This window comes from uncultured Sphingomonas sp. (assembly GCF_964244265.1).
In the GTDB taxonomy this organism is placed as follows: domain Bacteria; phylum Pseudomonadota; class Alphaproteobacteria; order Sphingomonadales; family Sphingomonadaceae; genus Sphingomonas.
In genome coordinates this window covers 1-55,783 of record NZ_CAXTHV010000003.1, presented here as the reverse complement: position 1 = coordinate 55,783, position 55,783 = coordinate 1, and the positions used below count along the sequence as shown (strand labels likewise).

Sequence of the window (55,783 nt, the reverse complement as noted above, 5' to 3'; positions counted from 1 at the left end):
CCCGTTCACAGCCGGCTGATTGGGCTCGCGTGCTGGCGGCGCATGTGCTGATGCTGGCGAGCGATACCGGGCCGATCGACGCCGCGCTGAAGCTCGGGACGATGCGCCTGCCCGACCTGTTCCAGGACCGGGACAAGCCCGAGGTGCAATATGCCGAGGCCTGCCTTGATGCCGATGCGATCAATAATCCGGCAACATAATGGAAGCGCGGGTCATGGTGTGACCCGCGCTTCCAGACTCGTGACAGCAATCGTTGGCGCTTTCGGGAGTTACTCGATGGTCTGAATGTATAACACCGTCTCCGTGTCGACCCAGACGTCACAGATACCCGTTCCATACACGGTGATCTGCCTGCCTTGAGCATAGGCGGTCAGCAGCACTGCGAGCTTTGCCTGACCACCCGGCGTGGACGCATCGATCGCCCACCTACCGGGGATGGTAGAGCAAGCTGGCGGGGTGGAACGCGTACCATCCTGGTTAAACAATACCGGGCCGTTATTTTGGATTGGAAGCACGTTGTGGATCGCACCCGCGCCGGCGCTGGAAGCTTGTGCCGGCGTCTGGCCCGACAAGCCGAGCAATGCGATAGCGACAGCCAACTTGCATTTGAGCATTACCTGATCTCCTGTTGGTGGAGTCAGGCGGAATGACAGCAAATTTCCTATGTAAATCCTACAAACCACGCTGGCGTTATTTTGTCGGATTTGCTTATTTAGTGGAGCTTGGCGTCTGCTCCATACTACTTGGCCAACTTACCTGAAACTACGTGGTGACGTGAAGCCCGTTACCTTTGCCGGGTTCGCGTCCGGCGCCGCATCGGCTGCATTGATCGCCAGGATCGACTGCGCCTCGCGGGGCGAGCGGGTGTGTCCCGACCGGTCGCCCGACGCGGCGATGACCCGGTCGAGCAACAGGCGACCCTCTTCCCACCAGCCGATGCCGCTGGCGGCGTTGAGGTGGCCCAGGGCGCCGACATCGACGAAGTGACTGCCCCAGAAGCTGGCGAGGCTACGAGCCCGCTCGATCTCTATCCACGGATCGTCCGTCGAGGCGACCAGGATCGACGGGAACGGCAACGCCTTGACCGGTGTCGGGGCGAAACCCCGCAGTTCGCCAGGCGCGTGGCGCCGATCGACATCGGCAGGCGCCACGAGCAATGCGCCCGCGACCGGCCAGCCATAAGGCTGCGGGCTGAGTTCCGCCCACCAGGCAAGCGCCAGGCAGCCCAGCGAGTGCGCCGCGATCACCACCGGCGCGCGGGCGCGACGTACCGCCTGGTCCAGTTTGGTTACCCAGGCATTGCGATGCGGCGTGTCCCACATGCCGAGTTCGACGCGATGCGTGTCGGGGCGCGATTCTTCCCATAAAGTCTGCCAGTGCGACGGTCCCGACCCGCCCAGGCCGGGCACGGTGAGGACGGTCGGCAACAGGCCGTCGACATGCGCGAACTGACCCATGATCACCTCCACGAAGGGGGTGGGGAGAGGGATCGGCGCGGCCGCTCTAGGGGGGACGGCCACGCCTTGCCTTCTCCCCGCCGCCAACCTAATTCCTATTTGCGAAATAGGAATATGCTTGCGTCGAAATGCCATCCGATTGCGACAGGGCGAATAGCGCGGCAGACAGGCGCGGATGGCGAAGATGCGGGCCGACCAATTGCTCACCGATCGCGGACTGGCCGAGAGCCGGACACGCGCCCAGGCCCTGATCATGGCCGGTCTGGCCTTTGCCGGCGACCGGCAAATCGACAAGCCGGGGCAAATGATCGCCGAGGACGCGGCAATCGAGGTGCGCGGACGCGATCACCCCTGGGTCTCGCGCGGCGGCGTCAAGCTGGCGCATGGCCTTGACCATTTCGGCTGGGATGTCGCCGGCGCGGTCGCGATCGACATCGGGTCGTCGACCGGCGGGTTCACCGACGTGCTCCTCACCCGCGGTGCCGCGCGGGTCCATGCGGTCGACAGCGGGACCAATCAGCTGGCGTGGAAGCTGCGGCAGGATGCTCGCGTGATCGTCCACGAACGGACCAGCGCCCGCGTCCTGACCGCCGACCACATTGCCGAACCGGTCGACCTGATCGTCTGTGATGCAAGCTTCATCGCGCTGGCCAAGGTGCTGGACGTGCCGCTCGGCTTTGCGCGCGCCGGCGCGCGGCTGCTGGCGCTGGTCAAGCCGCAATTCGAGGCTGAGCGGGACGAGATCGGCAAGAAGGGGGTGGTCCGCGATGCCGCGGTGCATGATCGTGTGTGCCGTCAGGCGGCCGGCTGGGTAACCGGCCGCGGCTGGCGGGTTGCAGGGATAGTGCAGAGTCCGATCACCGGGCCGGAAGGAAATGTGGAATTCCTGCTGGCCGCATGCAATGTGGCGGGCGGATGATGCACCTGACGGTTCAATTGCCGGCGCGGGCCCCCGGAATTGCTGCTTTGCGGCACGGGAGGATCTGCAAGGTCTGCACTCTGGGGGAAGATGGATGGAGATAGCGTCGAGACAGCAGTTGCGGCTGGCATTCCTGCGCTGGGCGATCGTGACCGTGCCGTTCGTCGTCCTGCTCGGTTTCCTGTCGAGCCGGGTTGCGCCGATGGGGTCGCGGAGCCGCTGGTATGTGGCGCTCGCCAAACCGGCCGGGACCCCGCCCGACTGGGTGTTCCCGGTGGCCTGGGGGCTGCTCTATGTGCTGATGGGCCTGGCGCTGGCGATGATCATCCATGCGCGGGGCGCCCGGCTGCGTGGTCCGGCGATCATGCTGTTTGCCGCCCAGCTGATCGTGAACCTGTTGTGGAGCCCGTTGTTCTTCGGCCTGCACCTGGTCGGCGGGGCGCTGGTCGCGCTGGGCGCGATCTTCGTGCTGGCGCTGCTGACGACGCTGGTCTTCGGCCGCGTGCGCACCGCCGCTGCATGGCTGATGGTGCCGTATCTGGCCTGGCTGTGCTACGCTGGCGCGTTGACGTATGGCATCTACGGGCTAAATCCCGATGCGGCGACGGTTGCGCCGTCGTCGACGAACACCCAGATTCAGCTATGACATTCCTCTTCTGGCGGGACATGACCTGATGCAAAGCGAAAATCATCTGTTCGACGATTTCGTCAAGTTCATGAACGGCGCCGCCGGGACGCTCGCCGGGGTTGGCCGCGAGGCGGAGGCTGCGACGCGTGCGCGCTTCAAGGAATGGATCGGCGGGCTGGATTTCATCAGCCGCGACGAGTTCGAGGTGGTGAAGGCAATGGCCGCGGCTGCGCGCGACGATGCCCAGGCGCTCCGCTCGCGTCTGGACGCGCTGGACGGCAAGGCTGCGGGCGCCGGCACGGCTCCTGCCGGCGGCCAGCCCGCCGATGCCCCGATCGTCCCCGACGCGACCGTGACCGGTGAAGACGTAGACGCCTCGGACAGCGTGTATCCCACAACGCCGTGAACCGGCTGTCCACAGCTTTTTCCACCGCCAGCTTGCACTTGCCGACCCTGGCGGGCAGGTTGGGCCCGGCATGGTGAGCGAGAACCGATATGCTCGATGAGGTCGACTTTTCGCGCGACGATGCAGCGCCGATCGACATGATCGAAAGCTATTATACCGCGCACGGCTGGGACCATGAGCGTCACGACGACGAGATTGTCGCCAACCTAAAGGGCAGCTGGACGCAATATGAGCTGCGCGCGCTGTGGCGCGAGGAGGATTGCGTGCTGCAATTCCTCGCCTTTCCCGACATCCGCGTTCCCGAGGATCGCAGGAGTGCGATCTACGAGGCGATCGGGCTGATCAACGAGCAGATGTGGATCGGCCATTTCGAACTGTGGTCGTCCAGCGGGATCGTCCTGTTCCGCCACGCCGCGATGGTCGATACGACCGACGGCGGAACGTTGAGCCTGGATGCCGCCGAACTGCTGATCGAATCGGCGATCGACGAATGCGAACGCTTCTATCCCGTGTTTCAGTTCGTCCTGTGGGGCGGCAAGACCCCGAAGGAGGCGCTTGCCGCCTCGATGATCGAAACCCAGGGCGAGGCATAAGCCGGTCTCGGGGCTCAGTCGGCGCCTGCCGCAGCGCCGCTCCGATTAGGGCCGCTCGCCCGTCGGCGGCGGCGCCTCGCGCCAGCTGTGGATGCGGGCGCGTTCCTGCGGGGGAATAAGGCCCTCCAGCACCGCCCAGAAACCGGTCACCGCCTGTTGCCCGGCACTGGCATAGGCGCCCGCCAGTATCGCGCGCGCCGCCTCGAACAGGTCGCCGTCCAGCTTGTACCCCGCCTCGGTCAGCCGCAGCAGCCGCTGGCGGCGGTCGCGGTCGCCGGTACGCGTCTCGATCAGCCCGCGCTCGCCCAGCTCGGTCAGCACGCGGCCCAGCGACTGCTTGGTCACCCCCAGGATGGCGAGCAGCTCGCTGACCGTGACGTCCGGGTGGCGGCCGACGAAATATAGCGCGCGGTGATGGGCGCGGCCCATGCTGCGTTCGCCCAGGCTGCGATCCACCGCGCGGGTCAGATGGCTATAGCCGAAATAGAGCAGTTCCATCCCGCGGCGGATTTCGGTTTCACGCAGGAAAAGCGCGGAAGCGGCAGGGGTTTGGGCAGTCATTCTGCCATGCTCTTGCCAGCGCGGTCGACGCTCGGCAACCCTTGGACAGGCGCCGAATTCGCGCTACGGAAAGGCATCATGACCAGCACCGCCTTATTCCCGATGACCGCCACCGCGACGCCCACGCCGGCGGCGGTCCGCGCGGCGCGGCTGGTCGATCCCGGTTTCGGCCGCGTCTTCACCGACCATATGGCATGTGCACGGTTTGATGCGGACCAGGGCTGGCGCGGCCTGGAGATCGTCGAGCGCCGGCCGCTGGCGATCGATCCGGCCTGCGCCGTGCTGCATTATGCGCAGGAGATCTTCGAGGGACTGAAGGCCTATCGCACCGTCGATGGCGGGACCGCGCTGTTCCGTCCCGCCGCCAATGCCCGCCGCTTCCAATTGTCCGCGCGGCGGCTGGCGATGCCCGAATTGCCCGAGGACATGTTCGTCGAATCCTGCCGCGCGCTGGTTCGCGCCGAGCGCGACTGGATTCCGGCGATCGAGGGCGGTGCCCTGTACCTGCGCCCGTTCATGGTCGCGAGCGAGACGTTCCTGGGGGTCAAGCCATCGGCCGAGCACCTCTATATGGTTCTTGCCGTGTCGGTCGGCCCCTATTTCAAGGGGGCGAAGGCGGTGTCGATCTGGGCCTCGGAGAACTATACGCGCGCCGCGCCCGGCGGGACCGGCGCGGCCAAGTGCGGCGGAAATTACGCCGCCAGCCTGGTCGCCCAGGCGGAAGCCATCGCCCGGGGCTGTGATCAGGTCGTGTTCCTGGACGCGATCGAGCGCCGCTATGTCGAGGAACTCGGCGGCATGAACGTGTTCTTCGTGTTCGACGACGGATCGATCGCCACCCCCCCGCTCAGCGACACGATCCTGGCCGGGATCACCCGCGATTCGCTGCTCACGCTGGCGCGCGGGCGCGGCATGACGGTGCGTGAGGAGCGATATTCGCTGGAACAATGGCGCGCCGACGCCGCAAGCGGTCGGCTGACCGAGGCCTTTGCGTGCGGCACCGCGGCGGTCGTCACGCCGATCGCCCACGTGAAGGCGCAATCGGGCGACTTCGCGATCGGCTCGGGCGGGCCCGGGCAAGTGTCGTCATCGCTGCGCGACGCGCTGCTCGCGGTTCAGAAGGCAGCGGCGCCCGATCCGCACGCGTGGCTGGACCGGCTCGACTGACCCTTCACACCCGCGCTGGCCCCGCTATAAGCCCGCGCTTCGTTGGGGCGTCGCCAAGCGGTAAGGCAGCGGCTTTTGATGCCGCCATTCGCAGGTTCGAATCCTGCCGCCCCAGCCAAGCCGCCGGTCATATCTCGCAAACGCGCCAAGACCCATCTGGCGCGGCGAGGCTGGCGCGATACCCTTGGGGAGTGTCAAATCTCCTCCAAGCGCTCAAGCGCAAGCACGAAGCGATCATCTCCGACATCAAGGCTGTCGAGAAAACGATCAAGACCACGCACAAGCACATGGAAAGCCTGCCAGAGCGCGAGGAAGCGCTGGCGCGGCTTGAAGATCAGCTTGCCCATGTCCTCGCGGTCATCCGCAAACGCATATGAGTCCCCGCATGCGCCCGGCTGGTGCCGGGACGGTTAGTCACCCGCGAACACGGGTAAGCACGCCCCGCCTATTCAGCCTTGCGACCTGTTGTATTCGACGGGCCGCCCGACATGGCGGACCGGTGTTCGGCGCATGAAGCGCACCCTGCTCCGGTGACTAAGCCATTTCAGGGCAGGCCGGTTGTATGTCGCTAGGGTTCCAGATGGCAGCCTGGTGTCGCGGCCTCGAACACCTTCCCTTAACCGCGTGATGTTAAGGAACCCGTCGAACAGAAAGGCGCAACTATGGGATATTTAATCGGCTGGCTGGTTGGTTCGCTCATCGCCTGTTATCTCGTTTATTCGCTGCTCCATTGGGCTGTTTTCAAACGAGTCATCGCCGACCGGCTGTTTAGCCATGTAGCAGCGGCAGGTGCGACATATCCGTTGGGCGCGACGCTCTATGGCCTTAGCGAGGCAAATGGCGGTCCGTTTCGGACAGATGCGTTCGTTAGCTACCTAGTGCCTTCGCTCATCATCTTCGCATTGGCATTCAAGAAAGGTCGGGACGCGCAGCGTGAGGCCGAAAACGGCTCCGTCGGCGCTGTATTCCAGTGATAAATAAAGCTGGCGGCCCTTGGACAGGTGCCGATTTCGATCGGATGATCGACGACCGCAGCCGATGGCTCGGCGAGGTCGCTTCGATCGAAGCGGGTAACCCACCTTCCGTGCGTCGCGTTGAGAGCGGCTTTGTGTTGGACACTGCCGTCGCCGATGTTGCTCACATGAGACGGAACGTAGCCGAGCTTGAAGAAATACTCCGGCAAAATGGCGTCGCTTTTGACGCTTAAGCAACATCGCTGCGTTTAGGCGCGTTTGCGAGATATGAGCGCGCGCAACCCTGGCGGGCGTGCCGTGCTTCTCTGTGGTGCGGGAAGCGCCGACCTTATGGATCGGTCCGCCGCCGACGATGAGCAATGCACCGCTCCCGACGAACTTGAACAGATGCAGGCGATCGCCGCCGCTTCGACGTCGCCGAACGCGACGCCCGCAATCGCACGCTGGGCCGCGCGGGCGAAGAGCGCATCGTTCTCCACGAACGATCATCCCTGGTTGCCGCTGGTCGCGACGACCTGGCCAAGCGCGTGCGCTGGATATCAGAAGAGGATGGCGCCGGCGCCGGCTATGACATCGCCAGCTTTGAGATGGACGGCCGGTCGCGCCTGATCGAAGTGAAGACCACCAACGGGTGGGAGCGAACGCCCTAGCCGTAACGAGCTTGCCGTTTCGGAAGAGCGGCGGCGCGACTGGTGCCTGGTTCGCCTGTGAAACTTCGCCCGCGAGCCGCGCGCGTTCGAACTTCGCTCACCGCTGGAGGCCCATGTCTCGCTGATGCCGACCAGCTTTCAGGCGAGCTTCAATGCGTAGCGCCGCCGAAGTCGTCGAGGTATTCTGACGCGGGCCGCACGCCTGTCAGCAGTAGGTGCTCCCGGGCGCGGGTACAGGTGACGTAGAGAAGGCGCCGCTCCGTCTCGTAGATTTCGTCCAGCTCGGCTTCGTCGGCGGCATCGGCGATGCGGTCGTCGAGCGGCAATATTCCCTGATCGCACGCCATCACCACGACCGCGCGGAACTCCAGCCCCTTGGCGAGGTGCATCGGGGCTGTCGTGATCGCGTCGGCATCGGCAATGCTGCGTAAGGCGGCCCGCGCCCGCGCGATCAGCTCGGGCGTGCGGACGAAGGTGCCGATCTCGTGTGCGGCGACGCCGTCGGCCAGCCAGCCGGCGACGACGGTGCCGACGGCCTTCGCCTCGTCGTCGGCGGTGGCGAAGGTTTCGACCTGCGGCGCCGGCCCGTCGAACACCGACACGATGCCGCGCCGCTCGTCCTCCAGGCCATCGACGTCGCGCAGCACGACCGGCAGCAGGTGATCGGCGGCCTGCCTGATCTGCTGCGAGGTGCGGTAGCAGACCTTGAGCGTGTGCGACCGGCCGCGCACCTCGACGCCCAGGCTCGACCAGGAATAGGGGTGCTGGAAGATGCGCTGGCCCATATCGCCGGCGAGGAACAGCGCGTCAGGGCCAGCGGGCGCCAGTGCGGCGAAGAAGCGCAGCGCGGCCGGCGCGAGATCCTGGGCCTCGTCGAGGATGATGTGGTCGAACGGCTTGCGGGACCGGTCAGCCAGCGCGTCCGTGAGCCCGGTGAATACCTGTGCCCAGGTCGTGTAGCGTTCCGCTGCCAGCGCCGAGCGCACCGTCTCGAACACCGGCCACAGCCGTTCCCGCTGGTTCGGGCCAATCCGGCTCTTGCGCCCTATGCGCTGCACCGTCGCATAGGCGTCGAACGTCGTGATGCCCCAGGCGTCGATGACGTTGGTCCATTCCGACACTAGGAACCGGTCGGAAAAGCCCTTCAGCTGCGCAGCCTTGGCCGCTTCCGCCAGCCGCTCGCGCAACACCGCGTCCGACGCGATACGCGGACGGACGCCGTGTTCGAGCTGGTGCATCTGCTCGGCAATGCCCCGGAACGAGGCTGTCGTAATGCGCGGGACGATGCCGCCCATCTCGGGCGCGAGCACCAGCAGCTTCTTCGCCATCGCATCGGCGAGCGGCTGCGAGAAGCTGGCGAGCAGGATGCGCGCGTCCGGGTTCTCGCGGGCCAGTCGCACCGCGCGGTGGATCGCGACGATGGTCTTGCCCGTGCCGGCCGACCCGGCGACGCGCGCGGGCCCGGCGAAGCTGCGATCGGTAAGATCTCGCTGCGACGGGTGGAGGAAGACGCCCCATTTCTCCCACGGGAATGCCAGCGCCTGTTCGAGTTCCCCCTGATCCGCGATCGGACGGATGCGGCGCAGCGCGTCGGGGTGCGCGAATGGATCGGCCGTGGCCGGTGCCGGTGTAACGGTCGGCAGCGCGCCGGTCGCCGCATATTCCAGCAGCGCCTCGGACGCCTCGCCAGGCAGATGCTCGGCCAGCGCGAAAAAGCTGTCCTCGGTCGCGGCGCGCACATCCGCGAGCCAGTCCGCCGGCACGCCGATCGACAGCAGGGCGTCATCGCCAAGCGAGGCGAACAACTGCGGTTGCGGGACAGCGGGCGCAGCTTCGGGAATGACGAAGTCGAACGTTTGGGGCGGCGCGATGTTCTCGACCCGCTCACGCACCTCGACGATCTGGACCGCGCCGGTACGCGGATGTGCCTCGATCCGCCGACGTTCGGCCCAGGCATAGGCGTCGTCGTGATGATCGACATAGGCGACCAGCATCGAATCGCCGGTCTTGTGGACGATCAGCCGAACGTCGCGATTGACCCGTGCCGACCAGAAATTCTGGTCCTTGCTCTTGTCGATGCGGTGCAGTTGCAGCCCGTTGCCGGTCGGGTCCATTTGCAGGTCGAATACGCTGGCCTTCACCGCCTTCTGGTCCTGACTTGTCAGACGGTTGAACGCGGCGGTGAAAGTGTCAGCGATTAGGAAGTTCATGGGGCGGGTTTGGGGATTTGGGATTGGGGATTGGCGAGCTTGCCGATCAGTGTTTGCAGCATTCGCCCGAGCACATCGGCGTCGGCGAGCAGCGGCTCAATCACGTCGGGTGAGACGATGCCGACGCGGCTGGCCAAGATCAGATGGGTTTCCAGTTCCTTTAGCGATCCGTGCCCAATCCGGAGAAAGTTTGCGTAAGCTGCTCGGGTGGCGCGGCCATGACCTTCGGCAATGTTTGCCGGGATCGAGGCGGCGGCGCGGCGCGACTGAGAGGTCAGGCCAAAGCGCTCGTCAGCCGGGAACAAGCGGGTCAACACGTAGACCTGCTCAGCCAATGCCATGCCGCGTTGCCAGACCCGCAGGTCACGATAGCTCCGAACCTCGTCCAATCCCCAATCCCCAATCCCTACACCCTAAACACCTTCATCACCTCGTCGCCGAAGTGGTTGATGACCTTCACCGCGATCCGGCCGCCGGTCGGGCGCTCGAACGGGCGTGACGTGTCCGAATACAGCGTCGCCCACGCGTTTTCGTCGATTTCGGCCTGGAGCGCGGTCTTGAGGCTCTTGTACGGGTCGTTCGCGCCCAGGAAATAGGCGTGGCGGACGAAGAAGCTCTCTTCGTTATAGTCGGTGTCGATGAACCAGGCGGCGATGCCCTTGGTGTCGCTAGAGCGGATGTCGCCGGTGTTGGGGTCGAACACGTCGACGCCGTTCACTTTCACGCGGATCGTCGCGCCGCCGTCGTCGATCACCTGCACGTCAGGCTCGCCGAAGACGACGAACATGTTGCCGCGGCCGGTGTTCTTCAGCTCCTCCGACATATGCATGTCGGGGTTGATCCTCGCCTTCAGGATGGTGAGGCTGCCAAGCTTGTCGAGCTCGGACGAATGCGCGTCGAAGTTGAAAGCGCAGGCGATCAACACGTCGAAGCGGTTGTCCACCGCCTCGCGCGCGGCGGCGACCAGGTCCTGCCGACCGACGGTGCCATATTCGGGGCCGATCAGGATCGCGGCGCGGCGTTCGGGGCCATCCTCGCCTTCGATAAACGTCGCGGTGGCGCCGATGAAATCGCCGGGCCAAGGAGCGATGCTCTCGAAGGTGATGCGGTCGCCCTTTGCCTGCTGCTTGACGCCCTCGGCCTTGAGATAGTCGATGACGATGGCGGCGAAGTCACCCCCCGCGAGATCGGCGTCGGCGGGCGAACGAGCGCCGTCGGCGGCGTCGATCGTCTCGATCAACGCCTCCTCGCTGGCGGGAAGGACGCGGTGCGGCGACAGGCTCTCGACCGTGAACGGCCCGGCGACGCGGACGCGGGCGGCGTCGGTGTAGGGTTTGTCGTAGAGATATTCCACATCGGCGCGAGCGGCGATGCTGGCGTCGATCTCGCGTTGGCGGGCGATGCGTGTTTCCCACCATTTTGAGTGCGGCGCGGCGGCGGCGGGCGGGGCGGTGGCGGGCAGTTCGCGCGGAATTTGCCATTCCTCCCACGTCTCGCCGGTCGCGGCGTTGAGTTCGGCACGGAGCGGTTCAAGCACCGCCTGCCACTTTTCCCAGATGTCATCGATCAGCGGGTTGTTGGCGATCGACTTGAGCGTGATGTGCGGCACGCGCTCATAAACGAAGCCTTGGCGGATATCGTCGCGGACCGGCGTTTCGGGCGGCATCGTCTGGGTTAGGGCGGCTTCCTTGGCGCGGCCCTCGCGGCTGTCAGCCAAGAGATACCAAGGATAGCGCGCCGCCATCAGCCGCGTGCGAGCGAGCGTTAGCGCGACGCGGCTGGTGTCTACAGTAATCCAGCGCCGGCCCCATTGCTCGGCGACATAGGCGGCGGTGCCAGAGCCACAAGTGGGATCGAGAACGAGGTCGCCGGGATCGGTCGCCATTAAGATACAGCGTTGAACTGCCTTAGTGCCGCTCTGCACGACATAGACCTTGGGGTCAGTGAAACTGCCAGTCCCAGTGTCCATCCAAATGTTGCGAAGCGGAACAGATATGTAGTCGGAAAGCATCCGAACGTATGCAAGTGACGATCCAGAAACGATTACCCGCCGTGCCTTCTGGAGCCGTTCCATGCCGCGGGGTGGTGTGGCCCACTGACGCTTGCCGACGGGGAAAGGCTGCCCTTCAAAGTGTGCCGTATATCGCGTTGTCGCTGCCTGTGTTTGAGACGTGAGTTGGTCAATACGAAAAAGCTCAGGATTCGATTCTACATCGATCTCGGACGGCGAGCGATTCCGGTGGAAAGTCCCATCACTGGTCCGAGTATGCCGATATAGAGCCTCCGTCGATCCGCCGCTCTTTTCCAACAATAATGGTCGATACTTGGTCGCCTTTCGATTTCGGCCATACCACAGAATGTAATCTGCTGTGCTGTCAATGTATTCCGCAGACGAACTGGTCGTCGTGGAATTCACCAGTTCAGCTATGACGTTTTCTGGCCCAAATACCTCATCCATCACCGCCCGCACGCGGTGCACATTCTCGTCACCGATCTGCACGAAGATCGAGCCGCTCTCGGTCAGCAGGTCGCGCATCGCGGTCAGGCGGTCGCGCAGATAGGTCAGGTAGCTGTGGATGCCGTCCTTCCAAGTGTCACGGAACGCCTTCACCTGTTCGGGCTCGCGGCTGATGTCGGTCTGCTTGCCGTCCTTCACGTCGCGCGACTGGGTGCTGACCTGCCAATTCGAGTTGAACTTGATGCCATAGGGCGGGTCGAAATAGATGCACTGCACCTTTCCCCTCAGGCTCTCGCGCTCGGACAGGCTGGCCATCACCTGCAAGCTGTCGCCCAGGATCATGCGGTTCGACCAATGCTGATCGTGCTGGTAAAATTCGGCGCGTTGATCGGGCTCGATGCCGTTGAAGTCGGCGAACAGGTCGGGCGCGTCGGTGGTGGCCTCGCGCGCCTCGGCGGTGCGGCGCTTCAGATCGTCGATGATCGCCTTGGGGTGGATCTTTTCCTGGATGTAGAGCGGCGGCACGTTGACGATCAGGTCGGACCAGTCCTGCCGGTCCTTGCCGCGCCAGACGAGCTGCGCGTCGGCCAGCGTCAGCGTGCCGGTCTCGGCGAGCGTCGCCTGCTGTTCCGGCGTGATCGTGATCCGCGCCCCGTTCCAGATGATCTCGGGCACGCTGACTTCCTCTTCGGTTCGGGTCTCGCCCTCGGCCAGCGGCCGTGCGCGGGGATAATGTTTGGGCGGCAGCGGATCGGTGTCCTCGACCCGGCGGAAGAAGCTCTCCATCTCCGCCGTCGGAATGTTCCGCCGCGTCGCCTCGTCATGACGCAGCGCGCCGACCTGTTTCGGGGTGCCGGGCTTGCGGGCCATCAGGCTGCGTCCTCCTGCACTTCGTCTGCGGCAGGTGCAGTCCCGCGGGGTTTGGGCAATCCGGAGTGTAGCCCGTCGATATGCTCGTAAAGGTCGTCATTGACCTTCTGCCACATGGGATCGAGCACGAACTGCAACCCCTCGTGGCGCGCCAGCTTTGCAGCTGGCACGAAGTCACTGTCACCTGCGACCAGCACGATCGTCTTGGCCAATTTTTTCAAAGTTAGCGAAGCAATATCGAGACCGATCCGCATATCTACGCCCTTCTGGCGAAGATCGAGCGCGACGTGATGAGCTTCGATCGCACCCCACTGTGTTTGCAATTTTCGCAGTTCCTCCACCTTATCGCCTGGGAGGTTCAGCGAGCCATCGGCCAACGGATGTTCTAAGTCGATCGCGTCCAGAACGGACTGCGTCGCGAGCAGTTTCTGGAGTCTGTTGCCTGTCAGCCCCCACCCGCCGACGCGATTCACCTTGCCGAGCCGCAGCGCGACGTTTCGCTGCTTCTTCAACAGATCGAACATCTCGCGCTGAAAAACAGCGCGGTCGCTCTTTCCAAAATCGATCTGGCGGTTTGTCAGCGGATGATGCGCCTGCCCCTCAAAGGGGTGCGCGTCATAATAAAAGATGCGGTAGACGTGCTTGTGCCAGTTGGGATCGCCATCGCCGGTCAGCTTTTCGACGTGCCGATGGCACATGAACCGGATCGAACCGACGACGTTGGCAGCCGTGGTGCGATGCTGCTCGCTCACCAGCTTGGGGAGGCGCTTGGCAAAAAAGCCGCCGTCGATCAGGATCGCGATCTCGCGGCTCATATGCCCGCTCCATTCGACAGGCACAAAAAAGCCCCAGGATTTCGGTAACGTCCTGAATGGTCGGACGAACCTACTCTCAAGGGGCGGATGTGAGGCTTAGGTAGGGGGAAATACCCTACCATGCAATTAAAAACCTCGCATTTCGGAGATCGCAGTCATGCGCGCACCCCGTCGATTAGCTTCGTGACGAGCGCCGCGAACTCATCCTCCGTTGTGTAAGGATCGGTGAACTCGGCGAAGGCCCAGCGGCCGTAGCCGCCGAGCGCGTTGACGCCGGGCACCCACAGGTCGCGCGCGGTCTGCGCCTTGGCCTTGTCGCTCTCGTCGCGCTGGCCCTTCATCTCGAGCACGAGGTTAAGCGGTTCGCCATCGGTCTCGAGTCGGACGAGGAAGTCGGGCAGGTAGCGCCGCATCGCGCCGCCATCGAGATAGGGGATTTCGAAGCCGAGCGCCTGGTTCTTGGCGTAGGCGAGTACGCGCGGGTGCCCCTCCAGCGCCTGGGCCAGCGCAACTTCCCAGCTCGAATCCTTGACGACGTGGCTTATCTGCGAGCGCGGCGGCTGGGCGCCGGTCTTCCAGCATTCCTTGGTGGTGATGAAGTTGACGTGCCGGGTCGATCCGCTGGGGTTGTAGGGATCGAGCACCGCGACGACGTGCCCGCCCCCGCCGCGCGTACACGCGATGTCGATCTTCTCGGCCGCGCGGGCGAGCTGTTCCTGATACAGGATCGCGCCAATCGGCACGCCGTTCGTCACCAGATAGCCCTCGTCGATCCAGCGCCGCGCCAGCCGCTGGATCTGCGGGAACAGGTGCTGCTTGGGGAAGCCGTCCTCGTCGCGGAAGTGCGTGTAGAGCAGGTGCTTGGCGAGGTTGAAGCTGATCTCCGACGGGCGCAATTGGGCCAGCACCTCGGGCGTGATGGTGACGCCGGCGCCGACGATGCCCTCCATCGTCACAGAGGTCGGGCCGATATCCTCGGGGGTGATGACGAGGCGGCTGTCCTCGCCGAACTCGGCGTTCAGCAGTTCGGACGGCAGCTCGCGGCGATAGCCGCTCACACGCGGGAAGCGGATTTCGAGGTCGGCGCGCTCGGCGATGGCGTGGACGCGGGTGACGGGCCTGGGCGGCTTGGGATCGACCTTCTGGGGCGAGCGCGCGAAGTCGAACGGGATGCCCATGATGTCGGCATATTCGACGTCGAACAGCCCATCCTTGTTGAGCTCGTAGGACTGGCGACGCAAGCCGCGGCCGACCACCTGCTCGCACAGCAGCTGCGTGCCGAACGCGCGGACGCCGAGGATGTGGGTGACGGTGTTGGTGTCCCAGCCTTCGGTCAGCATCGACACCGAGACGACGCAGCGGATCTGCTCGCCGAGCCGGCCGGCCCGCCCGACGGTATTCATCACCTCGCGCAGCAGGTCCCCCTCGTTGACCTCGCCCTTCACCGCGCCGGCCCCTTCACGCGCGGCGAGTTCGCGCTTGAACTGCTCGATCTCGGCCGAAGCTGCTTCCTTGAAGCCCTTGTCCAGCGCCTCGCCGGCTTCGAGCTGGCGGGAATCGATCAGCAAGGTACGTGGTTTCGGCAGCCGGCCGCCGTGCTCGTCGTAATTGCGGAACAATTCGAGATGGCCGGCGTGGAAGGCGGCGCGCTCGCCCGCCTCGGCATCGCCGCGCTCGAACCCGGCGATCCATTCGAACACCAGCTTCGAGATGGCGGTGTTCTGGCAGACGACGATAAACACCGGGGGAACACCGATCCCAGCCCGCTGCCACCGCTCGAATTCGCCGGCATAATGGCTGTAGAGCGAGTTGAGCGCGGTGAGCAGCAGGGGATTGAGGTCGAACGGGCTGAGCTTGTTGGCGCCGGCGGTCGACTTCGGCATCGACTTGCCGATGTGCTTCCACAGGTCGCGGTAGACGACGGTGTCGGTCTGCACGAGATTGTCGGTGACCGGCACGCGCGGCAGCTTGACGATGCCGCTTTCGATCGCGTCCATCAGGCTGAAGTCGGACACGACCCACGGGAACAAAGTTCCTTCGTTATAGCCGGAACCGCGCAGGAAGAACGGGGTCGCCGACAGATCATAGACGGCGCGGACGCCGCCGCTGCGCTTGCCCTTCTTGAGCTGGCGGTCGAGCGCCTCGATCCCGTTGATCCACAGCCGCGCGGCTTCCTCGTTCTGCTCGGCTTCCTTCTTATCGTCGCCGGTCAGCGCGCCCTCGGCATCGCCGCCGACCTTGTGGCGGTAGCAATGGTGCGCCTCGTCGTTGATGACGTTGACGCGCTCGAACCGCAGCAGTTTGCCGCACGCGCGGTCGAGCATCTGCGCGTCGGTCTCGATCGTCCGCACCGGCTCGGGATCGTTGCCCTGCAGGAAGCTGCGCGCCGCCTTGGGCATCGCCAGCGTCTCGCGATGCTGAAACGCATGGTAGTTGGTGATGACGATTTCGGCGCGGCGGATTTCGGGCAGCATTTCCGGCGGCACGATCTCACGCGTATCGTAGTAATTGCCGGGCTCGCTCGGCAATAGCACGCGCAGCCGATCCTTGATCGTGATGCCTGGCGCGACGATCAGGAAGGCGCGGGAGAAATTCCTGGTCTCCTTGCGCGCGGCGTTGATCGCCTGCCACGCGATCAGCATCGCCATGACCGTGGTCTTGCCGCTGCCGGTCGCCATCTTCATGGCGAGGCGGAAGAGCGCCGGATTGGCCGTGGCGTTTTCGTCGGCAAGCTGTTTCATCAGCCGCTCGCCGACCGCGCGGTTCCTGCTGACCTCGGTCAACCAGATCATCGTCTCGACCGCTTCGATCTGGCAGAAGAACGGGCGGGGACCGGCCCATCCCTCCTTCGGCCGCCGCCAGTGCTCAAGCAGCCGCTGCGTCGCGGGCGTCACGCCCCAGTCGGCGGGATTGGGGATCGCCCGCCATGCGTCGACATAGCCGCGGATCTCGTTGATCTTGGCGTTTTCGGTATAGGTTTCGAGATCGAGCGACGCCTGCGCCGCAGCGGACTTCTTCCGCGAGGCTGGAACCGGCACGATGAACTTCGACGGCCGCCGTCCAGCGATCGGCTCGCCCTCGATCGGCTGGCCGGTGTCGTCGAGCGGGTGATAGAGCGACGGCGGCGCGTAAGGCGAGTTGAGAATTGGCCGTTCGTAGAAACTGTTCGCCACTAAAATCCGCCCCCTGCAAACACTTCATGCTCGACCGGGTCGAGTAATGTCAAAGCCGTTCCGGTCTCAGCATACGTCCTTGGAGTTCTGATCCGCGCCGAAATGGATTGTCACCGGCGGGCGATCACGTGGCATCGCCACGTCGCGCAGATCGAAGGGCGCATTGGCCAGTCCGTCGGCGAGCACCAGCCGTCCCGGTTGAGCGCCGTCCTCACACCTGACTGCACGATCGAGTTCGGGCCGGAGGAAGGGACGCTGAAACGCGCCAGCCATACGTTCGAACAGCGGCCCGTGAATCGAGCCGTCGATCCCACCGCCGATCAGGATCACCTGATAGGGGTAGCGTCTGTCTTCTTCCTGCTGGAACGATGCCCGCGCCGAGCCGAGCGTGTCCGCATAGACCCGATGCTCATAATAATGGGCCGCGGCGGCGCAATCGTCGTCGCTGGCGCCCGCGCGGCGGTAAACCGCACAGGCGTCGGCGCCGAGCGGCTCGACACCGGCTGCGTAGATGCCGATGGGCCAGCGACTGTCGCCAAGCTGGAAGCTGGCAATGTCGAGCGTGGCCGACCCGCAATCGACGATCATGTGTGCGCCGCGGTGATAGCGTGGTCCGCTGCAATAGCCGGCAATGGCACCAGCAAGTTCGGTATGGAGATCGAAGGGCAGCGCGGGCGGGTCGCACAGCGTGCGAGCGATCCTGACCGCCTCCAGCGACAGTGTCGGCGCACAATCGACGAGCCGTGTCGCGGCGGCAACGACATCGGCGAAGACGGCGAACACCTTCTCGTCCGCCCGTGCGGCAACCGGCACGCCGAAGTTCACGGCACTGATCCGCGCCGACGGGTGTGTCTCCGCGACGGTACCGAGAACATAGGCGAGGTGCATCGCGAGAAACGCCGTCGCCGCTTCCGCCATGGTCACCGGCGAACCGCAGCACATGCGATGCCCGCGCCCCTCGATCAGCGCCGCCTTGAACCCTGCGAGAGGGCGAAGCCCATCGCGGGGCAACAGGCTGAAGGTCGTAGCGGACGGATCGAACCAGACGACCGTTGGCCAGAGATGGGGCACGCCGCCGCCGCACCAGGCGAGAGGGACCGGAACGGCCAACGCGCCCAGCGCACGGTCGAACGGCCATCGGACCACGGCCTTGGTGGCGCTGGTGCCGAAGTCGTGGCCGATATAGCCATCCGCGTCGGGATCGACGATGGCCTGCCTGACCGAAGCACCGAGGGCGACGCGGCGCTCGACCACGGTCCGCGTGTCGTCGTTTACGTCGTCCGGCGCCCGCTCGTCAGCGACGAAGCCCTCGAGGCTCGGGCGCAAGTTCGCGATGCGCCGAAAAGCGGCAGCGCCGAAGTCGTTCGACGGGGTAGCCGGGATGTCGGCGGCGGACGCACTCGTCGCAGGAGACAGGCCGGCCTGTTCATACGTCTTCTGAACGTTAGCCGCCGACATCTTGATGATCTGCTTCTTGGCCTTGGCTTTCCCCCCTGCGATCGCGCGGCGACCCTGCTCGGTCGGTGGTGGCACCACCCTTGCGCGACGGCGAACGGCTGCGGCCAGGTCGGCGGCCGATGCCGGGGCCGGTTTAGGCGGTGCAGCGGGCGTCATCGCCTTCAACAATTCCGCCAAGGCGTCGCCCCCCTTGCCGTCGCCCAATCGTCCGCCACCTCGTGCAGGCATCGTCCTCCCCCCTTATAAAATCGTGATGACGGCCATGCCGACCAGGCTGCGCTGGAACGAGAACCGTTCACGCGCCGTGGCAAGTTCGTCGCGACGATGGTCGAGCCGCGCCAGGAGCTTGTCGAGCTTGCCCTGCTCGGCCGGTATCAGCCGCAGCTTCCGCGGATCGCCGCTCGTCTTCCAGTCCCACAGCTTGGCCTCGGTATCGCGGATGCGCTTGTCGTGCTGCCGTTCGATACGGGCGATCCCCGTATCGGCCCGGTCGAAATGCCGCGCCTCCTCTTCATCGACGAAGCCGTCGAACGCGGCGTCGAGATCATCATCGCGCAGCGCGCTCATCGCCGCTACGGCATCGGCGGGCAGCCCGGCCCCGGCAGCACGGCCGTCGCGCAGTGCGACCTGCACCAGCTGCTCGGCCGCCGCAGCATCGAGCGCTTCGCCGCCAAGCATTCGGGCACCATAGGCGATCCGATCCACCCGCACGGCGCCGTCGACCGACCAGTGCTCGACCGCCGTGACATAGGATCCGCGCGGGAGCGGGATCGTCCCCGCCGGCAGCGCGATGCTTGCGGCGGGCTCGGCCACGACCTCGTGCGCGGCTTCCTTGCGCAGCGCCGCCGCGAGGCGAACGAGCGGATGCACCGTCGTGACCAGCTCGATCGATTTCGGCAGGTCGGGACGGCGCTCGAAAGCGGCGCGCAGGCGGGTTTCGCGGGTCAGCCGGGTGCGGAAACGTCCGCCCCGCACCAGGATGCGCCTGAGCGCCAAGTGGGCGGCTTCGCTGAGCCGGATATCGTAGAGCCCCTGTTCACCGGGGGCATCGACGATCTCCGACCCGGGATAGCGGCCGGCGATCGCCTCGTGAACATAATCGACCAGTTCGCCGGCGCCGACGCGGCGTTCCGGCCGATGGTTGTCGGCGATCTGGGCGAGGATCATGTCGCCATGCGCGATCAGCCCCGGCGCTTCCTCCTCCAGCGCCACGGTCTGCCGCTGGCGCTCGATCAGCGCCATCGCGCTGCGCTCCACCTCGCGTGTCCACTCATCCGGCGTGAGTTCGGGATCGAGCAGGCGTTGTTCCAGCCTGGTGATCTCCGCTCCCAGGATCGCCTCGAACGCGCCGAGCGTCTGCTCGATCTCTAGCAGCCTGCGATACAGGCGGTCGTAGACCTGCTCCTCGATCGTGTTGGCGGCGATCAGCGATACGACGGTGATGCGCGCCGCGCGTTGGCCGATACGGTCGATGCGGCCGATGCGCTGTTCCACCTTCATGGGGTTCCAGGGCAGGTCGTAGTTGATAAGCGCCCGGCAGAATTGCATGTCGAGACCTTCGCCGCCGACTTCAGACGTAAGTAGCACGCAAGGGTCCTCGCGCCGGGCGAACCGCGCGAGAACCTCGGTTCGATCTTCGGGGATGCCGCCGTGCATCAGCTCGACCGAAACTCCGGCGGCACGAAGGCGCTCGGCGAGATAGTCGAGCGTCACCCGGAAGCTGGAGAAGATGATGAGCCGGGAATCACCTGCTGCCTGCTGGCGCTCGATCGCTTCCCTCAGACAGTCAAACTTCGTGTCAATCGCCTCCAGCGCGGCGACCCGGGCGGGATCGTCGCACAGTGCGGCGAGCTTGGCGACCAGAGGGCCGGCTGCCTCGGCAGCCGCATCTGGGTCGTCGAGCGAAAGGTCGGCCGCCCTCCGCGCCCAATGCCGGCACGCCGCCGCGAGTGAGGAAGCGATCAAGCGCTGAGGCGTAGCGAGCAGAAAGCGTTCGGATGCCGCCAGCGACCAAGCATGTTCCCGAACAACGTCGGAAGCATCGTCGTAAAAGCTGCGCTCCTCATCGTTCATCGCCCAGCGTAGATGATTGACCTCGCGCTTGACCTGAAGCGCGTTCACGTCGCGCCTGCGGGTGCGATTAACCACCGAGCCGAGCAGCGACATTTCCTCCAGCTGTGCCGCGATCCGGGTTCTGACCGCATGGCTGTCTGTCACGCCTGGCTCGGCAAGTTCGCGCTGGAGATTGTCTAGTTGGCGGTCAATCTTCAGCAGTGCGCCACGTGGCAGGTCGCGCAGCGCCGCCAGCAGGTCTGCGAACGGCGTCCGGGGTTGCAGGGCAAGCTCGCGCGCGGCGACCAGCGGCCGGTTCTCGTCCGCGAGCAGATCGAAGGTGAAGGCATTGTCGAACGTGTCGGGGTCGAGCAGCGCCAGCAGGTTGCGCAGATCCTCGCTACGCAGGTTGATGGGCGTGGCGCTCAGCAACAGCTTGTAGTCGGCGACGTCCATGGCCAGCCTTGCGAAGGCGTGGCTCATCGTATCAGGGTTGCGCAGATGGTGCGCCTCGTCGAAGATCACGCAGTCGAACAGCGGCTCCTGCCCCTGCCGATCGGAAAGGAAGCGGGCCAGCTTGGCGCGCGAACCGTCCTCTTCGTCCTGCCAACCGCGTGGCGGCCGGACCGCGGATAGCGACGCGATCAGCGCGAAGCCGTCCGATCGCTCGCCCTCGCGCTTTAGATGGTCGAGCAGGTCGGTCGCATCGACGATCTTCGCATCGACCGAGAATTTCTGCCAAAGTTCCATCCGCCACTTGTCGGTCAGTGACTTGGGGCAGACCACTAGCAGGCGGTGACAATCGAAGCGGGCGACGAGTTCGGTCCAGATCAGTCCGGCCTCGATCGTCTTGCCGAGACCCACCTCGTCGGCGATCAACAGCCCCTGCGCCGGGGAAGCCAGCAACTTGACGACCGGCTTGAACTGATAGGCGTGAAACTCGGTATCAGTGACGTCCATGCTGTAGATGACATCGCGCAGCCGCCCGGTCAGTCGGTGGTGCAGCAGCGTCCGTCGCAACAGGTTGGGATCCGCGAAGCGCCCCGCCGCAAGATCGCCAAGGGGGTCGGGAGCGGCGGTGCCGGCGTCGAGCTGCGCTTCGGGAAGCATCCGCTTGCCGCTGCCATCCGCAAGCTGCACCTCGTAATAGGTGCGACCGCCCCTGCTTGCCGACGCGCCCGTGATCTGACCCGCGCAGGAAGGGTCATTACGAAGTCGAACGACAGTGCCGGGCGCAAACATTGGCTACTCTTGCACGATAGCGATAAGAACAGATGAAAATCTGGATGCTCCGGCCGACCTGACAGTTCGTCAAGTCTCCATCGGCACATGATCGTACTCACTTCGGCGCTTGTCATGGGCATGCCGTGCGCTCATCCTGCGACAAATACGGACGCAGGTGGAGCGCGATGACCGAACGGATGGCGAAGCTCGACCGACTGCTGGCGCTCGTGCACGCGCTGTCGGAGACCATCAAGGGCATGAACTTCGACGAGATGGCCGAGCCGCTCGACGTCAACCGATGCACAGCCGAGCGGATGCGCGATATCATCGCGCGGCACTTCGATTTGGACGAAGTGGCCGACGATCGCCGCAAGCGTTTCGTGATCCGCGACAGCTTGCGCCGCGTCTACACGCGACCGACCCCGGCCGAAGTCGCCGCTCTGCAGGCCGAGGTCGATGGCCGGCGGATTGCAGGGCAGGCCGCGCGCGCTGACCAACTTGCCACGTTGCTTGCCAAGGTGAAGGGTGCGTTCGACGATCGCGAGAAGCGGCGGATCGACCCGGACCTCGATGCGCTTGCGCGGCTGCAGCGGATGATGGTGACAGCGGGACCGGTCGCGACCGTGGCCCCGGAAACACTGACCGTCGTGCAGGGCGCCATCCTCGCCGGTTGATGCGTCAAGTTCCATTACGCGACCGACGAACGGCGGGAGCCGAAATGGCGGCGCGTCATCCCCTACGGCCTGGTTCACGGCCCGCTGGCGTATCTGATCGGCGAGATGCCGGGGCGCGACGATCAACCGGTCTATTACAGGCTCGACCGCATGTCAGCGATACACTCGGCTGTGCGCCGGACGACTGGAACATAGACGCCTGGCTGAATGAAAGTTTCGGAGTGTGGCGCGACGAGAAGCAGGATGTCGTGTTGCGCGTGCCATCGTCCTCCGCCGCCCGCGCGCGGCACTGGCGATTCCACGGCGGGCAACAGATTGAAAACCTTGCCGATGGCGGGCTTCGTATCCGGTTCGCAAGCGGCGGCATGCGCGAACTTGCCGAGCATTTGTTCACTTGGGGTGGCGAACTCGTGATCGAGGGGCCGGACGTTCTCGTCGCGGTGGTGCGCGAGCGAATAGCGGCGGCGCAGACGATGCTGCCGCCAACTGATATGCGACCGATCCTGTCGCAGAGCGCCGCGAAAGGTGCGTCATGACGATTCGCCTTCCCACCTTTCTGCCCGGTGTGCCGGAGCATCTCGTCCGGACCGCCTTGGCGAAGGCAGGCGGCAACGAGATCGAAAGCGGCAAGCTCTACAGCCCGGAGAGCAGCGCCGCTCTCGCCGTCAACGCGTTCGGCTGGTTCATCGAACGCCCCGGCGACCTGCCGCCATTTTCTGACCTCGCCGATCTGGATTGGCCGGCTGTTCGCGTGGACTTCGAGCGGCAAATGCGGTTTCCGTGGCGCGGCGGTCGCCATCCTTGGCTCGACGCCGCCCTCGAGACGGCGACGCACTTGGTCGGCATCGAGTCGAAGCGGTTCGAGCCATTCCGTGACGCAAAGACCGTCAATCTGCCCGATGCCTATGATCGGGATGTGTGGGGCGACGGAATGGCGCCATTCATCGCCATGCGGGACGCGCTGCGCACCGGGCATACCTCCTTCACTTTCCTCGACGCGGCGCAGCTCGTGAAGCACGCCTTTGGTCTCGTCACCGAGGGGCGGCGGATCGGCAAGGTGCCGGTGCTGCTCTATCTCTACGCCGAACCCGCGATGCGCGGTGGCGTCGCGATCGACCCCGGGACACTGATGCGACATCGCGCCGAGGTCGCCCGCTTTGCCACCGCAGTGGCTGGAGCCGCCGTCCGCTTCGCAGCCTGTTCCTGGCGCGAATGGCTTGCCCGATGGACCGGCGATCCCCGTCATCACGCCGATGCGCTCGTCGCTCGGTTCCAACCCTGATCCGGAGACCATCCTTGTCCCGCACCACCATCTACACCGTCGACGCCGCTGGCACGCTTACCGCGATGCGGCCGTCAGAACCCCGCAGCGAGGATTTCATGCAGAAGCTGGTCGCCACCCACCCCGAGCTGATCGCCGATCAGGACGGCGTCCTGCTGCTGATCCGCCGCGAACAGCCGATCGCCGACCGCGAGGACGGCAGCGGGCGCTGGTCGCTCGACCATCTTTTCGTCACGCGCAGTGGCGTGCCCGTACTGGTGGAACTCAAGCGCGCGGTCGATACCCGCCTGCGCCGCGAGGTGATCGGCCAGATGCTCGACTATGCCGCCAACGGCACCGCCTATTGGCAGGGCGGCCGGATCGCGGAGAGCTTCGCGGCGTCGATGGCCGAGCAGGGCCGTGACGCCGACGCCGAGCTGGCGACCTTCCTCGCGGGCACGACCGAGCCGCAGGACTTCTGGCAGCAGGTCGATGCCAATTTCTCGGCTGGCCGGATCAAGATGGTATTCGTCGCCGACACGATCCCGCGCGAACTGGCCCGCATCGTCGAGTTCCTCAACGAGCAGATGAAGGCGGACGTGCGCGCGGTCGAGCTGTCCTGGTTCGAGAGCGAGAGCGGTGTAACCGCGCTGACGCCGCGCATCATCGGCGAGACCGAGCGAGCGCAGACCGAAAAGGCCGCGCGGGGGACGCTGCCACCGATCGCACGCGAGGCGTGGATCGAGGAACGTCTGTCGAAGCATGGCGCAGCGACTGTCACCGGCGCCGAAGCGTTCATTGAGATGATCGAGACGACGGGTGGAACGACGGAAGTGGCGTCGACGCAGGGTTCGATCGTGTCATGGTATGCTTCGCCGAACGGCTTCCTCTATCCCCTTTCACTCTCTCATTTCAGTAAGGGGTCGGTGCAGCTGTGTCTGTGCTATCTCGTCAATCGACCGGCCTTCGCTGCCGTCGATGTTCGGCAGATGATCTATGACCGGCTCACCGATATCGTCGGGCCGCTGTCCACCAGGACGCTGAACGGCACGCCGAGCTTCGGCGTCGCGAAGCTGAACGATCCGGTCGTTCGCGCCGGCGTCGAGGATCTGCTGCGCGAGATCAAGGTGATCGGAGGTGCCTCATGACGGCATCCGGTCGCCGCTTCGGCCTGTCCAAGTCGAAGATCACGATGTTCGAGCAATGCCCCAAGCGGCTTTGGCTGTCCGTCCATCGCCGAGATCTGGCCGAGGAGGACGAGGGTGCGGAGGCGCGCTTCGCCGCCGGGCATGAAGTCGGCGCGATCGCCTGCGCGCTGCTGCCGGATGGCGTGATGGTCGAGGCTGAGCCAAATCTCGCGGCGGCGCTTGCCACCACGCAGGTGCTGCTCGACGGCGGGCATGACCGGCCGATCTTCGAAGCGACGCTGCAGCATGACGGCGTGCTCGTGCGGATCGACGTGCTGGAGCCGGACGGTGTCGACGGCTGGCATATGGCCGAGGTGAAAAGCTCGACAAAGGCGAAGGACTATCACGTCGGCGATCTCGCCACCCAGCTGTGGGTCGCGCACAACGCCGGTGTGCCGATCAGCAGCGCGGCGATACGGCATATCGACAGCAGCTTCGTCCTCGAACGCGACGGCGATTTCGATGGCCTGTTCGCCGACACCGATCTGATGGGGGCGGCCGAGCCGATCATCGCCGGTCGTGACGAAACCGTCGCCGCGGCGCGAGCGACGCTGAGCGGCGCAGAACCAGGGACCGCGCCCGGCGCCCATTGCGATGCGCCGTTCCCGTGCGAGTTCGCCGGCTATTGCCACGCCGTGCTACCGATCGGGCCGGAATGGCCCGTGACGGTGCTGCCGCACGGCGGCGGCAAGCGCTGGGTAGAGCAAGGTATCATCGACCTGCTAGCCGTCGATCCCGTCGCGCTGACCAACGCCATCCATGCCCGCGTCCACCGCGCCACTGTCTCGGGCGAGGTCTATCACGATGTCGAGGGCGCGCGCGCGGCGATGGCCGGCTGGGCTTTCCCGCGCACTTGGCTCGACTTCGAGACGATCGGCTTCGCAGTTCCACGCTGGATCGGCACGCGGCCGTATCAACAGGTGCCATTCCAGTTTTCGGCCCATGTCGAGATGGCGGACGGCGTCATGGCGCACCACGAGTTCCTAAGCCTCGACGGCGCCGATCCTCGGCGCGCCTGTGCCGAGGCGCTCATCGCGATGGTGGCGCTGACTGGCGCGGTGATCGGCTACAACGCCAGCTTCGAAAAGGCGCGGATCCTCGAACTCGCTGCCGCCTTCCCGGACCTCGCCAAGCCGCTGGAAGCGATGGCTGCGCGCGTCGTCGATCTGCTGCCCGTCACCCGCGCCAACTGGTATCACCGCGATCAGCGCGGCAGCTGGTCGATCAAGGCCGTGCTGCCGACCATCGCCGCCGAGATGGATTATGCGACGTTTGAGGTGAAAGACGGCGGCAGTGCGCAGGAAGCCTATGCCGAGGCGATCGCCGCGGATTGCTCGGCCGAACGCCGCTCAGCGTTGGACGCCGCGCTGCGCGCTTATTGCGGTCGCGACACCGAAGCGATGATCGTGCTGGCGCGGCGTCTGTGCGCCGGCCAAGACTGATGAAGGAGGGATATGCGGCTGAAAAAGGCGGATGCCCGCCGGATCATCGACGAAGAAGTGGCTCGGCTCGGCTGCGGGTTCGCAGCGGCGGAGATCAAGGACGGCCGGCGCCTGGGCGCCAACGACCTGGCCTGGTGGCACGAGAACACTCCTGCGACCGAGCGATCCGAAACCCGCTACAATCTCTCGCATCTTCGCGCCTATGTGCGGATCGCGGGCAGCGACCGCCTCACGGCGGTGGGCCTGCCGCTCGACCGGCAGCGGCTGTGGATGGATCGCTCGGTCATCAGCCGCCTGGAGCGCGATGGCCATCTGGCCTTCGAGCTGGGATTGTATGCGGCGTTCGTGCTGACCGAACGCGGGCGCGACTGGCTGGAAAATGGTCAGCCGGAAATCTGATAACGGGGGATGCAGGTGAGGGACGCAGAATTCAAGGCGTGGATGGAGGCCGAGGGCTATTCCAAGACCACCGTTGCCACGCAGATAACGGACGTGCGTCGAGTCGAGAAAGCCTATGGTGATCTCGACAATCTGTCCGGCGGTCAGACGTTGGCGAGCATCAGGGCGTCGCTGCAATATTCCAAGGCCGATGAACGGGCCGGACGCGCAAACCCGTCCCGGTTTGAAGTCGATGGCAGCCTGTACGACAACCTCGCGCATTTTCGGGCAACGCTCAATTTCTACCAGCGCTTCCTTGACGCGAATTCTGCCCCGCGCGCCGGTTCGACTTTCGGGCTGACCGCTCAGGAAATCCTCGACGCCATCGCGCGGTGCGATGCCGCCGGTTCGATCGAGGCGTTTATCGCCGCTCACGACGGACTCGGCCCACCTACCAAGTTCTGGCTAATCCATCGTGGCAAGCGCTATCCCAGCAAGGCGATCGTGCGCGATGCTCTCGCCCACACCGGCAGCGAGGCATTGCCCGGGGGCGCACCGTGCAAGGCCGCGCTCGACGCACTCGGCTTCGTCGTGATCGACTGGCCGGCGTTCAAGGCGCTGCGCGACACCTTCCTCGCACGGATGACGGGGTTCGAGGATTTCCGTCGGCAAGACGGCGACTACTGGACCGTCGAGCGACGCTACAAGGATCAGACGATCGATAAGGTCCGGACGATTGCCGGTTTGGAGACCGATGACCGCGCCGCTGGCGAGCAGATCTATCGTGCGCTCAGCAGGGGCGGACAGGGTCTACCGCTAAGCTGGCGCACGCTCGGCGAGGTGGAGAAGGCGCAAGGCCCGTTGAGCGACCGCTTCTTCGAAACCGTAGCACGGTTGGCTCGCAGCGACGACGACCCGGTTGCGACCATCGCCGATGGTGCGCGCTCGTTCGAAGGGCTCAAGGCGGAGGGCATCGCCGGCCTGACGCGTAGCGAGGTGCTGGCGATCGCAATTACCGTCGTCGGCACCATGCATCCAGGGGCGGCGAGCTGGTTCAAGGTCAGCCGCATCGAGGCGATGGGACAGCGCCTGTTCGGTCGCAGGCTGTTCGCCCACCAGCAGTTCGAGCCGACCGATCTCGACGAATATCTCCAGCTGCTGCGGGTGCTGTTCGCGCTGTTCGGCGAGGAGCTGGGCTGGAACCCGCTCGACCTGTTCGACGTGCAGGGCTTCGTGTGGGTGGCGCTGGAGGAAAAATGGGACGGTGAGGAGCCTGCGGGTGCAGGCGTTGACGAACCGCAGGATAGCCAGATCGATGATACGAGAAACCAGATGACGACAAACCTTATCCTCTTCGGCCCGCCGGGCACCGGAAAGACATATGCGACGGCGGCCGAAGCGGTCAGGCTCTGCGACGAACAGATCCCCGCCGACCGCGACGCGCTGATGGCGTCGTATCGTGTTCTACACCAGAAGGGACGGATCGGTTTCGTCACTTTCCACCAGAACTATAGCTACGAGGATTTCGTCGAAGGTCTGCGGCCGGTGACGCCTACACTGGAGGACGGCACCGCAGGCGCGGGCTTCGGGCTGCAGGTCGAGGACGGCATTTTCAAGCTGATCGCGGAACTCGCCGCTAGCAATCGCGGCAAGGCGTCAGCCGGCGCTCCGGCGGTCAACCGCGATCGCAAGGTCTTCAAGATGTCGCTGGGTCGCAGTTGGGCCGCCGAAGACGATATCATCTATCAGGATGCGATCCGTGACGGGTACGTCGTCTTGGGTTGGGGCGGAGAGGTCGATTGGTCGGATCGTCGTTTTGACGATTGGGAAGGTATCAAGGAACGCTGGCGGCGCGACCACCCCGAAGCGAGTGGCAACGATCCCAACATGTCGCAGATGTATGCCTTTCGCATCGCGATGCAGATCGGCTCGCTCGTCGTGATTTCGGACGGCAATCGCAAGTTTCGCGCGATCGGCGAAATTACCGGTGGGTATCAGTTCGTCCCTGGACCGGACGGCAATTACAATCATCGGCGATCGGTGCGCTGGCTTTGGCACAGCGATGAAAGCCTTCCCCGCCAGCTCATCTACGAAAAGGAACTGAGCCAGGTGTCGGTGTATCAGATGAACAGCGGGTATCTGAACTGGGACGGGCTGGAACAGATCGTCGCCGGGGGCATGACAGCCGCGCCGATCGGGGTGCCGGAATCCTATGTCCTCGTGATCGACGAGATCAATCGTGCCAACATCTCCAAGGTTTTCGGCGAGCTTATTACCCTACTGGAGCCGGACAAGCGGCTGGGCCAAACGAATGCGCTGACGGTTCGCCTGCCCTATTCCAAACAGGAATTCGGCGTGCCCGCCAACCTGCACATCATCGGCACGATGAACACCGCCGACCGCTCGATCGCGCTGCTCGACACGGCATTGCGCCGCCGGTTCGAGTTTCGTGAACTGATGCCAGACCCGAACCTTCCGGAGTTGCGCGAGGCCAGCAAGCGTTGCGGGATCGATCTGTCGCAGTTGCTGCTGACGCTGAACGAGCGGATCGAATACCTGTTCGATCGCGAGCATCAGGTCGGCCACGCCTATTTCATCCGTTGTGCGACCCGTGATGATGTCGATGCGGTGATGCGGCATAAGGTGATCCCGCTGCTCGCCGAGTATTTCTATGAGGATTGGGCGAAGGTTGCCGCGGTGCTGGGTGACGCCAAGGGCGAACAAGGCGGCGGCTTCCTCAACCGCCAGCAATTGGCGGCACCGAAAGGTTTGAACGACGAGGGAGATGCCCCGCCGCGCTATCGATGGAGCGTGCGTTCGCCTGAGCAAGGTTTTACCTACGACGGTTTCGCCGCCGCGTGATCCGCCGCACGATTCTTGAATGGGAAACCATTGCCTACGGGGCGCACCCTCAGAAAGAGATACCCGAGGGTGCCGCCGATCGGATCGCGGCCATCGCGGCAGCATCGCCGTTAGCGGGACGTGGCGGAGGCGGCGTGCTGGAACACGGGCGCAAGGGCTTGCGCGCGCGTGGCGTGGTCGGCGTCATCGCGGCGCAGGGCTGTGCGCTCGAAATTCTGCCCAAGATCGACGTTCCCGGCGAGGACGATGCCGAAACGACGGGGAACATCCGTCGTCGCCTCGTCCACATGCTGGCGGTCGCGCTCGACCTCAAGATCGACGCGGGCCAGATCACCGCGCTCGACTGGCAACGCGAGACTCTGCTCGAAATCCTGATCCGGCTGTTCTCCGAAAAGCTGGTCGATGCTGTGCGGCAAGGGATGCCGCGCCGCTATGTCGAGTACGAAGACGACCTGCCGACCCTGCGCGGCCGGCTGAATGTGACGCGCCAGTTCACCGCGCTGGCTGTCGAGCCATCGTGGCTGGCGTGCCGCTTCGACGCGCTGACCCCGGATATCGCGCTCAACCGCATCATGAAGGCGGCGGTCAGCCGGCTGTCCCGCATCGCCCGGACGACCGACAACCAAAGGCGGCTGCGTGAGCTGGCGTTCGCCTATGCCGACATCGCCGACGTGCCGGTCGCGGCGCTGCGTTGGGACGAGGTGACGCTCGACCGCACCAACGCCCGCTGGCGCGAACTGCTCAACCTCGCGCGGCTGCTGCTGGGCGAGCGCTTCCAGACCACGTCGGCCGGCGGCAGCGACGGCTTCTCGCTGCTGTTCGAGATGAACACGCTGTTCGAGGAATATGTCGCGCGGATGCTCAGACGCGCGCTGGTCGACACCAACCTGCGCGTCGTCAGCCAGGGCGGTCGGCTCTATTGCCTCGAGACCGACCGGCGCGGCCTGTTTCAGACGCGGCCGGATATACTCATCAAGCGCGACGACGCCGTCGTGCAGGTGATCGACACCAAGTGGAAACGCATCGCCGCGCGGATCGACGATCCGAAGCAGGGCGTGTCGCAGGCCGATGTCTATCAGATGATGGCCTATGGTCGGCTTTATCGCTGTGATCGGCTGACTTTGCTCTACCCACACCACCGTGCTCTTCCCGGCGCGCCGGGCATACAAATGTCGCACAGAATTACCGATCACGAGGGTCGGTTGGAAACGGCAACGGTAGATATCATCGATAGCAGCGGGTTCACTGCCCGCCTTGCTCAAATCTGTAACAGCGCTTCTGTCGTCGAGCCGGTATCGCACTGATCGTCAGCATTCAGCGGTTGCAACGATAACCAGATTTGCTGGCTGGCCAGCCAAGGTCGACGCGCGAGCGTTCCAGCCGCGCCCTTAGCCGAGCGTCAGCTTCGCTTCTGACCCTTCGGCAAACGCATTGGTGGCGTCAAGCGCGGCCCGCGCCGTGTCCATCGCGCTCCAGTCGATCCGGTCGGTATAGGACTGAGCGGCGTCGAGCATGCGGATCAGCGGCTCGGTCAGTCCGTTGTGCGAGAACGCCTTTAGCGCGCCGAGATAGTCCGTGCGGTATGCGGTGGGGATGATGATCCGCTGCTGATCGCGCGCGACCAGCTCGGCGTTCATCATGATGCGGGCGACGCGGCCGTTGCCATCGGCGAACGGGTGGACCTCGCTGACCAGCACCATCATGAAAACGGCGCGCTGGAACGGATCGTCCAGTGCCTGGAGGAAGTCGAAGCCGCGCTCGAGCGTCCCGTCGACGAGATCGGGCGCGACGAAGACCGTGGCGCCGGCGCGGTTTTCTTGCGACTTGAACACGCCGGGCGTCTTGTCCGGTCGCGCTTCCATCACCATCGCGTGCCGCCGCCGGAGCAAGTCGAGAAAGCCGGCCACATCCGCTGGCAGCTGCCGCAGATTTACGACGTCGGACACAACGCGGAAGGTGCCCAGAACGTCATGGGCGTCGGCCGGGCGTTCGGTCGGGATGACGCCGTCGAAGACGATCTCGGCTGCCTCATCCACGGTGAATTCGGTGCCCTCGATGAAATTCGAGAAATAGGCCTCGAAGAAGGCGAGCGTCGGATTCCCCGCGCTGTAGCCCGGCGATACCGGGCGAGGATTGCCGAGCCGGTCGCGGAGAGCAGTGAACAGGATTTCGAATATACGGATGCGATCTGGATCGAAGGGTTGGCCGGCGTGCCGCGCCTTGCCGACCGCGCTGACCAGATCGCCATCGCGCGTGCCGAGCAGCCTGCCAATCAACTCGTGCAGCTGCGTGGCCTCCGCTTCGTAACCAAGATCCGGCGCGATCGCATGTGCATCGTCGCGAAGGCGGTTAACCGCGGCTTCTCCCTGCCGGCGGATCAGCCCGTCGAGACGCTTCTCAAGTTCGTTGCGCGAAAGCGTGCGCGCTGTCCTGCCACCGCGTCCCCGGGAAGATCGCAGATTCTCGAGATAGGCGCGCGGGGTGGAAGCGAGGCGAACGCCGCTGAACGGGCGGTCACTGTCGAGCGGTCCGGGGCCGATGCGGGGACGGAAGATCAGCCCGGGCAGCACGGTCTCGCGTTTCTTCGACGATATCAGGAACACGGAGCCATCTTCCGCCGGCTTGTTCTCGAGCGCCGTCCGATCAGCGATGACGGCATCGGGATAATAGGCCCCCAGCAGTTCATACCAGTTGCGGCGGACGAGCCGGTCGGGTGCCTCGTCAAGGTTGCGGGAATAGAGCCGTGAGCCGAGCTTGCGCAGCTGCCCCCGGCCCACGGCATCATATACCGCCTTTGATATCGTGCTGTCCGAGACAAACACTTCGGGAAGCGCTGACACAGAAAATTCGGGCATTAATCAGCTCCCGGCGATCTTCTATTACATTTTTTGAGATTATCATCTGGTATAACCGAAAAAACGTGATTTATGATTAAATATCATGCAAAAATCTGCGAACAGCGAATTTTCGAGCTTTTAATACCCTAAAGACCGAATTATCGCAATTTATTGAGGGTTGCCGTCGCATTCCAAGTTGGCCGCGGAAGCGCCAACCGCCGGTGGCTATCGTCTCCAGCTCCGATCCGTCGCTCTGCCGATGGCATCAATCCTGCAACTCGATCCTCATCACGCGGCCGGGAGCCCAGACCGACGGGAGCGACACGATAAGCCGCCGGTCACTCTCCTGCATCGCGCGCTGGTCAAGCATGATCAGCGCGGCCCAGGCCTTTGCCATCACCGCCGGCTTGCGAACGGTCGGCTCCGGGTAGTGCAGCGTGATCCAATCGGCGAGTTCCGCCTCGATCCTGTTCCAAGCATCGGGAAGTTTTCAGGCGCACTATCACTGATTGGCCGAACGCCGATCAGTGTGTGCGGGGCGGCCGCTCCGCGGCGCCCCGTTATCGGCCGCGGGCGCGGCCATCGCGACCTCGGGCGCCGAGGTCGGGGCGCGCAGCATGACTGCGCTTTAATTACCGACCCAAATCGATGCGGCGGCGGCTCCGGAGCGGTCCGGTCCGACACCGGTCACCAATACAGGTGCCCCTGGTGTTGCCATGCCGGTGCCGCCCAAGGCTGCGGGCATGCCGCTGCCCGTGACAACCGCATCGACGCCATGGCGCTCGCGCTGAAGGGTGTGAAAGCCGATCCGCGGCCGGCAACGGACAAGAAAGCGGCGGTCGCGAATTCCTCCCGCCCCAGCCGGTGTTCGTCCCGTGCCCAAATCGGGTACGGCTCATCGGCTACGGGTGGGACCGGCCTTCTCAATGATATGCGCGGCCGAGGATAGGAGTCCGTTCAGGGGAGCGGCGTATAGCGATAGCCGTGGACGGTCATCGTCAGCCGCTCGCCCGACGCCAGCCCGGGCCAGCGGCCGACCCAGCCGACGAAGCCGGGATTGTTGGGGTCGGCCGCCCACATCTCGATCAGCGGCTTCAGCGGCTTGGCCGGGAACACCGCGGCCTGGCCGCGATCCCAGCGATAGACCCGCACGCCGTCGACATACATTTCGACATAGCCGGTGGCCTCGTCCAGCTTGATGCCGAACCGGTGGCGCTCGCCCGACATGTCGCGCCCGGCGAACAGGCGAAACTGGTCCTGCCCCATGCCGCCGGCCCTTGCGCCATGAAGGGTCACGTCGAGCCCGTTTCGGCCCGCGAGTTCAAAGTCGACCTCGTCCTTGCTGGCCGCATCGTAGAGCCACAGCGGCGCGACGACCAAGCCGTCGCGCAATTGCGGCAACGTCACATCCGCTTCCCACAGCCCGCGCGATGCGGCCGCGGTCCCGTTCTGGGCGGCGAGTTCGGGCGCGCCCGCCTGATCCAGGAACAGTTCGACATCGCCACGCTTTCCTTTGCGGATATGATCGAACATCCATGGCAAAGGGCTCATGCCATTGGTCCAGTTGGACCCGTGCCACTTGCCCGCCCAGTTCCACAGCCGCATGTCCGACAGATCGAGCGGCGGCAGTGGCGGCAGGGGCGTTGTCGGCAGGATCGGGTTGCGCGGCGGTTGATCCGACGCGACAGTCATGCCGTCGCCGCCTTGCCGCTCCAGGCCGACAACCGCCATCCCGCCGGCCAGCAGCAGCGAAACGGGAATGATGTACGTATAAGCCCGCATAACTCGCCTCTATCGCTTTACCGGCGGCATAGGCTGCTTCCGGCAAAATCGAAATAGCGGCCCGATTTTCCTTCAGGCAGACGCGATAAGCCGTTGCGCTGGCGCGGGCGGGGGTCGCATGGGCGAGCGATGATGATCGACCGCATCAGGAACTCGCGCATTGCCGCGCGGTGGCGCGCCGTGCGGGATGGCGGGAACGTCGCCCATCGCGTGCCCGCTTTATGGCTCGCCACACCGGAGGTGCGCGCGGGCGACAGGCTGTGCGTCTTCGTGATGCTGGCACGCGGCGGCAGGATCCTGCCGCACAGCATCCACCACGCCCGGGCGTGGCAGGCGGCGGGATACAAGACAATGATGGTCGTCATCGTCGATACGATCGACCGCACCATGGATATCACTTCGCTGGCCTTCGCGTCCGGCATCCTGCTGCGCGAGAATCGCGGGTATGATTTCGGCGCATGGGCCGCGGTGATCCACCGCTTGGCCGCGTCGATCAGCCGGTGCGATGTGCTGGCGATCGCCAATGACAGCGTGATCGGGCCGTCGTCGCGTTTTGGGGAGATGCTCGAGCGTGTCGAAGCGTCGAACGCCGGGGTGATCGGCCTGGTCGAAAGCGACGAGCGTCGCAATCATTTCCAGAGCTTCGTCCTGTTCTTCAAGCGCGACGTGCTGAAGACGCGCCACTTCCGAAAATTCTGGAGCAAAGTGCGCAGTGGCAACCGTACCTATGTCATCGACCATTACGAGCTGCGCCTGAAGCAAATCTTCGAAGCGGCGGGTTCGCGGACCGAGACGCTCTTTCCCCTGGCCGGCGAGCCAGGCGCGAATCCGACGCTGACGGCCTGGGACCGACTGCTCGATGCCGGATTTCCCTATCTCAAGCTCGAACTGCTGCGCAGCAATCCGCGCGGCGTAGCGCTGCAGGACTGGGAGCAAGTTGCGGCCGCCAACGGGCTCAGCCCGGGGCTTGTCCAGGACCACGTCCTAGCGCTGCAGACGGTGACGCCCGGACCGTGGGCAATCGATACCTGACCGGATCAGCGTACCACGTCTCAACCATCACGGGATGGGTAGTTGATTGCCTTTCGACGTATTGCTGGCCATATATGGCCGATGTTCGAAACGTCGGTCGAAATTGCCCGGTCGCTGGGCCAGCGGATCAAATTCCGCCGGTTGGGAATTGGACTGACCCAAGCCGATGCCGCTGCGCGCGCCGGAATATCGTACCGCACCTGGCGCAGGCTGGAGACGGAGGGCAGGGCGTCGATCGACGATCTGGTGCGGGCAGCGATTGCCTTGCGTTGCGAGCACGATCTGGCCGCACTCTTTCCGGAGCCTGCCGCGACATCGATGGATGCCCTGCTGCGCCAGCAGAAGGCCGTACTGGCCGCGACACCCAAGCGGCGATTGCGCGCTTCGTCGGCAAAGGTCGCATCGTGAAGCTCGCGCCCGGCACGCCGCTTCAGGTCGGGTTACTCCTCGACGAGACGCAGCCTTCCTCCCCCGTCGCTCGCCTGGCGATGGCCGACGGGCTCGCGCAACTCGAATGGTCGGCCGATGCGGTCGCGGGACAGCGGCGGATCGACCCGTATCTATATCCCGCCGAACCGGGGCTCAGGGCGGCACGCGGTCACGCGTTCGACGGGTTGCACGGCTTTCTCGCCGACAGCCTGCCCGACGCTTGGGGGCAGTTGCTGATGAAGCGCCGGCTGGAGAGGCTTGGTGTCCGGCTGACGACGCTCGACGCGGTCGACCGGCTGGCACTGGTCGGCACCGGCGGGCGGGGCGCGCTGGTGTATCGGCCGGTGACGACACCGACGGATCACGTCACGGCGATCGATCTCGACGCGCTGGCCGAGCAGTCGCGCACCCTGTTGCTCGGTGACGAGGGATCGCTGGTCGATCTGCTTGCCCGGCTGGGCGGTGCGTCGGGTGGCGCGCGACCGAAGGTCCATGTCGGCTTCGCGCCTGACGGCGCCATCAGCATCGGCGAAGGCGACGCCGGCGACCACGAGGCCTGGATCGTCAAGTTCCGCGCGACCGGCGATCCGATCGATATCGGGCCGGTCGAGGAAGCCTATGCGCGGATGGCCCGCGCCGCCGGGATCACGATGGCGGCATCCCGACTGCTCCCCGCGCACGGCGCCCCCGGCTATTTCGCCACCCGGCGGTTCGATCGTCCTTCCCCGCGACATCGGCTGCACATGGTCTCGTTGGCCGGCGCGATCGAGGCACCGTACGACATGCGGAGCATCGACTATGACGGGTTCCTTCGCGCAACCATGGCGATCACCCGCCATACCGCCGACGTCGAGCAGGCCTTTCGCCGCATGGTGTTCAACGTGCTCGCGCACAATCGCGACGACCATAGCCGCCAGCACGGCTATCTGATGGGACCGGACGACGAATGGCGCCTGGCACCAGCCTATGACCTGACCTTCTCCGCCGGGCCGGGGGGCGAACATTATATGGCCGTGGAAGGCGAAGGCCGCACGCCGACGCGAGCGCGGGTCATCATTCTGGGTCGGCGGCACGGGCTGTCCGATCGCTCGATCGCGGCCATCATCGACGCGGTCCGAATGTCGGTCGCGGGTTGGCCTCGGGTTGCGGACGAGGTCGGCGTCACCGTGTCCCGCGCCGAAATCGCCGAGCGGCTGACCCATATCGGCCGAGCATTCGGTTAAGCGAGGACAGGAGAACCGATCGAGCAGGTCTATTAGATAAAAAGCCCGCCACCTCACTGAGAAGGCGGGCTTTTTTATGGTGGGCGTGGCAAGGATTGAACTTGCGACCCCTGCGATGTCAACACAGTGCTCTACCACTGAGCTACACGCCCACAAGGAGGCGCGCTTTAGCTGGGCTTGGACGCTCGTGCAAGCGTGCCGGTACCGCCTTGGTTCAGCGTTGCCGGACCAGGCCTATACGCCCCCGTTCGCGCTCTCGATCTCGAACAGACGATCAACCTCCATCACGAGGTCGCGAAGGTGGAATGGCTTGGACAGGACGCGCGCCTGGGGCATCGTCTTGCCGGCGCGCAGCGTCACCGCGGCAAATCCGGTGATGAACATGACCCGCATGTCGGGCGCGATCTCGGCGGCCTTCTGGGCAAGCTCGATGCCATCCATTTCCGGCATCACGATGTCGGTCAGCAGCAGGTCGAACGATTCGTCCCGCAATAAGGGCAGGGCCGCCGTTCCACGATCGACCGACTTCACGGCATATCCCGATCGCTCGAGCGCGCGCGTGAGGTATTCACGCATCACGGAATCATCTTCCGCCAGCAAAATGCGTATCATCTGGGTCCGCCCGACTGTCCGGTGCCCGGTCTATGCCGCGAATGCTTAATATTTTCCAGCGCGCGGCACCGATTGCCCGGCGCGGAAGAGAGGATTAGGTACAAGCTCGTGCCCCTATCCTCGTTCGATCGCTTCGGCCAGATGCCGCCCGCCAGCCCGGTGGTCCTGTCCGTGCCGCATGCCGGGCGCGACTATCCGTTGCCGTTGCGCGCGGCGGCGGCCGTGCCGACAGAGGCGATGCGGCCGCTGGAGGATCGCCACGTCGATGCGGTGGCGATCGCCGCGCGGCGCCACGAAACGCTGTTCGTCCAGCAGCGGGCGCGTGCCTGGATCGACCTCAACCGGGCCGAGGAGGAACGCGATCCGCTGATCGACGAGGGTGCCCGCCCGATCGCCACGGGCGCGATCTCGGCCAAGCTCAGGAGCGGGCTGGGGCTGGTGCCGCGCCGTGCCGCGCCCGGCGTGGCGATCTGGTGCCGCCGGCTGGGCGACGACGAGGTCGCCCGGCGGATCGTCGAGGACCACCGCCCGTATCACGCCGCCTTGGGCGAGGCCCTGGCGGCGGCGCGTACCCGGTTCGGGGCGGCGTTGCTGATCGACCTGCATTCGATGCCGCGGCTGCCCGGCGCCACGGCGGCGCAGATCGTGTTGGGCGATCGCTTCGGGCAGAGCGCGGTCGCGCGGCTGAGCCATCGGCTGGAGACCGCAGCGCGGGCGGCCGGGCTGCGCGTGGCGATGAACGCGCCCTATTCCGGCGGCTTCGTGCTTGCCCGCCATGCCCGCCCGCGTGACGATATCCACGCGATCCAGATCGAAGTCGACCGTAGCCTGTATCTCGACGCCGCGCTGGATCGCCCGGGGCCCGGGCTCGCGCAGACGGCCGCCATCCTGCGGGCGATGATCGATGCGGCGGTCGACGACCTGCTGGACGGCTCGTTGATGAACGCGGCCGAATAAAAAACCACCCCGGACATGCGCCCGGGGTGGCCAAGGTTCAGGGAGGAGGCGCATCCGAAGAGGCGCCACGCGGTCCGCGAAAGGGGGGACACGAGGCCGCGCAGTTCAAACATAATGAGACTGTATTTTGTTTCAAGGCCCGGAGCGTTTTTCTCCCCGGTACGCGTCGACCGTCCTCAGCCGCCCAATTGTGGCGGGGGCATCAGGTTCAGGCTCACCTGGCGCGCGAAAACCTCGCGCATCACGCTCAGTGAATAGAGATGGGCATAGATCAGCGGCAACAGCCCCGACTGGACCATCTTGCGCAGCTGGTCGCCGCGCAGGGCGGTCAGCTTTTCCTCGTTGATCATGCGAAACCCCCGATAGACGAACGGCGCGCCGGCGCCCTCGGGCTGGATCGTCACTTCGCCGTCCTGGAGCAGGTCGAGCGCCTCGATCTCCTTCATGAACGCGGCGGTGCGCTGGCCGGCTTCCTCGAACTGTTCGTTGAACTGCAGGATCGCCTTGACGATGTCGGTCGCCTCGCCGTCCTTGAACAGCGGCTCGCCATCCTCGAATTCGCCCAGCGACGGCGAGGTCGGGTCGAAGCACAAGGTCAGCTCCTGCGCGTCGGGCCGCAGCCGCGCGAGCATGTAGGGATAGCGGCGGATATAAGCGGGAATGTACAGATAGGGGTCTCGCGCCATGCCCCGTTCGTCGATGAACACGTTGAAGCCCTCGTTCAGCGCCATCAGCCCCAAGGGTATGCTGTCGGACCCGGCCGAAAAGACGATCGGCATGAACCGCTGGACCAGCGCGAATTCGTCGACCGTGACCGGGACCGCATGCTGCGAGGCGAGGAACGGCGCGCCCTCGATCGCACGGAGGCGGAACGTGCCGTGCGCCTCGCTCGAAAGCGGCTCGAGCGCGTTGTAGAACAGGGGAAGCGATTGTTGCGGCGCGCTGGCCATGGCGTGACTCCAGTCGATTCAAGCAAAAGCGGGCACGCCGCCATTGGCGCCAGCGCTCTATGGCGGCGAAGCGCCCGGCGCAAGCGTGACCAGCTTGCCGGGATTGAGCAGCTCGCCGGGATCGAACGCGGCCTTGATCGCCCGGAGCGCCGTCATTCTGGCCGGCGACGACAGCCGGGCCAGCTCGTCGCGCTTCATCTGGCCGATGCCGTGTTCGGCAGAGATCGACCCGCCCGCCGCCGTCACCAGGTCATACACCATCCGGCTGGCGGGCTCGCCGACCGCCGCGCGCCACGGGCCGGGCTCGGCGCCGGCGGGAGCGTTCACGTGAAAGTGGATGTTGCCGTCGCCGAGATGCCCAAAGCCGGTCGCCCGGACCCCGGGAAAGGCTTGCTCGACGGTCTGCGCGGCGCTGATCATGAATCCCGGCATCGCATCGACCGGCACCGAGATGTCGTGCGCCATGGTCGGGCCTTCGGCCCGTTCCGCTTCGGATATCGCATCACGCAAGCGCCAGAACGCCGCCGCCTGCGCCTCGTTGGCCGCGACCACCGCATCCTGCGCCAGGCCGGTGGTCAGGACGTGATTGAGGAGGTCCTCCAGCGCCGGACGCGCGCCGTCGTGATCGTCGCCCGCGACATAGTCGACCAGCACCAGCCAGGCATGTCTGCCCGTCAGGGGCGGGCGCGTTCCCGGGATGTGCTTGAGCACCAGGTCGAGCGCTTCCCCGGGCACCAGCTCGAAACTCTCAATCGCTTCCCGCGACCCGGCTTCCATCGTGCGCAGGATGGCGAGCGCGTCGGCGGGGGAGGCCGTGCCGATCCAGCCCGTCGCCCGGTCCACGGCCGCCGGCACCAGTCGGAGAGTGGCGGCGGTGACGACGCCCAGCGTGCCCTCCGCGCCGATCAGCAGCTGCGTCAGGTCATAGCCGCGATTGTCTTTCTTCAAGGGCGCCAGCCCGTCATGGACCGATCCGTCGGGCAATACAGCTTCCACCCCGGCGACCAGCGCGCGCATCGTCCCGAACCGCAACACCTGCGTGCCGCCGGCATTGGTCGAGACCAGGCCGCCGATCGTCGCGCTGCCCCGCGCGCCCAGCGTCAGCGGGAACCGCATGCCCCCGGCCAGCGCCGCGTCGTGCAGGTCGCTGAGGATCACGCCGGCTTCGGCAATCGCCAGCCCGGCTTCGGGTTCGACCGCGCGCAGCCGGTTCATTCTGCGCAGCGACAGGATCAGCGCCGATCCGTCCTCAGGCGGTGTAGCCCCCCCGACCATCGACGTGTTGCCGCCCTGGGGCACCAGCGCGACGCCCAGTTCGCGTGCCCGGCCGAGGATCAGGCTGACCCCGTCGACAGCATTCGGTGCCAGGATCGCCGCCGCCCGGCCGTGATAACGACCGCGCCAGTCGATCGTCCACGGCGCGACGTCAAAGGGGTCGGTCACCACCGCGCCGTTGCCCAGCGCGGCGCGGACGGCATCGATCAAGGTGGCTTGTGCAGGTGTCATTTCAGGCACTCATGAGGCAAGTTCATTTGCCGTTCAATCGCTGGCGTTACCACGCCGTGCGATGACTTATCACGCCGCCGCCGCGATGATGCTGATCGCCGCCATGATGACGGTCGACGCCTCCCCCGATATTCCCGCCGATGGTGTCGAGCCGGCCCAGATCGTGCGCGGCCGGATCATCGTGCGCGTTCCGCGGCTGCCGCGGGCGCCGGAGCCGGCGGTGAGCACCCCCCCGCCGCCGACCGAGTGGCGCGAGCGCAAGGGACCCAAATGCATCACCGCCGCTCGCCTGCGCGGGGCGATCGTCACCGGTGACGATCAGGTCGACCTGGTGCTCGCTGGCAACGAACGTGTGCGCGCCAAGCTCAAGGGTGATTGTCCGGCGCTGGGCTTCTATGGTGGGTTCTACCTGAAGCCGGCGGGCGACGGCGATGTCTGCGCGGGTCGTGACGTGGTCCGCTCGCGGTCCGGCGGGTTGTGCGAGATTGCGCGGTTCAGGCGATTGCAGGCCAAGCGATGATGGTCGCCGATCGGGGCAGTTGACGACCGCGTCCGGCACCAAAAACTTGACAAGCCACGCCCAATCCGCGAGCCCGCGCGATGCGAGTGGTGCATCGGCGCGCCGCGACTGTTCCGGATATTCCATGCCCTTTGCCGATCTCGGCCTTTCGGACGAACTGCTCCGCGCAGTGAGCGAGGCCGGCTATGACGAGCCGACGCCGATCCAGGCGCAGGCGATCCCCAGTGTGCTGATGATGCGCGACATCGTCGGCGTCGCCCAGACCGGCACCGGCAAGACCGCGAGTTTCGTGCTGCCGATGATCGATATCCTGGCCCAGGGCCGCAGCCGCGCGCGGATGCCGCGCAGCCTGATCCTGGAGCCGACGCGAGAGCTTGCCGCGCAGGTCGCCGAGAATTTCGAGAAATACGGCAAGTATCACAAGCTGAGCATGGCGCTGCTGATCGGCGGCGTATCGATGGGCGACCAGGTCAAGGCGCTGGAAAGGGGCGTGGACGTGCTGATTGCGACCCCGGGCCGCCTGATGGATCTGTTCGGGCGCGGCAACATCCTGCTTACCGGCTGTTCGATGCTGGTGATCGACGAGGCGGACCGGATGCTCGACATGGGGTTCATCCCCGATATCGAGGAGATTTGCAGCAAGCTCCCCAAGCAGCGCCAGACGCTGTTATTCTCGGCGACAATGCCGCCGCCGATCAAGAAGCTGGCCGACAAGTTCCTTGATAATCCCAAGCAGGTCGAGGTCTCGCGCCCGGCATCGACCAGCCTGAACATCACCCAATGGCTGGTCCCCGTGGCGAGCACCGGTCATGCCAAGCGCGAGCGCCTGCGCGAGCTGCTGGGGCAGGAGGAGGTCGCCAACGCGATCATCTTCTGCAACCGCAAGACCACCGTGCGCGAGCTCAACAAGAGCCTCAAGCAGCATGGCTATCGTGCCGGCGAGATCCACGGCGACATGGAACAATCGGCACGCATCGCCGAGCTCGACCGGTTCAAACGGGGCGACATCAACATCCTGGTCGCGTCCGACGTCGCCGCGCGCGGGCTCGACATCAAGGGCGTCAGCCACGTCTTCAACTTCGACGCGCCCTGGCATCCCGACGATTATGTCCACCGCATCGGTCGTACCGGCCGGGCCGGCGCCACCGGCACCGCCTATACGCTGATCGCGTCCGAGGACGCTGAGAACATCCAGCATATCGAAAAGCTTACCGGACAGCAGATACCTCGGCTGACCCAAGCGGCGCCCGAGCGCGAGGAACCGGCGGATCGCCCGCCGCCACGCCGCGAACGCACGACGCGCGCGCGCCCCGCAGATCCCCGGGTTCAGGAGGCCCCACGCCCCCGCCGTCCGGAGGCCAGGGCTGCCGAGGCGGCGCCTGCACCGCGCGCGGCGGAGCGCGTGCGCCGCGACGATCCGCGCGGTCGCCCGCGCCGCGATCATCAGGCGGACGATGGTCCCGACAATGGCTGGAACGGGCCGGTTCCCGATTTCCTCAGCGCCAAGCTGACCACGCCCTGAGCAGCCGGGGCGTGGCGGTGCCCGACTTCATCACGATCATGCCCGTCGAGCGGATCGACAGCCCATGCATCAACATCTGCCGCATCGACGACCGCCGCTGCACGGGATGCCGGCGATCGCTCGATGAGATCGCAAGATGGACGACGATGACCGCCACCGAACGATCGGCGATCATGGCGGCGCTGCCCACACGCTAGGTGTAGAGTGCGTCTTGTTCAGGCGGCATCGGCCCGCTCCCGTCAAGGACGGACAAAGCCTAGTGTTTCTGGCAGTGCGACGTCGTGTAATCGGTTATCGCCGACAGCAAGGCGGTGACCACGAAGGCGAGGTGGATGATCGTCATCCACATGACCTGCGCATTACCGGCCGCGCCGGTGCTGAGCGCCATGAACAGCTTGAGCAACTGGATGCCCGAGATTGCGACGATTGACGCGAACAGCTTGAGCTTCAGCCCGCTGAAGCTGGTGGTGCCCATCCAGCCTGGGCGATCCTCATGCCCGTCGGTATTGATCTTCGACACGAAATTCTCATAGCCGGCCAGGATGACGACCACGACCAGATTGGCCGCCAGCGTCAGGTCGAGCAGCGTCAGCAGCTTCAGGATCGAGGTTTCGACCGTCATCACGGCCACGTGGAGCACCGCATCGAAGAGTTCGCGCAAGAATACGGCCAGCAGGATGAACAGTCCGCCGACCATCCCCAGATAGAAGGGCGCAAGCAGCCAGCGCGACCCGAACAGGATCGTTTCGAACATATGTTCAAGCCGCTTGATCATCATTCCCCCCTGCCAAGCCCGTCCGGCGTCGGAAAGCCGTGCGGGCGTTGGTCGATCAAGGCATCTTAAAGCGCCTTGCCGAGCAGCACGAGCAGCCTTGCCCACGCCTTTTCGGCCTGCGCCGCATCGTATACGCGGCTGTCGGGCGGGCACCAGCCGTGCATCGTACCGGCATATACCTCGACCTCGGCGGGGCGCTTGGCGGCGTCGAACGCGCCACGCAGCGTGGTCTTATCGGTCGGCGCCTTGTCGTCGTCGTTGGCGGCTATGGCGATTAGATAATCGGCCTTGGTCGTGGGGATCAGCAAGTGCGGACTGTCGGGCTTTTCGGTGACCAGACCGCCGCCATGGAAGCTTCCCACCGCGCGGATGCGATCGGCGCGCGCCGCGGCGGTGCGAAAGGCGATCGGCCCGCCCATGCAATAACCGGTCACGCCGATGCCGCGCCTGGCGTCGACCTGGGGCTGCTGGTCGAGGAACGCGACGAAGGCGGTGGCGTCCCGCACCGTGCCGTCGGTGCCGAGCGCCTGGACGAAGGGCATGATCCTGGCGCGGACATCGGGCTGGTCGAACGATTCGCCGGGCTTCAGGAACGGCGACCGGGTCGAGCGGTAGAATTGGTTGACGACCAGGACGGCATAGCCCGATTGCGCCAGCCGGTCGGCCATCTGGCGGAAAGCGGGGCGCAGGCCCATGATGTCGGGCCAGATCAGCACGCCGGGCGACTTGCCCGTCCTGGGCGCCACGAAATAGGCGTCGGCATCGCCGTCCGGGGTAGTGATCGCGACGTCCCTGCCCGCCACCGGCCGGGCGTCGGCGGGCGCGGGCAGCATCATGACCAGCCCCGCCGCGCCCGACATCGCGCCGAACTGGCGACGCGACACGCCCGCCTCGGCCAGGTGCCGGTCGTTATCGGCAGCGGTGATTTCGTCGCACATCGAACAGTCTCCTGCGAGTCGCCCCCCGGCAAGCTGGCCGCACCCTAGGAGGCAGACCGACAGATTACGAGGCCGGGATGGCACAGAAGATCGTGACGAAGGCCGTGGCCCGCGTTATTTCCGCCGCCGCGCATCATTTCGCGGCCATACCCGTACCTGCTGGCGCGTCGGTCAACGAACCCCGCCTACAGGAGAATCCCATGAAGCATCCATTCCGCACGTCGCTTGCCGCCGCCGCCCTCGTCATGGGCAGCAGCGCGATCGCGCTCGCCCCCAAGAACCCGATGGTCGGCGGCGCCGCGATGTACCCGACCAAGACGATCGTCGAGAATGCGGTCAATTCAAAGGACCACACCATTCTGGTCGCCGCGGTGAAGGCCGCCGGCCTGGTCGAGACGCTGTCGGGCCCGGGGCCGTTCACGGTGTTCGCGCCGACCAACGCGGCGTTCAAGAAGCTGCCTGCCGGCACCGTCGACACGCTGCTGAAGCCTGAGAACAAGGAAATGCTGACCGGCATCCTGACCTATCACGTCGTACCGGGTCGGATCAGCTCGGCCGACATCGCCGCCAAGGCAAAGGCCAATGGCGGGACCGCGACCTACACGACCGTCCAGGGCGGCACGCTGTCCTTCATGAAGTCCGGTACGGGCTTCATGGTGATGGACGCCAAGGGCGGCGCGGCGAAGATCACGATCGCCAACGTCTATCAGTCGAACGGTGTGATCCACGTCATCGACACGGTGCTGATGCCGTAGGAGTTCATCTGTAAACCCGCGGAAGAGCGACTTTAGATACGGCACCGGCCCGCTCCCCCTCCCGGCCACCCATCAGGATACTAAGTGGGTGGCCGGGAGGGGGAGGGGGAGCGGGCCGGCACCGCGAAACGCGCCCCGGCGCGTTTTCAAAAACACCCTCCAAGCGCGGCCGATCGCGGCCCCTTCGTCCTGGCGAAGGGGCCGTTCTTCACGGGACCAGCAGGCCCGCCAGCGCCGCCGACATCAGATTGGCGAGGCTGCCCGCCGCGAGCGCGCGGATGCCGAGCTTGGCGATCATCGGCCGCTGATTGGGCGCAAGGCTGCCGGTCGAGGCCATCTGGATCGCGATCGACGAGAAATTGGCGAACCCGCACAGCGCGAAGGTGACGATCGCGGTTGATCGCGGGCTGAGCGTGGTGACCTTGCCGAGGTCGGCAAAGGCGACGAACTCGTTGAGCACCACCTTGGTGCCGAGCAGGCCGCCGGCCGTCCCCGCCTCGTTCCAGGGGATGTTGAGCAGCCAGGCGACCGGTGCGAGGATCACGCCCAGCACCCCCTGGAAGCTGAGGTCGGGATGGCCGAACCAGCCGCCGACAAAGCCCAGCAGGCCGTTGGCCAGCGCCACCAGCGACACGAACGCCAGCACCATCGCGGCGACCGCGACCGCGATCTTGACGCCGGTCTGCGCGCCCATTGCGGCGGCCATGATGACGTTGGACGCGCGCTCTTCCTCGTCGGCGTCCGCCGCGCGGATCGCGTGATCCTCCTGCGCGAGTACCGGATTGCCGTCGCCCAGCGGCAGTTCGCCGTCGGCGACGCGCGGATCGGGCATGATGATCTTGGCCATCAGCAGCCCGCCCGGCGCCGACATGAACGACGCCGCGAGCAGATAGGGCAGCGACGCCGGGCCGAGCAGCAGCGCATAGGCTGCCAGGATGGTGCCCGCGACCCCGGCCATGCCGACCGACATCACCGCGAACAGCTGCGACGGCGTCAGCCGCGCGAGATAGGGCCGGATCACCAGCGGCGCCTCCGACTGGCCGACGAAGATGTTGGCCGCCGCACATAGCGACTCGACCTTGCTGATTCCGACCACCTTTTCGATCGCCCCGCCGACCCAGCGGATGACGACCTGCATGACGCCGAGATGATAGAGCACCGACACGAGCGCGGCGAAGAAGATGATTACCGGCAGCGCCGAGATGGCGAAGGCGTGGCCGAAGGTGGGATCGGTGGCGAGCGGGCCGAAGATCACCTTGGTGCCTTCGCCGGCATAGCCGAGCAGCGCCGACACGCCGCCCGCCATCGCCGCGATCACCGCCTTGCCGGCGGGGACGTACAGCACCAGCACCGCGATCACCGCCTGCAGCGCGAACGCCGCGCCGACCACGCGCGGCCGGATCGCGCGGCGGTCGGTCGACAGCAGGAAGGCGATCGCCAGGATCACGACGATCCCGGCCAGTCCGATCAGCACCCTGGTCATGATGTTCGCCGTCCCCGTTTCGCCCCGCCGCCGCGACGCCCGGCACCGGTATGGCGATAAAATCCGTCGACGCCAGCCTCTACCGACGCCCGCACGCCCGTGCCGACGGCGGCCCTCGCCAATTGACGCACGGGCGATTCCGGCTAGCCTCGCGGCGCATGGACAGTCCGGCCCCCGCCATCCCGCGCTCGCTCTTCGCCTTTGCGATCTTCTATGGCGGGATGGTGTGTATCGCCGGGGTGCTCGGCAACAAGCAGGTGGCGCTCGGGCCGCTGTCGGCGCTGGGGCCGGTGATCGGGCTGGGGCCGCTGGCGATCGAGGCGGGGATCTTCGCCTTCCTGCTGCTGGTCGTGGTGTCGAGCGCGGTGGCCGAGCTGCACGGGCCGGCGACCGCCACCCGGCTGGTCCGGTTCGGCTTTGTGCCCCTGATCGTGTCGATCCTGCTGTCGCTGGCGGTGCTGACGATCCCCGCCGCCGCCGACATGGACCCGGCACGCCGGGATGCCTTTGCGCTGATGATGGGAGGGACGCCGCGCATCTGGATCGGCGGGATCATCTCCTACGGCATCTCGCAGACGCTCAACGTCACGATCTTCGGCTTCCTGAAGGGGCGCGAGGGGCAGCGGCTGCTTTGGCTGCGCGCGGGGGTCGCCGGCGTGCTCAGCCAGATCGTCGACACGCTGTTGTTCGTCAGCATCGCCTTTCTGGGGGTGTTTCCGATCCGCGAGCTGCTGATCGGGCAGATGGTGGTGAAGGTGCTGCTGTCGGCGGTGCTGGTGCCGCTGCTGGTCTATGCCTTCGTCGCGCTCGGCCGGCGCCTGGACCGATAGCCGTCGCCTCGGCTTTCGCAGGAGGGACGAATTGGCTAGGGGCCGCGCGATGACCGACAACCGTCCGCCCCCCGCCTTGCTCGCCAAGGCCGAAACGCTGGTCGAGGCGCTGCCGTACCTGCAACGTTATGCCGGCCAGACCTTCGTCATCAAATATGGCGGCCACGCCATGGGCGACCGCGAGGCGCAGCGCGACTTTGCCGAGGATGTCGTGCTGCTGAAGGCGGTGGGCATCAACCCGGTGGTCGTCCATGGCGGCGGTCCGCAGATCGGCGCGATGCTCAAGCGGCTGGGGGTCGAATCGAGGTTCGTCGGGGGCTTGCGCGTCACCGATGCGGCGACCGCCGAAGTCGCCGAGATGGTCTTGGCGGGCAAGATCAACAAGGAGATCGTCGGCTGGATCGCGGCGCTGGGCGGACGCGCGGTCGGCATATCGGGCAAGGACGCCAATTTGGTGATCGCCGAAAAGGTCACGGGACGCGAAGCCGATCCCAATTCAGGGATCGAACGCCATGTCGACCTGGGCTTTGTCGGCGAACCCGTTTCGGTCGACGCCACGATCCTGCGCAACCTGGCCAAGGACGGCTTCATCCCGGTGGTGGCACCGGTCGCGCTCGGCGCGGACGGCGCGACCTACAACATCAATGCCGACACGATGGCCGGCGCGATTGCGGGCGAACTGGGTGCGACGCGTTTCTTCCTGTTGACCGACGTGGCGGGCGTGCTGGACAAGGCCGGTGAGCTCCAGACCGACCTGGACCGCGTGGGCATCGCCGCGCTGAAGCGCGACGGCACGATTTCGGGCGGGATGATCCCCAAGGTCGACACGTGCGTCGCGGCGGTCGCGGCGGGGGTGGAGGCGGCGGTGATTCTGGACGGACGCGTGCCGCACGCGATGCTGCTGGAGATCTTCACCCGGCGCGGCGCGGGCACGCTGGTCCGGGCATGATGCACGGGGGCTGGCCGCCCGCTGCTTGTTCCTCTATCGATGCGCGACACTTTCGGAGCTTCCCTTGATCACCCTCCTGCAAATCATCCAGGTGCTGCTCGACGTGATCTGGTGGATCATCGTCATCCAGGCGGTGTTGTCGTGGCTGATCGCGTTCAACGTCATCAACACCTATAACGACCTGGTGCGGACGATCTGGCTGGCGCTGCAGCGCATGACCGAGCCGCTGTACCGGCCGATCCGGCGCATCCTGCCCGATTTCGGCGCGCTCGACCTGTCGCCGCTGGTCGTGCTGCTGGTGATCGGCATCCTGTCGCGGATCGTCATCCCCAATATCGCCGCCTGGTATCTGGGCAGCGGCGCGATCTGATCCGCTGGCGCGGATCGCCGCCGCGCTCTATCACCCCTGACCATGACGGCCGAGATCATCGACGGCAAGGCGTTCGCCGCCCGCCTGCATCAGCGCATTGCCGCGCAGGTCGCAGCGTTCGCGGCGGCGGCGGGACGCGCGCCGGGGCTGGCGGTGGTGCTGGTCGGCGACGACCCGGCATCCGCGGTCTATGTCCGCAACAAGCACAAGGCGACGGTCGCCGCCGGGATGGCGAGTTTCGCGCACCGCCTGCCCGCCGACCTGCCGAGGCACGACCTGCTCGCGCTGGTCGACCGGCTGAATGCCGATGTGGCGGTCGACGGCATTCTCGTCCAGCTGCCGCTGCCGGATCACATCGACGCGCGCGTCGTCACCACGCGGATCGATCCCGACAAGGATGTCGACGGCTTCACGCCCGAAAATGCCGGGCGGCTGGCGACGGGACTGCATGGCTTCGTGCCGTGCACCCCGCTCGGGTGCCTGATGTTGCTCAAGGACCGGCTGGGCGACCTGACGGGCATGGACGCCGTGGTGATCGGGCGCTCGAACATCGTCGGCAAGCCGATGGCGCACTTGCTGCTGCGCGAAAGCTGCACCGTCACCGTCGCGCATTCGAAGACGCGCGACCTGCCGGACGTGGTCAGGCGCGCAGACATCGTGGTGGCGGCCGTCGGGCGAGCGGAAATGGTCCGGGGCGACTGGATCAAGCCCGGCGCGATCGTGATCGACGTCGGTATCAACCGCACCGAAGCGGGGCTGGTCGGCGACGTCGATCTTGCCGGCGCGCTGGGCGTGGCGGGGGCGATCACCCCGGTGCCGGGCGGGGTCGGGCCGATGACGATCGCGGTGCTGCTGCGGAATACGCTGGTTTCGGCGTGCCGGCGCGAGGGCGTGCCGTACGACAAGGAGGCGCTGTGATGCTGATGCTCGCCGCCGTCGATCGGCCAGTGGATCGGGTTTCGCAAATGACGCCGCCCAGATGATCGAGCTCTACCTCTCCGCGCTCGTCACCTTCTTTGTCGTGATCGATCCGCCCGGCTGCGCGCCGATCTATGCCGGGTTGACCAGCGGGGCGGCGCCGGCGCAGGCCCGCGCGATGGCGATCCGCGCGGTCGTCGTCGCGTCGATCATCCTGTTCGCGTTCGCCGCGATCGGCGAGGCGATGCTGACCGCGCTGGGCATCAGCCTGTCGGCGTTCCGCATCGCCGGCGGCATCATGCTGTTCCTGATTGCGCTGGAGATGGTGTTCGAGCGCCGCACCGAACGCCGCGAGGACCGCGCCGCCCGGGTTGCCGCGACGCCCGAGGTCGAGGACGTCTCGATCTTCCCGATGGCGATGCCGATGATCGCGGGACCGGGATCGATCGCGTCGGTCATGCTGATGATGAGCCGCAACCACGGCGCCGAGCGCGTCGCGATGGTGCTCGCGGCGCTGGCGACGATCCTGGCGCTGACGCTTGCCGCCTTGCTCGCGGCCACGCCGATGATGCGGTTGCTCGGCACCAGGATCGAGGCGGTGATCACGCGCATCCTGGGCGTGCTGTTGGCCGCGCTGGCGGTGCAGTTCGTGATCGACGGGGTCAGGATCAGCCTGGTTCGGTCGTGAGCAATACTGCCGGCCCGGACGCACCCGGTGGGTACGGTGAATGGCGGCAATATTCGGCTGTCCTACGCCAGGTCCTTGAGCATATCCTGTCCTGCGCGATGAATGCTGCTCAGCCGACGCCTTTGTCGTTCCCGGACTCTTCCAACCGGCGCGCACGTCGCCGCCGATACCGTGAACTTCTGTGAACTTTGGCCGGCTCTCTCAATCGATGCGGAACAGCCGGAGCGGCGATCCGGCGGGCAGGGGCAGGGGGATGAGCCAGTCCGGTCGCTCGCCGTGCGCCAGCCGGTCGTAGAAGCCGCCGGGATTGCGCACGCGATAGATCGTCGATTCGGCCATGTTGGGACAGACCAGCAGCAACGTCGCGCCATGCTTCCTGGCGATCGCGCGGAACTGGTCGGGGCTGCCGTCAAAGGCATGCTGGACGTCGAGGATGGCATCGCCGTTGCGGTGATAGGGACCCGCAATCGCGCTGTGATGGGTGACGGTGATGAGCCGCGGGCCGAGGTCGATGAAGGTGAACACGATCTGCGCCGGATAGGCGTTCAGCGGCTTGAGAAAGCCGATATAGGGGCATCGTCCGCTGGCCCGGTTGATGATCTGGGTCCGCTTGCTGGGGCGATCGATCGGCAGATACGGCAAGGACAGTCCGACAAACGTGCCCGACAGCGCGAGCGCCGTTGCGGCCGTCCCGAACACGCGCACGGGGAGCCAGCGGCTGCGCATCAGCCACGGCACCGCCACCCACAGCAACGCCACCGCGCCGGGCACCGCCAGCATCTGCGCCGCCGGCCCCGCGCGCGCCTGCCACAGCAGCATCGCGCAGGCAAAGGCGGTGAACAGCGCCACCGCCGTCCAGCCGATCGCGCAAGGCGCCCGCCGCGCCCGCCACGCGCCGACGATCGCGCCGACCAGCCCGATGATCGGCAGGGTCACGACCGGGAACACCAGGTTGAACGGATGCTTGTAGATCGGCTTGGCTTCCTTGACATTGTCCAGCCAGTTGCGGACGAGCTCGGGCGAGACCTGTTCGGGGCGGCCCAGGCATTGCGGGAACAGCACGGTGAAGCCCGCGACGATCGCGGCAGCCGCCGTCACGGCCAGCCCGAGCCGCAATGCGCGCGTGGCGGGACTGGCGCGCGCCAGCCCGAACAACAGCGCGCCGGCCGCGACCATCACCGACAGATAGACCGGCGTCAGCGCGTCGCAACGCGCGACCTGGTTGTCGTTCGACGCGAACAGCGCGAAGCCCAGAGCGGTGCCGGCCGCCAGGCTGAGCGCATAGCCCTCGACGCGCGGCGCCTCTGCCCGGTCCCACACCCATTGCAGCGTGATGATCGCCCCGGCCATTGCCGCATAGGGCAGCATCTCCAGCCCGATCGACAGGCTGACCGCGCTTGCCACGCCGACCAGCACGCCGCCGCGCACCCGTCGCGGATCGCACAGCCCGGCGATTGTCAGGCTCAGCATCGCCAGCTGCCAGCCGTGATGGTCGATCCGGTCCGGGTGGAACATGTACATGGTCGAATAGCAGCTGGCGACCAGCAGCACCGTCGCCAGCGGCCAGGCCCGCGGATCGATCAGCCGGCGGGCCGTCGCGCCCAGTCCCAGGATCGCCAGCGACAGCGGCAGCAGCGGCGCGATGCCGCACGCCAGCCGCTCGGCCTCGCCATTGCCCATGAACGGGCGGAACAGCAGGATCATGCCGACGATCGGCAGGTCGACGATCCGGCTCCAGTGGATGTCGAAGCCGCCCGGCGGGTTCATCCGGTAGTTGCGGAGGTCATACCAGCCCTGGCCGCCGAGCAGCGCGCGGACCTGCATCAGCCGCATGTTGTCGTCGGTGTCGCCGAGCCCCAGCGCCTGCACCTGCTGCCAATGCGCGACGAACAGCCAGGTCGCCACGATCGCCCAGGCGACCAGGGCCAGCTTGATCCAATGCCGGTCGATGTCGCGGATCATCTCGCCGCCCCTGCTGGGATTGGGGTTCCGACCCACGACCGTCAAAGATGCTTTCCTCGGCAGATGTCGCACCCTAGGGCGTGCATATCCCCAAGGGCAAGCGAATGACGGCGATCCTCAAGCAATTCCGGACGTGGCGCACCAGCCCGGTGCTGGGTCAGCTGGTGCGGTTCGGCATCGCCGGGGCAATTTCGACCGCAATCTATTCGGCGGCATACCTGCCGCTGGCCCTGTTCGTGTTCGGGCGGCGGCTGTCGGTGCTGGCGGTCCCCCCCGGCTTTCTGGTCGCCGCGGCCGCCGGCTTCGTCCTGCACAGCAAGTGGAGCTTCAGGGGGTATGGCACGCGCGATCCGAGCGGGCGGCAACATGCCAAGTTTATCGCCGTGCAGGGCTTCGGCATGGCGCTGAACCTTGCCTTCACCTGGATCATCACCGGCCCCTTGTTCCACGGCCCGGCGTGGCTGCCGCTGGTCCCGGCGGTGCTGGTGACCCCGATTGCGACCTTCGGGCTCAACCGCCAGCTGGTCTTCAGGTAACATGGACCGCATCGTCTATGATCGGATGGCGCAGCATGATTCCACCCATTGGTGGTATCGCGCCCGGCGCGACATCCTGGCCGACTATCTGACGCGCGAGGGGCAATTGCCGGCGGATGCGCGTATCCTGGAGATCGGCTGCGGCACCGGGCACAACCTGCCGATGCTGGCGCGGTTCGGCCGGGTCGACGCGATCGAGATCGACCCGCAGGCGCGCGCGATCGCCGGCGAGCGGCTGGGCAGGGGGGTCGGCGCCAGCCCGCTTCCCGCGCTTCCCGATGTGCCGCGCGGCGCGTATGACCTGGTCGCGGTGCTCGACGTCATCGAGCATGTCGAGGACGATGTCGCCGCGTTGAAGGCGATGAAGGAGTGCCTCACGCCCGGTGGCAAGATTCTGATCGCGGTGCCTGCGCACCAGTGGATGTGGTCGGCGCACGACGTCGTCAATCACCATCATCGCCGCTATTCGAAGGCCAGCCTGGCGGGGGCGATCCGCGATGCCGGGCTGGCGCCGCGCAAGCTAGGCTATTTCAACTCCTTGCTGTTCCCGCTCGCCGCGACGGCGCGACTGGTGGGGCGGCTGGCGGGTCGTGACGACAGCGACGACGCGCCCCCGCCGCCCGCGGTCAACGCGCTGTTCGAAACGATCTTCCGCCTGGAACGCCATCTGGTCGGGCGCGTGCCGATGACGCCGGGAGTGTCGATCATCGCGCTGGCGGTGCCGTCTTGAGGTGTCCGGCCGTTCAGCCGACCGGCGATCACTCCGCCGCGCGCACCTCGTCCGCCGGCGCGACGACGATTCGCGGCGCGGCCATGGGCTCGGCCGCGCGATAGCCGAGCGTCGCCTCGCCCTGTACCGACCCCGCCACGTCGGCGACCAGGTAGAGCGGCCGCCGCTTCGCCTCGATATATAGCCGGCCCAGATATTCGCCGATCATCCCCAGCACGAACATCTGCACCGCGCCCAGCAGCACGACGATGAAGGCCAGCGACGTCCAGCCCGGCACCGCCGTCCCCGACAGAAAGCCGACCGCGATATAGACCAGCAGCAGCACCGAGGCGCCGGTCAGCGCCAGACCGGCATGGCTGGCAAAGGTCAGCGGCTTGGTCGAGAATCCGGTGACCGCGTCGAACGCCAGCCGCAGCATCTTGGACAAGGGATAATTGGTCTCGCCCGCGAAACGCTCGGCACGATCATAAGCGAACGGCACTTGGCGGAACCCGATCCACGCAACCATGCCGCGGATGAACCGCGCTTGTTCGGGCATCGACAGGAACGCGTCGAGCGCGCGCCTGCTCATCAGCCGGAAATCGCCGGTATCGAGCGGGATCGGCGTGTCGGTGACGCGCGTCAGCATGCGATAGAACAGGGCGGCGGTCGCCTTCTTGAACAACGTTTCGCCCTCGCGCTTGCGGCGCACGGCATAGACCACGTCGGCCGCCTCCGCCGCCATCGTCGCGCGCATCGGACCGAGCAGTTCGGGCGGGTCCTGCAGGTCGGCGTCGATGATCAGGATCTGCTCGCCGGCGCACAGGTCGAGCCCGGCGGTCAGCGCCAGCTGGTGGCCGTGGTTGCGCGACAGGTTGATCGCCACCAGCCGCGGATCGCCGGCCGCCAGCCGCTGCATGATCGCCCAGCTGTCATCCTTCGATCCGTCGTTGATCAGCACCAGTTCGTATTCTTCCCCGACCTCGGCCAGCGCGGCGGCCGACAGGCGGGCGTGGAGATGGTCGAGCGACAGCGCCTCGTTATAGCAGGGGATAATGATTGACAGGCGCGGGCGATGCATGACCCTTGCGTCCTTACGGCGTTCGCGTCCCGGCGTCATCGCCTTTCACAGCCGGGCCGGCCGTGTCCGTCTCGGTTGCGTCCGCCCCCTCGCGCCCGTGCTGCTTGCGCCGCCGCAGGTTGGCGCGCAATTGTACGGCCAGCCGCGCCGCGCGCCCGCCTCCTTTGTCGCGTCCCGGCGGCATGACGCGGGCTCTAGCGCGGACCGGCGCGCCTTGACAATCCGCCACGCCCCGGACAATAGCCGCGCCTCCCGCCGGGCCTCGCCCGCATTGCTGCCGTAGCTCAGTGGTAGAGCGCATCCTTGGTAAGGCTGAGGTCGTGAGTTCAATCCTCACCGGCAGCACCATTTTCAATGACTTGGCCATTCCTTCGGGGACCGAGATCACCTCACGGACAAAAAAGGGATCTTTTAGGGGGGCTTTTCGCACCGCTGTGCGGCCCTCTCGCCTGATATGAGACTGATAGCAGTCATGCCTGACATGCTATTATGTTGCATCACCAACTGAACCGCCGTGGGTTCGTCGTCTTGCTTGTCATCGCTCCACCTTCTCAGAAGTTGGAGCTTCCGACAAACCCGGGGCGGTTCACACCGCGCGCTGTAAAGTAACTCCATCAGGCGCTCAAGGTTGCGGGCGAAATGCTCCGCTTGAATGTCTAGGCCAAGCCAGTCTTTCAGCCATTGTCGTTCAGCTGCGATGACGAAACGACGCGTGTCGATCGGCGCCATCGTTGGCATGCCAACTTGTTTCCTTCCGACATGAAGGAGGAGCAGCCAGAGCCGAACAGGAACGCCAGATTACGCGCGGTCAGCGCGTCTGAGAGTTGACCACGGACGACGCCAGCGGCCGTGTCCCAATCGAATGGTTGATCCATTTTCGAGAGGGCGACCCGCTCGCCGCCTTTCACAAAGCTGAAATCGTCAAGGCTCGTCACATTTGATGCCATCTGAACCGCCCCGGGTTTGCCGGAGGCCATTGGTTGTGAGTCACGCCGCCATA

At 65.8% G+C, this 55,783-nt stretch carries 56 protein-coding genes, 3 tRNA genes and 2 pseudogenes (1 of these 61 cut by a window edge); 36 read left to right on the top strand and 25 right to left on the bottom strand.

All coding sequences use genetic code 11. The features are described 5' to 3' along the window. Both ACFE7K_RS01980 and ACFE7K_RS01975 read left to right on the top strand, forming a co-directional pair. Nucleotides 1–19, top strand: partial view of a PIN domain-containing protein gene (locus tag ACFE7K_RS01980; RefSeq protein WP_375396475.1) — the final stretch only. Its footprint begins 383 nt before the window's first position; only the last 19 of its 402 coding nucleotides appear in the window; the start codon falls outside the window, past its left edge; the stop codon is at nt 17–19. Between the two features lie 10 nt (nt 20–29). Then, on the top strand, nt 30–200 hold the full coding sequence (locus ACFE7K_RS01975; RefSeq protein WP_375396474.1) for a hypothetical protein: 171 nt from the start codon (nt 30–32) through the stop codon (nt 198–200). Nucleotides 201–269: 69 nt separating this feature from the next. On the opposite strand, the gene ACFE7K_RS01970 is transcribed toward ACFE7K_RS01975, so the two are convergent. Beyond that, nucleotides 270–614: a hypothetical protein gene (locus ACFE7K_RS01970; protein WP_375396473.1), complete on the bottom strand. Its 345-nt coding sequence runs from the start codon at nt 612–614 to the stop codon at nt 270–272. 138 nt (nt 615–752) lie between these two features. Then, the gene (locus tag ACFE7K_RS01965; protein ID WP_375396472.1) at nt 753–1,457 is read right to left on the bottom strand and encodes an RBBP9/YdeN family alpha/beta hydrolase; all 705 of its coding nucleotides are present in this window, start codon (nt 1,455–1,457) and stop codon (nt 753–755) included. A gap of 175 nt (nt 1,458–1,632) precedes the next feature. On the opposite strand from ACFE7K_RS01965, the gene ACFE7K_RS01960 reads away from it, so the two are divergent. The 4 genes and pseudogenes from ACFE7K_RS01960 (at nt 1,633) to ACFE7K_RS01945 (ending at nt 4,003) form a co-directional block, all read left to right on the top strand. Continuing rightward, nucleotides 1,633–2,376, top strand: coding sequence for a TlyA family RNA methyltransferase (locus ACFE7K_RS01960; protein ID WP_375396471.1), 744 nt, complete (start codon nt 1,633–1,635; stop codon nt 2,374–2,376). 94 nt (nt 2,377–2,470) lie between these two features. Beyond that, entirely contained in the window at nt 2,471–3,022 is a 552-nt protein-coding gene (locus ACFE7K_RS01955; protein WP_375396470.1) for a TspO/MBR family protein, read from the top strand. A gap of 28 nt (nt 3,023–3,050) precedes the next feature. After that, nucleotides 3,051–3,320, top strand: a pseudogene (locus ACFE7K_RS01950) (accessory factor UbiK family protein); the annotation flags it as partial. 179 nt (nt 3,321–3,499) lie between these two features. Continuing rightward, nucleotides 3,500–4,003, top strand: coding sequence for a YbjN domain-containing protein (locus ACFE7K_RS01945; RefSeq protein WP_375396469.1), 504 nt, complete (start codon nt 3,500–3,502; stop codon nt 4,001–4,003). Between the two features lie 45 nt (nt 4,004–4,048). Here ACFE7K_RS01945 and ACFE7K_RS01940 read toward each other — a convergent pair whose 3' ends face one another. Next, nucleotides 4,049–4,564, bottom strand: coding sequence for a MarR family transcriptional regulator (locus tag ACFE7K_RS01940; RefSeq protein WP_375396468.1), 516 nt, complete (start codon nt 4,562–4,564; stop codon nt 4,049–4,051). Nucleotides 4,565–4,642: 78 nt separating this feature from the next. On the opposite strand from ACFE7K_RS01940, the gene ACFE7K_RS01935 reads away from it, so the two are divergent. After that, nucleotides 4,643–5,731 (top strand): branched-chain amino acid aminotransferase, encoded by a 1,089-nt coding sequence (locus ACFE7K_RS01935; protein ID WP_375396467.1) that lies wholly within the window; start codon nt 4,643–4,645, stop codon nt 5,729–5,731. Nucleotides 5,732–5,774: 43 nt separating this feature from the next. After that, a tRNA-Gln gene (locus ACFE7K_RS01930) sits at nt 5,775–5,849 on the top strand. A gap of 76 nt (nt 5,850–5,925) precedes the next feature. On the opposite strand, the gene ACFE7K_RS01925 is transcribed toward ACFE7K_RS01930, so the two are convergent. Beyond that, on the bottom strand, nt 5,926–6,078 hold the full coding sequence (locus tag ACFE7K_RS01925) for a hypothetical protein (RefSeq protein WP_375396466.1): 153 nt from the start codon (nt 6,076–6,078) through the stop codon (nt 5,926–5,928). 315 nt (nt 6,079–6,393) lie between these two features. Here ACFE7K_RS01925 and ACFE7K_RS01920 point away from each other — a divergent pair, with 315 nt between their 5' ends. Together ACFE7K_RS01920 and ACFE7K_RS01915 are read left to right on the top strand one after the other, a co-directional pair. Continuing rightward, nucleotides 6,394–6,705, top strand: a complete 312-nt coding sequence (locus ACFE7K_RS01920) for a hypothetical protein (RefSeq protein ID WP_375396465.1) — start codon at nt 6,394–6,396, stop codon at nt 6,703–6,705. Nucleotides 6,706–7,148: 443 nt separating this feature from the next. Beyond that, nucleotides 7,149–7,355, top strand: coding sequence for a DUF3883 domain-containing protein (locus tag ACFE7K_RS01915; protein WP_375396545.1), 207 nt, complete (start codon nt 7,149–7,151; stop codon nt 7,353–7,355). Between the two features lie 149 nt (nt 7,356–7,504). Here ACFE7K_RS01915 and ACFE7K_RS01910 read toward each other — a convergent pair whose 3' ends face one another. From ACFE7K_RS01910 to ACFE7K_RS01900, 3 genes are read right to left on the bottom strand one after another with little or no spacing between them, the layout of a single operon-like run. Continuing rightward, nucleotides 7,505–9,565, bottom strand: a complete 2,061-nt coding sequence (locus ACFE7K_RS01910; protein ID WP_375396464.1) for a UvrD-helicase domain-containing protein — start codon at nt 9,563–9,565, stop codon at nt 7,505–7,507. After that, entirely contained in the window at nt 9,562–9,954 is a 393-nt protein-coding gene (locus tag ACFE7K_RS01905; protein ID WP_375396463.1) for a four helix bundle protein, read from the bottom strand. Before ACFE7K_RS01905 ends, ACFE7K_RS01910 begins: the two co-directional genes overlap by 4 nt. A 17-nt stretch (nt 9,955–9,971) precedes the next feature. Then, nucleotides 9,972–12,548, bottom strand: coding sequence for a site-specific DNA-methyltransferase (locus ACFE7K_RS01900; protein WP_375396462.1), 2,577 nt, complete (start codon nt 12,546–12,548; stop codon nt 9,972–9,974). A gap of 34 nt (nt 12,549–12,582) precedes the next feature. On the opposite strand from ACFE7K_RS01900, the gene ACFE7K_RS01895 reads away from it, so the two are divergent. Beyond that, nucleotides 12,583–12,756 carry a hypothetical protein gene (locus ACFE7K_RS01895; RefSeq protein ID WP_375396461.1) on the top strand — a complete coding sequence of 58 codons (174 nt, stop codon included), beginning with the start codon at nt 12,583–12,585 and terminating at the stop codon, nt 12,754–12,756. A gap of 136 nt (nt 12,757–12,892) precedes the next feature. On the opposite strand, the gene ACFE7K_RS01890 is transcribed toward ACFE7K_RS01895, so the two are convergent. The 4 genes from ACFE7K_RS01890 to ACFE7K_RS01875 all read right to left on the bottom strand — a co-directional run bounded on the left by ACFE7K_RS01890 (nt 12,893) and on the right by ACFE7K_RS01875 (nt 21,501). Then, nucleotides 12,893–13,708, bottom strand: coding sequence for an NYN domain-containing protein (locus ACFE7K_RS01890; protein WP_375396460.1), 816 nt, complete (start codon nt 13,706–13,708; stop codon nt 12,893–12,895). Nucleotides 13,709–13,863: 155 nt separating this feature from the next. Continuing rightward, the gene (locus ACFE7K_RS01885) at nt 13,864–16,881 is read right to left on the bottom strand and encodes a BPTD_3080 family restriction endonuclease (protein WP_375396459.1); all 3,018 of its coding nucleotides are present in this window, start codon (nt 16,879–16,881) and stop codon (nt 13,864–13,866) included. Between the two features lie 66 nt (nt 16,882–16,947). Continuing rightward, complete coding sequence (locus ACFE7K_RS01880) at nt 16,948–18,504, bottom strand: hypothetical protein (protein WP_375396458.1); 1,557 nt, start codon at nt 18,502–18,504, stop codon at nt 16,948–16,950. 75 nt (nt 18,505–18,579) lie between these two features. Then, a complete protein-coding gene (locus tag ACFE7K_RS01875) occupies nt 18,580–21,501 on the bottom strand; it encodes a helicase-related protein (protein ID WP_375396457.1) in 2,922 nt (973 codons plus the stop codon). A gap of 299 nt (nt 21,502–21,800) precedes the next feature. On the opposite strand from ACFE7K_RS01875, the gene ACFE7K_RS01870 reads away from it, so the two are divergent. The 9 genes from ACFE7K_RS01870 (at nt 21,801) to ACFE7K_RS01830 (ending at nt 30,723) form a co-directional block, all read left to right on the top strand. Next, entirely contained in the window at nt 21,801–22,289 is a 489-nt protein-coding gene (locus tag ACFE7K_RS01870; protein ID WP_375396456.1) for a hypothetical protein, read from the top strand. A gap of 57 nt (nt 22,290–22,346) precedes the next feature. Continuing rightward, nucleotides 22,347–22,484: a hypothetical protein gene (locus ACFE7K_RS01865; protein ID WP_375396544.1), complete on the top strand. Its 138-nt coding sequence runs from the start codon at nt 22,347–22,349 to the stop codon at nt 22,482–22,484. 26 nt (nt 22,485–22,510) lie between these two features. Further along, a complete protein-coding gene (locus ACFE7K_RS01860) occupies nt 22,511–22,825 on the top strand; it encodes a WYL domain-containing protein (RefSeq protein ID WP_375396455.1) in 315 nt (104 codons plus the stop codon). A gap of 56 nt (nt 22,826–22,881) precedes the next feature. Beyond that, nucleotides 22,882–23,571 carry a hypothetical protein gene (locus ACFE7K_RS01855; protein ID WP_375396454.1) on the top strand — a complete coding sequence of 230 codons (690 nt, stop codon included), beginning with the start codon at nt 22,882–22,884 and terminating at the stop codon, nt 23,569–23,571. 14 nt (nt 23,572–23,585) lie between these two features. Further along, nucleotides 23,586–24,698 (top strand): hypothetical protein, encoded by a 1,113-nt coding sequence (locus ACFE7K_RS01850; protein WP_375396453.1) that lies wholly within the window; start codon nt 23,586–23,588, stop codon nt 24,696–24,698. After that, on the top strand, nt 24,695–26,179 hold the full coding sequence (locus ACFE7K_RS01845; protein WP_375396452.1) for a DUF2779 domain-containing protein: 1,485 nt from the start codon (nt 24,695–24,697) through the stop codon (nt 26,177–26,179). Before ACFE7K_RS01850 ends, ACFE7K_RS01845 begins: the two co-directional genes overlap by 4 nt. A 12-nt stretch (nt 26,180–26,191) precedes the next feature. Further along, nucleotides 26,192–26,578, top strand: coding sequence for a hypothetical protein (locus ACFE7K_RS01840; protein WP_375396451.1), 387 nt, complete (start codon nt 26,192–26,194; stop codon nt 26,576–26,578). A 42-nt stretch (nt 26,579–26,620) separates the two neighbouring features. Next, the gene (locus ACFE7K_RS01835) at nt 26,621–29,419 is read left to right on the top strand and encodes an AAA family ATPase (protein WP_375396450.1); all 2,799 of its coding nucleotides are present in this window, start codon (nt 26,621–26,623) and stop codon (nt 29,417–29,419) included. Nucleotides 29,420–29,553: 134 nt separating this feature from the next. Next, entirely contained in the window at nt 29,554–30,723 is a 1,170-nt protein-coding gene (locus tag ACFE7K_RS01830; protein WP_375396449.1) for an McrC family protein, read from the top strand. Nucleotides 30,724–30,807: 84 nt separating this feature from the next. On the opposite strand, the gene ACFE7K_RS01825 is transcribed toward ACFE7K_RS01830, so the two are convergent. The 4 genes from ACFE7K_RS01825 to ACFE7K_RS01810 all read right to left on the bottom strand — a co-directional run bounded on the left by ACFE7K_RS01825 (nt 30,808) and on the right by ACFE7K_RS01810 (nt 34,427). Further along, nucleotides 30,808–31,989 carry a Fic family protein gene (locus ACFE7K_RS01825; protein ID WP_375396448.1) on the bottom strand — a complete coding sequence of 394 codons (1,182 nt, stop codon included), beginning with the start codon at nt 31,987–31,989 and terminating at the stop codon, nt 30,808–30,810. A 532-nt stretch (nt 31,990–32,521) separates the two neighbouring features. Continuing rightward, on the bottom strand, nt 32,522–32,653 hold the full coding sequence (locus tag ACFE7K_RS01820; protein ID WP_375396447.1) for a hypothetical protein: 132 nt from the start codon (nt 32,651–32,653) through the stop codon (nt 32,522–32,524). Nucleotides 32,654–33,213: 560 nt separating this feature from the next. Then, nucleotides 33,214–34,038 (bottom strand): family 16 glycosylhydrolase, encoded by an 825-nt coding sequence (locus tag ACFE7K_RS01815; RefSeq protein ID WP_375396446.1) that lies wholly within the window; start codon nt 34,036–34,038, stop codon nt 33,214–33,216. A gap of 17 nt (nt 34,039–34,055) precedes the next feature. Beyond that, nucleotides 34,056–34,427, bottom strand: coding sequence for a hypothetical protein (locus tag ACFE7K_RS01810; protein ID WP_375396445.1), 372 nt, complete (start codon nt 34,425–34,427; stop codon nt 34,056–34,058). On the opposite strand from ACFE7K_RS01810, the gene ACFE7K_RS01805 reads away from it, so the two are divergent. From ACFE7K_RS01805 to ACFE7K_RS01795, 3 genes are all read left to right on the top strand, one after another. Further along, nucleotides 34,393–35,070, top strand: coding sequence for a rhamnan synthesis F family protein (locus ACFE7K_RS01805; RefSeq protein ID WP_375396444.1), 678 nt, complete (start codon nt 34,393–34,395; stop codon nt 35,068–35,070). The two genes, ACFE7K_RS01810 and ACFE7K_RS01805, sit on opposite strands and share 35 nt — an antisense overlap. Before the next feature lie 81 nt (nt 35,071–35,151). Further along, nucleotides 35,152–35,478, top strand: a complete 327-nt coding sequence (locus ACFE7K_RS01800) for a helix-turn-helix domain-containing protein (RefSeq protein WP_375396443.1) — start codon at nt 35,152–35,154, stop codon at nt 35,476–35,478. Further along, complete coding sequence (locus ACFE7K_RS01795) at nt 35,475–36,722, top strand: type II toxin-antitoxin system HipA family toxin (RefSeq protein WP_375396442.1); 1,248 nt, start codon at nt 35,475–35,477, stop codon at nt 36,720–36,722. Before ACFE7K_RS01800 ends, ACFE7K_RS01795 begins: the two co-directional genes overlap by 4 nt. Before the next feature lie 77 nt (nt 36,723–36,799). Here ACFE7K_RS01795 and ACFE7K_RS01790 read toward each other — a convergent pair. Both ACFE7K_RS01790 and cpdR read right to left on the bottom strand, forming a co-directional pair. Continuing rightward, nucleotides 36,800–36,874: transfer RNA gene (locus ACFE7K_RS01790), tRNA-Val, on the bottom strand. 82 nt (nt 36,875–36,956) lie between these two features. Further along, entirely contained in the window at nt 36,957–37,334 is a 378-nt protein-coding gene (cpdR, locus tag ACFE7K_RS01785; protein ID WP_375396441.1) for a cell cycle two-component system response regulator CpdR, read from the bottom strand. Between the two features lie 108 nt (nt 37,335–37,442). On the opposite strand from cpdR, the gene ACFE7K_RS01780 reads away from it, so the two are divergent. Beyond that, the gene (locus ACFE7K_RS01780) at nt 37,443–38,291 is read left to right on the top strand and encodes an N-formylglutamate amidohydrolase (RefSeq protein ID WP_375396440.1); all 849 of its coding nucleotides are present in this window, start codon (nt 37,443–37,445) and stop codon (nt 38,289–38,291) included. Between the two features lie 176 nt (nt 38,292–38,467). Here the strand turns inward: ACFE7K_RS01780 and ACFE7K_RS01775 are convergent, their stop codons facing one another. Beyond that, nucleotides 38,468–39,241, bottom strand: a complete 774-nt coding sequence (locus tag ACFE7K_RS01775; protein ID WP_375396439.1) for a SapC family protein — start codon at nt 39,239–39,241, stop codon at nt 38,468–38,470. A gap of 57 nt (nt 39,242–39,298) precedes the next feature. Next, the gene (locus ACFE7K_RS01770; RefSeq protein ID WP_375396438.1) at nt 39,299–40,747 is read right to left on the bottom strand and encodes an FAD-binding oxidoreductase; all 1,449 of its coding nucleotides are present in this window, start codon (nt 40,745–40,747) and stop codon (nt 39,299–39,301) included. Nucleotides 40,748–40,808: 61 nt separating this feature from the next. Between ACFE7K_RS01770 and ACFE7K_RS01765 the strand changes: the two genes are divergently transcribed. From ACFE7K_RS01765 to ACFE7K_RS01755, 3 genes are all read left to right on the top strand, one after another. Beyond that, the gene (locus ACFE7K_RS01765; protein WP_375396437.1) at nt 40,809–41,267 is read left to right on the top strand and encodes a hypothetical protein; all 459 of its coding nucleotides are present in this window, start codon (nt 40,809–40,811) and stop codon (nt 41,265–41,267) included. A gap of 124 nt (nt 41,268–41,391) precedes the next feature. Further along, on the top strand, nt 41,392–42,789 hold the full coding sequence (locus ACFE7K_RS01760) for a DEAD/DEAH box helicase (RefSeq protein WP_375396436.1): 1,398 nt from the start codon (nt 41,392–41,394) through the stop codon (nt 42,787–42,789). Between the two features lie 38 nt (nt 42,790–42,827). After that, nucleotides 42,828–42,986, top strand: coding sequence for a DUF1289 domain-containing protein (locus ACFE7K_RS01755; RefSeq protein WP_375396543.1), 159 nt, complete (start codon nt 42,828–42,830; stop codon nt 42,984–42,986). A gap of 59 nt (nt 42,987–43,045) precedes the next feature. Here ACFE7K_RS01755 and ACFE7K_RS01750 read toward each other — a convergent pair whose 3' ends face one another. Both ACFE7K_RS01750 and ACFE7K_RS01745 read right to left on the bottom strand, forming a co-directional pair. Beyond that, nucleotides 43,046–43,564 (bottom strand): TIGR00645 family protein, encoded by a 519-nt coding sequence (locus tag ACFE7K_RS01750; protein ID WP_375396435.1) that lies wholly within the window; start codon nt 43,562–43,564, stop codon nt 43,046–43,048. 65 nt (nt 43,565–43,629) lie between these two features. Next, nucleotides 43,630–44,502: a dienelactone hydrolase family protein gene (locus ACFE7K_RS01745; RefSeq protein WP_375396434.1), complete on the bottom strand. Its 873-nt coding sequence runs from the start codon at nt 44,500–44,502 to the stop codon at nt 43,630–43,632. 200 nt (nt 44,503–44,702) lie between these two features. On the opposite strand from ACFE7K_RS01745, the gene ACFE7K_RS01740 reads away from it, so the two are divergent. Continuing rightward, on the top strand, nt 44,703–45,257 hold the full coding sequence (locus tag ACFE7K_RS01740; RefSeq protein ID WP_375396433.1) for a fasciclin domain-containing protein: 555 nt from the start codon (nt 44,703–44,705) through the stop codon (nt 45,255–45,257). A 208-nt stretch (nt 45,258–45,465) separates the two neighbouring features. Here ACFE7K_RS01740 and ACFE7K_RS01735 read toward each other — a convergent pair whose 3' ends face one another. After that, on the bottom strand, nt 45,466–46,740 hold the full coding sequence (locus tag ACFE7K_RS01735) for a NupC/NupG family nucleoside CNT transporter (RefSeq protein ID WP_375396432.1): 1,275 nt from the start codon (nt 46,738–46,740) through the stop codon (nt 45,466–45,468). A gap of 158 nt (nt 46,741–46,898) precedes the next feature. On the opposite strand from ACFE7K_RS01735, the gene ACFE7K_RS01730 reads away from it, so the two are divergent. From ACFE7K_RS01730 to ACFE7K_RS01710, 5 genes are all read left to right on the top strand, one after another. Beyond that, complete coding sequence (locus ACFE7K_RS01730) at nt 46,899–47,570, top strand: queuosine precursor transporter (protein ID WP_375396431.1); 672 nt, start codon at nt 46,899–46,901, stop codon at nt 47,568–47,570. 49 nt (nt 47,571–47,619) lie between these two features. Beyond that, on the top strand, nt 47,620–48,519 hold the full coding sequence (gene argB / locus ACFE7K_RS01725; RefSeq protein WP_375396430.1) for an acetylglutamate kinase: 900 nt from the start codon (nt 47,620–47,622) through the stop codon (nt 48,517–48,519). Between the two features lie 64 nt (nt 48,520–48,583). Beyond that, nucleotides 48,584–48,889 (top strand): YggT family protein, encoded by a 306-nt coding sequence (locus tag ACFE7K_RS01720; RefSeq protein ID WP_375396429.1) that lies wholly within the window; start codon nt 48,584–48,586, stop codon nt 48,887–48,889. Nucleotides 48,890–48,931: 42 nt separating this feature from the next. Beyond that, nucleotides 48,932–49,807 carry a bifunctional methylenetetrahydrofolate dehydrogenase/methenyltetrahydrofolate cyclohydrolase FolD gene (gene folD / locus ACFE7K_RS01715; RefSeq protein ID WP_375396428.1) on the top strand — a complete coding sequence of 292 codons (876 nt, stop codon included), beginning with the start codon at nt 48,932–48,934 and terminating at the stop codon, nt 49,805–49,807. A gap of 61 nt (nt 49,808–49,868) precedes the next feature. Continuing rightward, nucleotides 49,869–50,495 (top strand): MarC family protein, encoded by a 627-nt coding sequence (locus ACFE7K_RS01710; RefSeq protein ID WP_375396427.1) that lies wholly within the window; start codon nt 49,869–49,871, stop codon nt 50,493–50,495. Nucleotides 50,496–50,696: 201 nt separating this feature from the next. Here ACFE7K_RS01710 and ACFE7K_RS01705 read toward each other — a convergent pair whose 3' ends face one another. Further along, nucleotides 50,697–52,457, bottom strand: a complete 1,761-nt coding sequence (locus tag ACFE7K_RS01705; RefSeq protein ID WP_375396426.1) for an AcrB/AcrD/AcrF family protein — start codon at nt 52,455–52,457, stop codon at nt 50,697–50,699. 104 nt (nt 52,458–52,561) lie between these two features. Between ACFE7K_RS01705 and ACFE7K_RS01700 the strand changes: the two genes are divergently transcribed. Continuing rightward, nucleotides 52,562–52,993, top strand: coding sequence for a GtrA family protein (locus ACFE7K_RS01700; protein WP_375396425.1), 432 nt, complete (start codon nt 52,562–52,564; stop codon nt 52,991–52,993). A gap of 1 nt (nt 52,994) precedes the next feature. Further along, a complete protein-coding gene (locus ACFE7K_RS01695; RefSeq protein ID WP_375396424.1) occupies nt 52,995–53,723 on the top strand; it encodes a class I SAM-dependent methyltransferase in 729 nt (242 codons plus the stop codon). Nucleotides 53,724–53,751: 28 nt separating this feature from the next. Here the strand turns inward: ACFE7K_RS01695 and ACFE7K_RS01690 are convergent, their stop codons facing one another. Beyond that, on the bottom strand, nt 53,752–54,783 hold the full coding sequence (locus tag ACFE7K_RS01690; RefSeq protein WP_375396423.1) for a glycosyltransferase family 2 protein: 1,032 nt from the start codon (nt 54,781–54,783) through the stop codon (nt 53,752–53,754). A 273-nt stretch (nt 54,784–55,056) separates the two neighbouring features. Here ACFE7K_RS01690 and ACFE7K_RS01685 point away from each other — a divergent pair. After that, a tRNA-Thr gene (locus tag ACFE7K_RS01685) sits at nt 55,057–55,131 on the top strand. Nucleotides 55,132–55,457: 326 nt separating this feature from the next. Here the strand turns inward: ACFE7K_RS01685 and ACFE7K_RS01680 are convergent. Beyond that, nucleotides 55,458–55,783: pseudogene (locus ACFE7K_RS01680) on the bottom strand (hypothetical protein); the annotation flags it as partial.

Bases quoted from the DNA above. Each gene is read 5' to 3' on its own strand.
- ACFE7K_RS01970 (WP_375396473.1), bottom strand. From the start codon at position 614: ATGCTCAAATGCAAGTTGGCTGTCGCTATCGCATTGCTCGGCTTGTCG.
- ACFE7K_RS01965 (WP_375396472.1), bottom strand. From the start codon at position 1,457: ATGGGTCAGTTCGCGCATGTCGACGGCCTGTTGCCGACCGTCCTCACC.
- ACFE7K_RS01960 (WP_375396471.1), top strand. From the start codon at position 1,633: ATGGCGAAGATGCGGGCCGACCAATTGCTCACCGATCGCGGACTGGCC.
- ACFE7K_RS01955 (WP_375396470.1), top strand. From the start codon at position 2,471: ATGGAGATAGCGTCGAGACAGCAGTTGCGGCTGGCATTCCTGCGCTGG.
- ACFE7K_RS01945 (WP_375396469.1), top strand. From the start codon at position 3,500: ATGCTCGATGAGGTCGACTTTTCGCGCGACGATGCAGCGCCGATCGAC.
- ACFE7K_RS01940 (WP_375396468.1), bottom strand. From the start codon at position 4,564: ATGACTGCCCAAACCCCTGCCGCTTCCGCGCTTTTCCTGCGTGAAACC.
- ACFE7K_RS01935 (WP_375396467.1), top strand. From the start codon at position 4,643: ATGACCAGCACCGCCTTATTCCCGATGACCGCCACCGCGACGCCCACG.
- ACFE7K_RS01925 (WP_375396466.1), bottom strand. From the start codon at position 6,078: ATGGGCAAGCTGATCTTCAAGCCGCGCCAGCGCTTCCTCGCGCTCTGG.
- ACFE7K_RS01920 (WP_375396465.1), top strand. From the start codon at position 6,394: ATGGGATATTTAATCGGCTGGCTGGTTGGTTCGCTCATCGCCTGTTAT.
- ACFE7K_RS01910 (WP_375396464.1), bottom strand. From the start codon at position 9,565: ATGAACTTCCTAATCGCTGACACTTTCACCGCCGCGTTCAACCGTCTG.
- ACFE7K_RS01890 (WP_375396460.1), bottom strand. From the start codon at position 13,708: ATGAGCCGCGAGATCGCGATCCTGATCGACGGCGGCTTTTTTGCCAAG.
- ACFE7K_RS01875 (WP_375396457.1), bottom strand. From the start codon at position 21,501: ATGCTTCCCGAAGCGCAGCTCGACGCCGGCACCGCCGCTCCCGACCCC.
- ACFE7K_RS01870 (WP_375396456.1), top strand. From the start codon at position 21,801: ATGACCGAACGGATGGCGAAGCTCGACCGACTGCTGGCGCTCGTGCAC.
- ACFE7K_RS01845 (WP_375396452.1), top strand. From the start codon at position 24,695: ATGACGGCATCCGGTCGCCGCTTCGGCCTGTCCAAGTCGAAGATCACG.
- ACFE7K_RS01840 (WP_375396451.1), top strand. From the start codon at position 26,192: ATGCGGCTGAAAAAGGCGGATGCCCGCCGGATCATCGACGAAGAAGTG.
- ACFE7K_RS01835 (WP_375396450.1), top strand. From the start codon at position 26,621: ATGGAGGCCGAGGGCTATTCCAAGACCACCGTTGCCACGCAGATAACG.
- ACFE7K_RS01820 (WP_375396447.1), bottom strand. From the start codon at position 32,653: ATGGCAAAGGCCTGGGCCGCGCTGATCATGCTTGACCAGCGCGCGATG.
- ACFE7K_RS01815 (WP_375396446.1), bottom strand. From the start codon at position 34,038: ATGCGGGCTTATACGTACATCATTCCCGTTTCGCTGCTGCTGGCCGGC.
- ACFE7K_RS01805 (WP_375396444.1), top strand. From the start codon at position 34,393: ATGGTCGTCATCGTCGATACGATCGACCGCACCATGGATATCACTTCG.
- ACFE7K_RS01810 (WP_375396445.1), bottom strand. From the start codon at position 34,427: ATGGTGCGGTCGATCGTATCGACGATGACGACCATCATTGTCTTGTAT.
- ACFE7K_RS01800 (WP_375396443.1), top strand. From the start codon at position 35,152: ATGTTCGAAACGTCGGTCGAAATTGCCCGGTCGCTGGGCCAGCGGATC.
- cpdR (WP_375396441.1), bottom strand. From the start codon at position 37,334: ATGATACGCATTTTGCTGGCGGAAGATGATTCCGTGATGCGTGAATAC.
- ACFE7K_RS01775 (WP_375396439.1), bottom strand. From the start codon at position 39,241: ATGGCCAGCGCGCCGCAACAATCGCTTCCCCTGTTCTACAACGCGCTC.
- ACFE7K_RS01770 (WP_375396438.1), bottom strand. From the start codon at position 40,747: ATGACACCTGCACAAGCCACCTTGATCGATGCCGTCCGCGCCGCGCTG.
- ACFE7K_RS01765 (WP_375396437.1), top strand. From the start codon at position 40,809: ATGACTTATCACGCCGCCGCCGCGATGATGCTGATCGCCGCCATGATG.
- ACFE7K_RS01760 (WP_375396436.1), top strand. From the start codon at position 41,392: ATGCCCTTTGCCGATCTCGGCCTTTCGGACGAACTGCTCCGCGCAGTG.
- ACFE7K_RS01755 (WP_375396543.1), top strand. From the start codon at position 42,828: ATGCCCGTCGAGCGGATCGACAGCCCATGCATCAACATCTGCCGCATC.
- ACFE7K_RS01750 (WP_375396435.1), bottom strand. From the start codon at position 43,564: ATGATCAAGCGGCTTGAACATATGTTCGAAACGATCCTGTTCGGGTCG.
- ACFE7K_RS01745 (WP_375396434.1), bottom strand. From the start codon at position 44,502: ATGTGCGACGAAATCACCGCTGCCGATAACGACCGGCACCTGGCCGAG.
- ACFE7K_RS01740 (WP_375396433.1), top strand. From the start codon at position 44,703: ATGAAGCATCCATTCCGCACGTCGCTTGCCGCCGCCGCCCTCGTCATG.
- ACFE7K_RS01735 (WP_375396432.1), bottom strand. From the start codon at position 46,740: ATGACCAGGGTGCTGATCGGACTGGCCGGGATCGTCGTGATCCTGGCG.
- ACFE7K_RS01730 (WP_375396431.1), top strand. From the start codon at position 46,899: ATGGACAGTCCGGCCCCCGCCATCCCGCGCTCGCTCTTCGCCTTTGCG.
- argB (WP_375396430.1), top strand. From the start codon at position 47,620: ATGACCGACAACCGTCCGCCCCCCGCCTTGCTCGCCAAGGCCGAAACG.
- folD (WP_375396428.1), top strand. From the start codon at position 48,932: ATGACGGCCGAGATCATCGACGGCAAGGCGTTCGCCGCCCGCCTGCAT.
- ACFE7K_RS01710 (WP_375396427.1), top strand. From the start codon at position 49,869: ATGATCGAGCTCTACCTCTCCGCGCTCGTCACCTTCTTTGTCGTGATC.
- ACFE7K_RS01705 (WP_375396426.1), bottom strand. From the start codon at position 52,457: ATGATCCGCGACATCGACCGGCATTGGATCAAGCTGGCCCTGGTCGCC.
- ACFE7K_RS01700 (WP_375396425.1), top strand. From the start codon at position 52,562: ATGACGGCGATCCTCAAGCAATTCCGGACGTGGCGCACCAGCCCGGTG.
- ACFE7K_RS01695 (WP_375396424.1), top strand. From the start codon at position 52,995: ATGGACCGCATCGTCTATGATCGGATGGCGCAGCATGATTCCACCCAT.
- ACFE7K_RS01690 (WP_375396423.1), bottom strand. From the start codon at position 54,783: ATGCATCGCCCGCGCCTGTCAATCATTATCCCCTGCTATAACGAGGCG.